Here is a 57671-nt window from a genome sequence, read left to right as displayed (position 1 = left end):
GTTCACCGCGTCCAGCAGCGACAGCGCCTTCTCGCCGCGCTCGGAACGCGGGACGCCACGCAGGCGCAGCGCCAGCTCGACGTTGCGGCGCGCCGTGAGCCACGGCATGAGCGCGGACTCCTGGAACATCACGGCCGAGCCCCCGGCGGGCGTCTCGATGGCGCCCGCCGTGGGCTTGTCGAGTCCCGCGATGAGGTTGAGGAGCGTGGACTTGCCGCATCCCGAGGCGCCCAGCAGGCACACGAACTCGCCCGGCGCGATGTCGAGCGACACGTCGTCGAGCACGACCGGGCCGTTGCCGAACCGCTTGGACACGCCGTCGATGCGGACGGCCGGAGCGGATGCCGCAGCCGCGGGCGGGACCGGCGCGACGCCGTCGAAGCTCGGGCCGAGCAGGTTCACGGGCTTGTCGCCCTGCCGTGCGGGCGCGCCCGCCTCCGGGGCCGCGCTGGCGGACCCGGAGGCGGAAGCGGGAGCGGTGCTCATGAGTGTCAGTCCTCGCCGAGCCCGGCGGCCGAGACGGTGTCTTCACCCTCCGCTGCGAGCTGCTTGTTGAGCAGGCGCAGGTCGAAGAGCCCGTCGATCGAGCCCTCCTTCTGCGTGCCCGCGTCGACGCCGTTCTGCACGAGCGTCTCGAAGGTGTCGGCGGCCGGGTCGACCGAGAACGTCACGTGCTCCAGGGCGCGCTCGATGACGGCGTCGTCGAGCGGCTTGCCGGTCTCCTTCTCGATCGCGCCGTTGATCACGGCGGGCGCCTCGTCGGGGTTGTCGGCGATCCACTGCACGGCCGCCTCGTGACCCTTCAGCAGCTCGGCGACCACATCGGGGTGCTCGTCGAGGAACTGCTTGCGCACGAGCAGCACGGTCGTCGGGAACTCGCCGTCATCCCAGAGGTCGGCCTCGTCCTGCAGCACGTGCGCGCCGGCGTCGACGATCAGGCGCGAGACCCACGGTTCGGGCAGCCACGCGCCGTCGAGCTGGCCCTGCTGGAAGAGGGTCAGCGTCTGCGCGTTCTCGGTGGGCGTCACGTGCACGTCGCCGCCCCCTGACGTGTCGGTCTCGTAGCCCTCGTCGCCGAGCCACTTGCGCAGCGCCACATCCTGCGTGTTGCCGAGCTGCGGCGAGGCCAGCGTCGTGCCCTTCAGATCGTCGGGCGAGTCGATGCCGTCGCGCACCACGAGCGCCGCGCCGCCGATCGCCGCGCCCGCGACGATCCGGGCGGACGCGCCGCCGGACTGGATGAACGTGTTGATGGACGGGTTCGGGCCGATGTAGGTCGCGTCGATCGCGCCGGCCGACAGCGCCTCGATCGCGGCGGGACCGGCGTTGAACACCTGCGTGGTGATCTTCACGTCGTCGCCGAGCGCGTCGGCGAACAGGCCCTCTTCGAGGCCGACGAGTGCCGGTGCGTGCGTGACGTTGGCGAAGTAGCCGAGGCGCACCTCGCTGACCGACGGCCCGTCGGACGTGGCCGCGGGCTTCTCGTCCGCGGCGGCGGAGGCGCAGCCGGCCATCATGGCCGCTACGAGTCCCAGGGTTGTGAGTGCTGTCGTGGTGCGGATGATGTTCTTCACGGTGTCGCCTCCTTAGGTCGGGTGGTGCTCGGGGTGGGAGTGTGCGCCTCAGCGCACGATGCCGGCGGCGAGCGTCGCGCCGTCGGACGGATGGATCACGAGGAACGAGCCCCCGTGGCGGCTGGTGCGGTACGGCTCCAGCGGCAAGTCGGCCGCCAGGCGCAGCCGCACGCGGCCGATGTCGTTGGTCTGCAGCGCCTGCGCGGGCTCGTGCGTGAGCGCGTCGAGGTCGTAGCGCGACTCGATCTGCGCCACGATCGCCTGCACGGTCGCGGTGCCGTGCTTGACGAGGACGCGGATGCCGGGGGTCAGCGCCCGCGCGTCGAGCTGGAACAGCTCGGCGTCGAACTCGCGCTGCGGAGCGGGCAGTGTGCCGGCGGCGACGACGAGCGCACCGCGGGCGGCATCGATGTCGGCGTCGAACTCGAGCGACACGGACTGGGGCGCGGTCGCCTCGGCGACCTCGGCGCCCGCCGAGCGGATGCCGCTGACCGTGGCCGCCGTGCCCGCGGGGAAGAGCTCGACGCGGTCGCCGACGCGCACGACGCCGCTGGAGATGCGGCCCGCGACGGCGCGGTAGTCGCGCAGCCGCTCGGCCTCATCCGCGGGGATGCCCGGCGCCAGGCCGCCCTGCGGGCGCAGCACGAGCTGCACCGGCAGGCGCAGCGGCTCGAGGTCGTGCTCCAGCTCGTCGGCCGCGGGCAGGGTCTCGAGCAGCTCGAGCAGCGCGGGGCCGTCGTACCAGGGCGTGCGCTCCGAGCGGTCGACGATGTTGTCGCCCTCCAGCGCCGAGACCGGCAGCACGTGCAGGTCGTCGATGCCGAGTTCGGCGGCGACGGCCTGCGCCTGTGCCGCGACGTCGGCGAAGGCATCCGCCGAGAACCCGATGAGGTCGATCTTGTTGACCGCCACGATCACATGGGGAACGCGCAGCAGGGCCACGACGGCCAGGTGTCGCCGAGTCTGCTCGAGCACGCCCTTGCGGCCGTCCACGAGCACGATCACAGCGTCGGCGGTGGTGGCGCCGGTGACCATGTTGCGCGTGTACTGCACGTGACCCGGGCAGTCCGCCAGGATGAACGACCGTGCGCCGGTGGAGAAGTACCGGTACGCGACGTCGATCGTGATGCCCTGCTCGCGCTCGGCGCGCAGGCCGTCGGTCAGCAGGGCGAAGTCGAAGGCCCCGTGGGCGAATCCGCGGTCGGCGGACGTGCGGGCGACCTGCTCGAGCTGGTCGGCGAGGATCGCCTTCGAGTCGTGCAGCAGACGCCCGACGAGCGTCGACTTGCCGTCGTCGACCGAGCCCGCCGTCGCGAAGCGGAACAGCGTGCTCGTCTGCGTGAGTGTCGCGGTCATCAGAAGTACCCGTCCTTCTTGCGGTCCTCCATGGCCGCCTCGCTGAGGCGGTCGTCGGCACGGGTCGCGCCGCGCTCGGTGAGGGTCGACACGGCGACCTCGGCGACGATCGCAGCGAGGTCGGCGGCATCCGATTCGACGGCTCCGGTGCAGCTCATGTCGCCGACCGTGCGATAGCGCACGGTGCGCACCTCGACCGTCTCGTCCGCCAGCGGGGGCGAGAACGGGCCGACCGGGCGCCACATGCCGTCGCGCTCGTAGACCTCGCGCTCGTGGGCGAAGTACAACGGCGGCAGTGCGATGCCCTCGCGCTCGATGTACTGCCACACGTCGAGCTCGGTCCAGTTCGAGATCGGGAACGCGCGCACATGCTGGCCGGGCGTGTGGCGGCCGTTGTACAGGCTCCACAGCTCGGGGCGCTGGTTGCGCGGATCCCACTGGCCGAACTCGTCCCGCAACGAGATGATGCGCTCCTTGGCGCGCGCCTTGTCCTCGTCGCGCCGGGCGCCACCGAAGACCGCGTCGTGGCGGCCGGCGGCGATGGCGTCCAGCAGCGGCAGGGTCTGGAGCGGGTTGCGGGTGCCGTCGGCGCGCTCCTGCAGGCGGCCGTCGTCGATGTAGTCCTGCACGCGGGCGACCTCGAGGCGGATGCCGAGGCGCTCGACGGTCTCGTCGCGGAAGGCCAGCACCTCGGGGAAGTTGTGCCCGGTGTCGACATGCAGCACCGGGAAGGGCACCTTGCCGGGCGCGAAGGCCTTGGTGGCCAGGTGCAGCACCACGACGGAGTCCTTGCCGCCCGAGAACAGCAGCACGGGCCGCTCGAACTCGGCGACGACCTCGCGGATCACGTGGATCGCCTCGGCCTCGAGCAGGTCGAGGGTCGACAGTCCACGGGTTCGGTCGCCTGGCTCGGAGATATCGCCGTAGTCGGAGATCTCGGGTGAATCGGTCCGAGTCTCGCCGGATCTCCGAGTCTCGCGGGCGGTGGTCGAGAGGGTCATACGTGCAGCCCGCATTCCGTCTTAGAAGATCCGGCCCAGCGGCCGGACCGGGGGTCTTCGCCGGCGGCGACCGGCTTGGTGCACGGCTCGCAGCCGATGGAGGGGTAGCCGAAGCCGACCAGCAAGTTGACGGGGGCCTTGTGTGCGGCGGCGTACTCCAGCACGTCGTCGAAGCTCCACGCGGCGACCGGGTTCACCTTGACGAGGCCGTTGCGCTCGTCCCACGTCACCAGCGGGGTGTTCGTGCGCGTGGGCGCCTCGTCGCGGCGGACGCCCGTGAACCACACCTCGTACCCGCCGAGCGCGTCCTGGAGGGGCGCCACCTTGCGGCGTGCGCAGCACAGGCCCGGGTCGCGCTCGAACAGCTTGGCGCCGAACTCGGCGTCCTGCTCGGCGACGGTCTGATCGGGGGTGATGTCGACGATCCGCACGTCCAGGGCGCGCTGCACCTCGTCGCGCGTCGCGTACGTCTCGGTGAAGTGGTACCCGGTGTCGAGGAACAGCACGTCCACGCCCGGCAGCTGCTCGGCCACGACGTGGGGAAGCGCGGCGTCGGCCATCGAGCAGGCGACGGCGGCGGCATCCACCGAGAAGTTGCGGGCCACCCACGCCACGACTTCGGCAGCCGAGGCCTCGTGATCGGTCAGGCTGCCGAGCTCTTCGTTGGCGCGCTCGGCGAGTGCCCTGAGCTCTTCGTGCGAGCGCTTGACGGCGACGCGGGGTGCGAGCGAGACGGTCACTGGAGTGCCTCCTCTTCGGCGCGATGCGCCCACTGGGCGAACGTCTCGTCGGCGGCGGCATCCCGATCGGCGAGGAAGCGGGTGACCACGCGCTCGACGTAGTCGGCGATGCCGTCGGCGGCCACCTTCAGGCCGCGGACGGTGCGGCCGAGGCCGGGCTCGTCGCGGTCCTGCGAGGCGAGACCGCCGCCCAGGTGCACCTGGTAGCCGGGGACCTGCTCGCCGTCGATCGTGACGAGCTGGCCCTTGAGGCCGATGTCGGCGGTCTGGATGCGGGCGCACGAGTTGGGGCAGCCGTTGACGTGCAGCGAGATCGGATGCGGCAGCTCGAAGCCCTTGAGACGCTCTTCGAGGTCGAGCACGGCTGCCGTCGCGTTGACCTTGGTCTCTACGATCGCCAGCTTGCAGAACTCGATGCCGGTGCACGCGATCGTGCCGCGACGGATGAGGCTGGGCCGCGCCTGCAGTCCGAGCTCGTCGAGCTCGGCGATGAGGGGCTCCACGTGCTCTTCGGGCACGTCGAGGATGACGATCTTCTGGTGGGGCGTCGTGCGCAGGCGCGCGGAGCCGTGCGCCTCGGCGATCTCGGCGAGGCGGGTCAGCGTCGGGCCCGAGACCCGGCCGACGATCGGCGTCACGCCGACGTAGAAGCGGCCGTCCTTCTGCTTGTGCACGCCGACGTGGTCGCCGGGCGTCGCGGGCTTCCGCGCGGCGGGGCCGTCGGCGAGCTCGTACCCGAGGTACTCGTCCTGCAGCACCTGGCGGAACTTCTCGGTGCCCCACTCTGCGAGCAGGAACTTCAGGCGCGCCTTGTTGCGCAGCCGCCGGTAGCCGTAGTCCCGGAAGATCTGGGTCACGCCGTGCCAGGCATCCACCACCTGATCCGGGCGGACGAACGTGCCCAGGCGCTCGCCGAGGCGCGGCGTGGTCGACAGCGCGCCGCCGACCCACAGGTCATAGCCGACGCCCAGCTCGGGGTGCTCGACGGCGACGAAGGCGACGTCGTTGATCTCGTGCACGACGTCCTGGCTGGGGTGACCGGTGATGGCCGTCTTGAACTTGCGCGGCAGGTTCGACAGGGTCGGGTCGCCGATGAACCGGCGCGAGATCTCTTCGATCTGCGGCGTCGGGTCGAGCAGCTCGTCGGCGGCGATGCCGGCGACGGGGGACCCCAGGATGACGCGCGGCACGTCGCCGCACGCCTCGGTGGTGCGCAGGCCCACGGCCTCGAGGCGGCGCCAGATCTCGGGCACGTCCTCGACGCGGATCCAGTGCAGCTGGATGTTCTGCCGGTCGGTGATGTCGGCGGTGCCCCGAGCGAACTCCGTCGAGATGCCGCCGATGACCCGCAGCTGCTCGGTGGTCAGCTGCCCGCCGTCGATGCGGACACGGAACATGAAGTACTCGTCCTCGAGCTCTTCGGGCGTGAGGGTCGCGGTGCGGCCGCCGTCGATGCCGGGCTTGCGCTGCGTGTAGAGGCCCCACACGCGGAAGCGCCCGTGCAGGTCGGTCGGATCGATGCTGTGGAAGCCGCCCTTCGAGTACACGTTCTCGATGCGCTCGCGCACGCTCAGGCCGTCGTCGACCTGCTTCCACTCCTCGTTGCCGTTGAGGGGCGCCTTGCCGTCGATCTTCCACTGCCCGTTGGGCTTGGACGACGGGCGCGGAGGGCGCACGGCCGCGCGCGGACGCTCCGCGGCGTGCGGTTCGGTGTCGCTGATGGTCACGGTGCCTCCGGGGTGGATCCCGGGGCGCGCCCCGGGCGGGACTCTAGCGAGTCCATTCCGTGAGGCTAGAAGCGGCGACCGCGTCGGCCTATCCGAGCGTCAAGTGACGTTAACCGGCGTAACCCTGCGTCACACACTTGCAGCGGCGTTGCTTTGTGGACTCAGTCCGACAAAGCGGCGGTGTCGTTGTAGCGGTCCACGACGAGGTCGACGAGGGATGCCGGCGGCTCATCGCTCCCGAGCAGCGGCGGCGCGACCGTGGCTCCGCCCGACAGCGTCACGGCGAGGTCGTGGAAGTACCCCGGCGCGAGCAGGTAGTTCGCGAGGACGACCCGGCCGCCGGCGGACCCGACGGCGACGTCCAGCCGCGGATCGGCGGCGGCGAGGAACCCGACGCCGACGGGGCGCCCGAGTCGTGCGCCCAGCATCCGTGCCGTCACCCGGCAGTCCTCGTTGGCGCGGTCGTCGCTCGACCCTGCGACCGCGAGCACGAGCGTGTCGTCCGGTGCCGGTGCGACGCCGGCCAGACGACTGACGAGGGCATCGACCAGGCGCTCGTCCGGCCCGAGCGCCGGGGCGATCGTCACGCCGTCGCGGCCCGCTGACTGCTGGATCAGGTCGACGCGGACGTGGTAGCCCGCCGACAGCAGCAGCGGGACGATGACGACCGGCGTCCCGGTCGGGATCGCGTCGAGGGATGCCGCCACGTCGGGCTGCTGCACGTCGACATGCCCGAGGCGCACGATCGTGTCGGGCAGGCGCCGGGCGACGGCGCCGACGAGGGCGGCCACGGCCGCCTGCCCCTCGGGCGAGGACGTGCCGTGCGAGATCGCGAGGAGCGCCGGACGGGTCACGCCCCCATTGTGCCCGGCGCATGTGTCGCGCGCGTGACGCGGGTCGCGGCATCCACTCGGTCCTGACGCAGCCGCGGATCCGCGCATGCGGACGCGAGACGCGACACGCCGGTCGGGGAAGTCCCCGACCGGCGTGTCGACGCGTCGATCCGCGGATGCGGATCCGATTCTGCGTGGAGGGATGCTGCGCTCAGGCGTCGCGGGCCTCGCGGCCGCGCGCGAACCCGGCGTCGAAGCCGCGCTCGTACGCCTCCTGTGCGCGGCGACCGCCGCCGTGGCCGTGCCCGCCGTGGTGCGGCTGGTCGTGGTGACCGTGGCCGCCGTGCGGGTGATCGTGGCCCCCGGCGTCCTCAGCCTGCGGGCCGTGGCCGTGGCCGTAGCCGCGCATGGGCTCGTCGCCGCGCTCGGCGGGACGGCCGGGGCGACCCGGACCGAACCCGCGGTGGCGATTCGGGCCGAAGCCGTAGCGCAGCGCGGGGTCGAGCGGAGCGTCGAAGCGCGGTCCGAAGCCGGGGCCGAAGGGGCCGAAGCCCGGGGCGCCGAACGGCGGGCGGCCGAAGCCGCGACCGAACCCGGGGCGGCCGAAGCCGCGCTCGGCGGCCGTCGCCTCGTCCCAGCCCAGTTCGCGCGCGATGGCCTCGAGCGAGGCGGTGAGCTGCGTGTACGCGTCGTCGCCGATCGCGCCGGCCACGCGCGAGCGGATGCCGTCGACGATGGCGCCGATGCGCTCCTTCTCGGCGCGGCCGATATCGGTGAGCACCCAGGTGCCGTCGCCCTGTTCGAGCACCCAGCCGCGGTCTTCGAGCGACCGCAGGCGCTTGCCCTTGCGGGCGAGGCGCTCGCTGAGACCGGGTGCGTCGACGTCGCCCGACAGCACGTTCAGCACCATCCAGTCGCGACGCGAGACGCCTTCGGCGTCCAGCGACTCGGCGAAGGCGCCCGAGATCAGGGCGTCGACGGTGCGCAGCCAGTAGCCGAGCGGGCGCTCCGTGCGAGGGGTGCCGGTGCTCTCTTCATTCTGATTCATGTCGTCCATGAGAAGTCCTTTCGATGGCGGCCGGCGGGTCCGGCCGCGAATTACATGTCTGTGTGCATGTACATGCAGTGTGACATGGACTTGGAGTGCATGTCAAGTCACATGTAAATTGGGCTCATGCCGTCCGCACCCGACGACCCCTCCGATGCCATCGCCGCAGCCCTTGCACGTCTGCGAGGACGCCGGATGCCGCGACCGCCGTGGACCGAAGGCCCCGGGCCGCGGGGAGCGGGCCCGCACGGGCACGGCCACGCCGGCCCTCGCGGCATGCACGGAGCGCACGGGCTGGACGCCGACGGGCCGGACGCGGCCCCCGGGCGCGGCGGTCCGTGGGGCCGCGGAATGCCGGCCGGGCACGGCGGACCGCCATGGGGCGGGGGCGGCGGGCGCTTCGGCGGCCCCGCGCGCATGCGGCTGCTCGAGGCGCTGGCTGCGGCATCCCATCCGCTCTCGGTCGGCGAGATCGCCGACGCCGTCGGCGTGGATCAGCCGCGCGCGTCGCGGCTCGTGCAGCAGTCCGTCGAGCTGGGCCTGGTGCGTCGCGAAGCCGATCCCGATGACGCCCGCCGCACCCGCGTGGCGCTGACGGATGCCGGCACGCGACTCGTGCGCGGGTTCCGGGGGGAGCGGCGCGAGGCGATCGACGCCGCGCTCGCCGCGTTCACCGACGCCGAGCGCGCCGAGCTCGCCCGTCTGCTGACGAAGCTCGCCGACTCCTGGCCCGGCGCCTGACGGGGTCGCTCAGGTCGTCTGACCGATCACCGGCGACCTGCTGCGGCGCGGCGCGGGCGCGCCCGCCCCGATGCGCGGCTCAGAAGCTCGTGACGAGCTCGCTGAGCACGGCCTCGAGCTTGGACGGGTCGGTCGCGTCGTAGTAGTGCGCGCCCGTCGCGCTCGAGATCGACTGCAGGGTCGGCACATCCGCGTCGGCTCCGTACGCGAGCGTGAAGATCAGCACCGGGGTGGCGTGGTGCATGTCCTTCAGGTCGGCGATCATCTGCTCGGCGCCGATGGTCGGGGCGTTCGGCGTGTCGTTCTTGCCGTCGCTGAGCAGCACGATGGCGTTGATGTGGTCGCTCGTCCACGAGGCGGCCTGCTGCTTCGCGAAGTCGTCGACCGCCTGGTACAGCGGGGTGTCGCCCATCGAGGTGATGCCGTTCAGCGCGCCCAGGAAGCCGTCGCGCGATGTGCCGATGTCGGCGACCGGCGACACGAGGCCCGGCACCAGGGCGCCGTCGGGCGATTGCGCGAACCCGGCGAGACCGACGTCGTCGCCCGACGTGAAGTGCCCGAGCGCCGCCTCGATCGCCTTGCGCGCCTGCGTCAGCTTGGTGTCGCTCGGCGAGATCGGCTCGTCCATCGACCCCGACACGTCGAGGAGGAACAGCACGTTGGCGCGCTTGCGGACGTCGGGGAACGACGCCTGCACGGCGGTCACGACGTCGGCGCCGGGGAAGGCGAGCGCGGTGGTCAGCTCGTCTGAGAGCTGGCCGACCTTCTGCACGCTCTCGTCGAGCGCGCGGTTGAGGTCGCGGTAGCCCGCGCCCCGCACGACCGACTGGCCCTGCGCCGTGAGCGCGTAGCGGATGAAGTCTGCGGCGGCCTCGGACTCGACCGGGTCGATCCAGGCGCCGGTGAGCCGCATGGCGGGGTTGTCTGCGGCGTAGTAGCCGTCGGTCGGGTAGATCGGGATCAGCTGCTCGGCCGGCGGATCCGCCTGCGTGCGCGTGATGCCGTCGCGGCTGGTGATGCCGCGGTTGTAGTCCCACACCGACTTCTCGTCGACGATCACGGCCGACAGGAAGTCGGCGGAGGAGCCGGATGCCTCGGCCTGGCGCGCGTGCCACAGGAAGTGCTCGGGCGTGGCCATGTAGTGGCTCGTGGAGGTCTCGTTCTCGTGGACGGTGGCCTGCACCGCGGGGTCGTCGACCTCGGCGGCCGTGAGATCGGCGAGCGAGCCGGCGGCCGTGCCGTACGACGCGTACATCGCCGCCTCGCCCGACGTGGCGACGAGAGGGCTCGTCTTGCCGAGCTTGAACGCGCCCCACTCGGGGTGGCCGAGTCCGCTCCAGAGGTCGGCATCCCCGGCGGATTCGAACACGTCGGACCACGTCGGCGCCTCTGAGGACCAGCCGATCGCCTGGGCCAGGGGCTTGGGCATCGCGAGCACGATGTTCGAGATCGCGACGCTCGTCCCCTCGCGGCCGATCGCCGTCGCACCCTCGGACTGCGCGACATCGACCCAGGTGGACGAGTCGGGCAGCCACACGATGGGCTTCTCGTCGTCGGGGGAGTTCGGGAAGCCGGCGGCCACGACAGCGGCCGCCGCACCCGACTTCTCTTTGCTCGAGGTCACCGTGACGCACGAGCCGGCGACGTTGCGCGGCTGGGCGTTGTAGGCGTTCGCGAGACTCTCGACCATCTCGGCGTTCTCGAACGACGAGAGCACGCGCACGGTGACGCACGGCTCGGCGCCGGCGGTGGCGGCAGGCTCGTCCTGCGGGAAGACGATGGGCTTCACGACGGCCGGGGCCGCCGGAGGCGGGTCGGCAGCCGCGGCCGCGCCGGAGCCGGCGAGGTTCGAGACGATCGCGTACGACACCGTGCCGATCGAGCCGACCAGCACGACGATGCCGGCGACGGTCGTCCACAGCATGATCTGCTTGCGTCGCTTGCGGCGCCGCTCACGCCGCTCGTCCATCGCGGTCGGCCGGCCCGGCTTCGCGCCGGCGGGCTTGGTGGCCGAGGGGCCGGAGGGGCCTGAGGACCCGGCGGAGGGGGTCGATCCGGTCGGCGTCCAGCCGGTGGCGGCGGTCGCGGAGGGCACCGGTGCGGGCGACGGATCGGGGACGGAAGAGGTCGGCAACGCTGCCGTCGGGGGCGGTGAGGACTGGCCGCGGCGAGGTCCGGGCGCGTCCTCGTCGCCGCGCGTGCGATCGCGCATCAAGGCATCCTCGAGGTCGGGTCTGGCCGTGAGGCCGATCGGGGGGTTTACCGGCCGGGTCGTCCGGTAAAGCCACAGCCTAACGACCAACGCGCCGGGAGGCGAGTGAGTGCTCGCTGTGAGATCACCCCGAGGCGGTGTTCAGCATCCCGATCAGCACGGCCGTCCACCAGCCCGCCTGCGACACCACGGCGCTCCACACGCACCACAGCCGCATCCGGCCGGGAAGCATCGAGAACCGCACGCGGGCAGGAAGCCGCCGCAGTTCGGCGGTGAGCCGGGTCATCGCGACCCCGTTCATGGCCGCCACGAGCACCGCGAGCATCTTGAGATCCGTGAGCGGATTCGTGAGGTCGGGCTGCAGGAAGGCGCCCGAGAAGAGCAGGCCCGCGATGCCCAGCCACGCCAGCGCGCTGACGGTGCGCTCGACGCGGCGCAGGTCTTCGAGCTGGGTGCGGCGCAGCATCCAGAGCAGTCCGCTCATCTCCAGCAGCACCGCGGAGCCGAGCCCCACGATCACCGACGCCAGGTGGACGAACAGGGCCGGCCGATGCACCCAGTCGTGCGGGACGACCTGCGAGCCGACCCACAGCGACAGGGTCAGCGAGAGGAGCACCGCCCAGTAGCCGAGCGCGCGCCGATGGCGCGCCGCGCGGCGATTCTCGGTGAGCGTGACGGACACGGTGCCTTTCGGGGGTGGGCTCGGCGCAGGGAAACGCGCGACCGCCCCCAATCGCATCGGTGAAGAATCCCCGAAGCGAGATTATCGGATGCCGCACCCCTCGCGGCCCGCGGCCGCGAGCCGATGGCCGTCAGGCCTCGGCGACGACCCGGGGCGGCGCCTTCACGAAGACGAGCAGCACGAAGCCGACCGCCAGCACCAGCGCGATCGCGAGGATGCCGTACAGCGTCTGATTGGCCGCGGCGGCGATGAACACGCCCCACAGCAGCGCCGCCATCCAGCTCGCGGCGCGCCCGGTGGTGGCGTACAGGCCGAAGATCTCGCCCTCACGGCCGGCCGGAGTGACCCGCGCCAGGAACGACCGCGACGCGGCCTGCGCCGGACCGACGAGCGCGGCGAGCACGATCCCGGCGACCCAGAACAGCGCCCGCCCTGCGCCGGCACCCACGAAGACGGCGAGGCAGCACGCGATGATGCCGCCGATCGCGGTGAGGATGACCGGCTTGGGGCCGAAGCGGTCGTCGAGTCGGCCGACGAAGATCGTCGAGACGCCGGCGACGAGGTTCAGCACGATGCCGAAGATCACGAGGTCGGTGAACCCGAACCCGAAGACGCGCGCCGCGATCACCGAGCCGAACGTGAACACGGCGGCCAGGCCGTCGCGATACACCGCCGAGGCCAGCAGGAACCAGAACGTCGGGCGGCTCTCGCGCCACAGGCGGATGACCGAGCGGACGAGCTCGACGTAGCCCTCGAAGAAGTTGACCTTCTTGGTGTCGGCGCTCGGCGGCGGCTCGGGCACGCTCCGGAAGATCGGGATCGAGAACAGGATCGTCCACACCGTGGCCCCGGCGGCGATGAACTGGAACGTGGTGCCCTGCGTGCCGTCCAGGACGCCCCCGAGGATGAGGCCGACCACGATCGCGAGCGCGACGATGCCGCCCAGGTACCCGAAGCCCCACCCGAGCCCCGACACGCGGCCGACGGTCCTCGGCGTCGACACCGAGACCAGCAGCGCGTTGTAGTTGGCGCCGGCGATCTCGCCCACCACGCTGCCGAACGCGATCATCGCCACGCCGAACCAGAAGAGGTCGGCGGTGCCGCCCACGAAGGCCATGCCGAGCTGACACAGGATGAGCAGGCCGGTGAAGATGCCGAGCATGAGCTTGCGGTGCCCGGTCGCGTCGGCGCGCTGGCCGAGCACGGGCGCGAGCAGGGCGATCAGGATGCCGGCGGCCATGATGCCCCAGCCGAGGTTCGCGTCCAGCGCGCCGAGCGCATGGCAGTATTCGGTCACGGCGTTCGCGCCGGTGTCGCAGTCGATCTTCTCGCCGTCGACGACGCCCGATGCCGCGACCGCGGGATCGAGGAAGAAGGGCGACACCAAGAAGCTCGGCACCCACACGAACGTCAGCAGCACCGTGTTGAAGGGCTGGGTCGCCCAATCCCACAGCGCCCACGCGAACACGCGGCGGCGGGGGACCGGCGCGTCCGACAGGGCGCCGGTGTCCATCGCCGCGGTCGACAGGGGCGGCAGGGACGACGACGGGGCGTCGGCCGCGGCGGATGCGTCCGACTCGGGGGAGCTCATGTCGCTCACGGTATGGCCCTTCGGTGAACGGCGGGTGCCGCCGCAGCGCGCCACGTCGGCGTGGCGCCTGGCCAGGCTACTGGAGCCGGCGCGCGCGTGGGTCGCGGCATCCTCTCTCCGTCGGTTCGCGGCATGATGAAGATCGACTGTCGGAGGATGGCCGCTCAGCGGCGCTCGAACATCGAGGAACGGGACGCGTTGTGGTGATGAGGGAACATGCGCATCGCGCGGCGGCAGGTGTGCTGCTCGCGGTCGTCGCTGCCGGGGTCGCAGGCTGCGCGGCCGCTCCGATGTCGGCGGCCGACGGGACCCGGCACTACGAGGCCGTGATGGCGGACCTGACGGACGAACTCGTCGCCGAATACCCCGCGGTCCTCTGGGAGACGGAATCAGAGAGCACGCACGCCGCCGCGGATGCGGGAGAGTGCCGGCTCTACCTGCCGACACGCAGCACCACGTCCGACGAGATCGTCGAGGGCACCCCGGAAGAGCTCTGGGAAGCCGTCAACCGCGTACTCGGCCAGCACGAATTCGACGACATCGTGGGGCTCGACGAGGACACCCCGGGCGGCTGGGAGGTCGCTTCCGCACGGGACGCCCGTGGCGCCGAGCTCCGGATCAGCGCGAAGCCCGGCTTTCCCGTCTCGCTGGATCTGACAGCTCCGGTCGAGACGGACGCGTGCCGATGACGAGAGAGGAACATCACATGACTTCCCGCAAACAACGCCCGGTGATCGCGGTGATCGGGGGAGTGCTGTTCTGGCTGGCCGCCGCCGCCACCTTCCTGTTCGGCATCGCCGCCGTCTGGCTGCTGGTCAACGGCCAGCAGCCGGCCTGGATCATCTTCGCCGTGACCGTTCCGCTCGGCGCCCTCGCGGTCTGGCTGATCAAGATCAGCCGGGTGCCGTTCGGCGACGCTCTGAACGTCGGCTTCTGACCGGCACCGCCGGAGGGTCCTAGCCGGCGTCGATGCCCGGCAGCTCCCGGCGCATCGCCAGCTGCAGCAGCACTCCCGCGGCAGTTCCCTGCGTCGGGGTGGCGGTGACGCGGAGCACGTCTTCATCCTCTGAGACCTCGGCGCCCTCGAGGAGCTCGGCGTACGGACGCCCCGATGGCGTCCGGCCGTCCTCGAGTGCGGAGGCGATCGCCTCTGCCTGGGCGCCGTCCGCTCCCAGGACGCACATCACGCTCGTCGTCTCGGCATCCCCTCGCGCTCCGACCGCGTACGACACCCCGGTGTCGTTCACCGAGATCAGCGCTGCCGCGACGTCGCCGAGGCAGTCGGCCAGCGCGACGACCCGGGGCTCTTCGCCGAGCATCACCGGATCGTCCGCACCCCATGTCCGCAGGTCCACGTCCGGACCGGAGAAGATCACCGAGTCGCCGTCGGGACGCACGAACGTCGCGGCGGAGGCGAGCGATGCGGCATGCGAGCCCGTACTGACGAGGACGCCGCTGTCATCGGTGCTCTCCCACCCTGCTCGGGACGCGGCGCTGCTGACGCTGTCCTCGACCTGGCCCCCCGCGATGAGCGCCACCGACTGCGGATACGTCCCGATGGTGACGAAGGCCGCGGCGCCGTCCAGGTCGACGCCGAGTTCCGTCTCGAGTGCCTGTGGAGCGACGTTCCCGAGTCCGACGTACTTCACCGACTCGGACTGCTCAGCGTCCAGTCCTTCCGCCAGCGCGACACTGCTGAACGCGATGAACGATCCCTCGACGGCCTGCGCAGCGGGAACATCCGACAAGAACTCCGTGAGCGCGCTCTCGTCCGCATCCTGCGCGGCACACCCCGTGACCAGCGTCGCAGCGATCAGCACACCGGCCCCGACGATCTTGTGTCTGCCCCGCATACCGCTTTCCTCGTTGATCAAGCCGATCGCCTGGTCCGCCGGTGCGTGGAACGTGCCGGCTCTGTCACTGTATCGAGGTTGCGATCGACGCCGTCCCGGCGGCGATCGCGGGGCGCTCGCCGCCGTGCGAACGCGCGACCTCGCTGCCGTGTGGCGGCATGATGAAGACAGCACCGGTGAAGAGAGGCCCCATGACGACGGCAGCGCCCGTGCGCTCGGAGATGGCGCGATCGCTGCAGCGCGCCCTCTGGATGCTCGCGACGATGGGCGTCGTGCTCACGGTCCTCCTCATCGCGCTGCTGTCGATCCACGAGCCGGGCGGCCTGCCGCTGATCGTGTTGCCGGCCACCTTCGTCATCTATCTGGTGGCGGGCGGTCTGGCCTGGCGGCGTCGGCCGCGCAGCGACATCGGATTCCTGATCGTCATCGCCGGCGTCGCCGTCTACGCGGGCAGTCTCTACAGCACCGAGGTGCCCGCATTGGTGGCGGTCGGCTCGGTGTGCGCGACGCTGATGGTCGCCGCGATCGTGCACCTCCTGCTGGCGTTTCCCACGGGCCGGCTGCCGGATCGGCTCTCGGTGTTCCTCGTCGTTGCGACCTACGTGACGTGCCTCGTGATGCAGGCGCCGCTGTACCTGTTCGACGCGCATGGCCCGTTCCCGCCGTTCGCGTTGGCCGATCTGCCCCGAGCCGCTGAGTTCTTCAGCCTGCTCCAGACCATCGTCGCCACGGCACTCATGGTGTGGGTGGCTTGGGTGTTATGGGGAAGGCTTCGGCGGGCGGATGCCGCTCACCGGCGCGTCCTCGTGCCGCTCTTCTCATACGGCATCTTCACGGTGTTGTTCATGCCGCTCATCGCGATCATCCTGGACCGCGTGCTTCACCTCGACCCCGCGGTCCGCGGGTTCCTCCAGTTCGGCGTGATCGCAGGTCTCCCGATCGCGTTCGCCCTCGGCACGATCCGCGGCCGATTCGCCCGCACAGGCGAACTGGAGGAGCTCGGCGCGTGGCTCGGCGATCGCGGGGAGTCGAGCGAACCGCTCGGGACGGCACTGGAGCGCGCGCTGGGCGATCCGTCGCTGCGACTGTACTTCCGGACCGAAGATCCCACCGGGTTCGTCGACGGCGAGGGGCATCCTGCCGACGATGCGGCGCGGTCCGATCCGCGCCGGGGCTGGCAGCCGGTCGTGCTCGACGGTCGCGAGATCGGCGCGATCGAGTACGACGCGGCAATCGTCTCCAGCGCCGGCCGTGTCCGCGCGGCCGGCAGCGTCGTGGCGATCGAGGTCGAGCGCGAGCGCCTCACCGCCGAGCTGCGTGCCAGTCAGCGCGAGCTGCTGCGATCCCGCGAGCGTCTTGTCGAGGCGGGCGACCGCGAACGCCGACGGGTCGCACGGGACCTTCACGACGGCCTGCAGGTGCAGCTCGTGCTGCTGGCGCTCGAGGCGCAGCAGATCGCCTCGGCGCCTGCCGACGCCGTGCCCGAGCGCGCCACCCGCCTGCGCGTCGACATCGACGCGGCGGCTGCCGACCTGCGCGCGCTCGTGAGCGCGCTCGTGCCGGCTGCGCTCATCGAAAGGGGCCTCGCCGCGGCCGCCGAGGACCTCGCCGACCGCATGCCCATCCCGACCGAGTTCGAGGCCGATCTGCCGGGTGCCGCGCTGGGCGATCTGGTCGAGGCCACCACCTACTTCGTGCTCACCGAGGCGCTCGCCAATGTCGTCAAGCACGCCCGCGCCTCGGTCGCCCGCGTGCGGCTCGCCCGCCGCGACGGGCGGCTGCGGCTGGATGTCGAGGACGACGGCATCGGAGGCGCGTCGATGGACGCCGGCACCGGTCTGCGCGGACTCGCCGACCGCGTCGAGGCGATCGGCGGCAGCATGTCGGTCGTCAGCCTGCTCGGCCACGGCACGCACGTGCGGGCGGAGGTGCCGTGCGCGTAGCGATCGCCGAGGACGAGACGCTCCTCCGCCGCGGCATCGAGCTGGTGCTCCGCGAGGGGGGCCACGACGTGGTCGCCGCCGTCGGCGACGCGGACGAACTGATGGATGCCGTCGCCCGCACCTGTCCGGACCTCGTGGTCACCGACATCCGCATGCCGCCGACGCACACCGTCGAAGGATTGGACGCCGCCCTGCGGATCCGCCGCGACCACGCCGGGACGGCGGTCGTGGTGCTCTCGCAGCACGTGCAGCGTCGCTACGCGCAGGAGCTGCTCGCCGACGGCGCGGGACGCGTCGGGTACCTGCTGAAGCAGCGGATCGCCGACATCGGAACGTTCCTCGACGACCTGGAGCGGGTCGCCGGCGGCGGCACGGCTCTCGACCCGGACGTCGTGGCGGTGATGGTCGGCCGTGCCCGGCACGCCGAAGCGGCGATCAGCGAGCTCACGGCCCGGCAGCAGGAGGTGCTCGCCCTCGTCGCCGAGGGGCGCAGCAACGCCGCCATCGCGGCGAAGCTCTTCCTCACCGAGAAGGCCGTCGTGCAGCATGTGTCTCGCATCTACGACGCGCTCGGCATGCCGCCCGACGCCGACAGCCACCGTCGCGTGCAGGCCGTGGTGCGCTACCTCAACCGCGGCTGAGCGCCGATGGGGACCTAGGTCGCCAATCCCGCCGACGTCGTGCGCTCACGGCACGGCTTCGCTACTGTGCCGGTGGGGACAGCCCATCTGGGGCGGCTGTCGGCGAGCCCGTTCGCGACGTGACTCGCCACGTGGACCTGGGGTACACGCCATCGACGGCGGCGGCTCGATCGGAGCCGCCGCCGTCGTGTCCGTCCGGGGGTCGCGGGCCCGATCCGCCACGGCGGTATGCTCGCGGCAGGCGGGAGGTGCGTCATGCCGGAGGAGCCCCACAACGTCGCCCCGGATCGGTCCGAGCGCCGGCGCCGCGGGCGGTCGGCGCGTGCGCGCGCGCACCTCGAGGAGCTCGACGGCGGCCCCGAGGCGTACGTCATGTACTTCAAGGAGCGCGTGTACGCGACCTTCACGGGGCTCGCGATCGTGCTCGTCGTCGCCGCGAACGACCACGCCGATCCCGAGCACGCGTTCTTCGCCCTCATCCTCGGCGTGCTCGGCATCACCGCGGCAGGCTTCGTCTCGGACGTCATCTCGCACCTCGCGGTGCACCAGACGTTCCCCGTCGGCGGCGACCTGGCCATCCTGCTGCGGGTCGCAGGCGGCGCGATCAGCACGGTCATCACCCCGGGCATCCTGCTGCTGCTCGCGTGGCTCGACGTGATGCCGGTGGATGCCGCGCTCCGCGCGGCCTCGATCGTCTACATCGTGACGCTCGGCGTGATCGGCTGGTTCGCCGTGCGCCGCTCGCGCCTCACCTGGGCCAAGCAGCTCCTCGTGCTGGGCATCCTCATCGCCCTCGGCTTCGCCGTGATCGGCCTGCAGACCCTCGCCCACTCGATCTGATACGGCGTGGCCGACGCGCCCCGCTCGGAGAAATCGCCTCTCTCGGAGCGATCCGGCTCAGGCGTCCGAGCGGGGCGCGATCTCCGAGCCGCGCGCGGCCTGCCACTCGCGCTCGAGCAGCGCGTAGTGGCCGGTGTCGGTCCACTCGCCCTTGAGCCACATGTGCTCGACGAAGTGGCCCTCGTGACGCATCCCGAGCCGCTCGCACATGCGCACCGACGCCGTGTTGCGGGGGTCCAGCTCGGCTTGCACGCGGTGCAGCCCCAGCTCGTCGAACGCCAGGGCCAGCAGCAGGCGCGCGGCCTCCGTGGCGTAGCCGTGACCTTGCGCGTGCGGTGCGAGGATCCAGCCGATCTCGGCGGTGCGGTCCTCGACGCTGTGCAGTTCGAAGTACATCGTGCCGATGAACCGCCCGGTCTCGGACCGGATCGCCGGCTGCAGGTAGTCGCCCTTGGCGGCCAGGCGGGTGGCCGCGGCATCCCGTTCCAGGATCTCGGCCACCTGCTCGCGCGACCGCGTCTCGTACAGCAGGTAGCGGCAGACGTCGGGGTCGCCCTGCAGCGCGGCGAGGTCGTCGAGGTCGTCGGGGCGCAGCAGGTCGAGCGTGACGCGCTCGCCGACGAGCGGATGGAACTCCCAGTCGAGCGTCATGCCTCCATCCTGTCGGCGGATGCCGCGTCGCGCGGGGGATTGTGCATGAACTCGAGGCGGATGCCGCTCGCGTCCTCGACGAACGACGCGTAGTAGCGGTCGTTGAAGCGCGGGTAGGTCTTAGGGTCGCGCACGGCCGTCCACCCGGCGTCCATCGCGATCGCGTGCAGCCGGTCGACGTCGGCGCGCGAGCCGACGGCGAACGCGAGGTGCTGCCAGCCCACGCGGCCGTGCCGGTGCGGACCGGTCCCCGCTTCGCGGGCGGGGAACAGGATGAGCTCCGTCTCGCCCTCGGTGTGCCACGAGACGCTGCCGTCCGCGTCGAAGCGCGTGAAGCCGAGGGCCTGCATGATCGGGTCGTACTGCGCGATCCCGCGCTCCAGGTCATCGACGGTGATGCCCAGATGGTCGAAGACAGCCATCGGCCCAGCCTGGCACAGCGGCAACTTGAGTCGGTTCGTATCAACTTTGACTTGACGGATGCCGCACACCGGGTTTATCGTTGAGTCATCGCGACTCAACCCTTCGGCGAACGCGGGGCAGGGGTCGTGAGCAGACTTCCGATCAACACCGGGTGGCGGCATCCGTCGTCGCCCAGAAGAAGGAGAGAACAACATGGCACGTGCTGTGGGAATCGACCTGGGTACGACCAACTCGGTCGTGAGCGTCCTCGAGGGCGGCGAGCCCAAGGTCATCGCGAACGCCGAGGGCTTCCGCACGACCCCGTCGGTCGTCGCGTTCACCAAGGACGGCGAGGTGCTCGTCGGCGAGACCGCCAAGCGCCAGGCCGTCACGAACGTCGACCGCACCGTCTCGTCGGTCAAGCGCCACATGGGCACCGACTGGAGCTTCGACGTCGACGGCAAGAAGTGGACGCCGCAGGAGATCTCGGCCCGCATCCTCCAGAAGCTCAAGCGCGACGCGGAGGAGTACCTCGGCGACACCGTCACCGACGCCGTCATCACCGTCCCGGCGTACTTCAACGACGCCGAGCGTCAGGCCACCAAGGAGGCCGGCGAGATCGCGGGCCTGAACGTCCTGCGCATCATCAACGAGCCCACCGCCGCGGCGCTCGCCTACGGCCTGGACCGCGGCAAGGAGGACGAGCTCATCCTCGTCTTCGACCTCGGTGGCGGAACGTTCGACGTCTCGCTGCTCGAAGTGGGCAAGGACGACGACTTCTCGACCATCCAGGTGCGCGCCACCGCCGGTGACAACCGCCTCGGCGGCGACGACTGGGACCAGCGCCTGGTCGACTACCTGATCAAGCAGTTCAAGGACACCACCGGCGTCGACGTCTCGGGTGACAAGATCGCCCTGCAGCGCCTCAAGGAGGCCGCCGAGCAGGCGAAGAAGGAGCTGTCCTCGTCGACCTCGACGAGCGTCAACCTCCCCTACCTGTCGCTCACCGACTCGGGTCCCGTGTCGCTCAGCGAGACGATCACGCGCGCGAAGTTCGAGGACCTCACCAAGGACCTCCTCGACCGCACCAAGAAGCCCTTCGAGGACGTCATCCGCGAGGCCGGCATCAAGGTCGGCGACATCGACCACGTCGTCCTCGTCGGCGGCTCGACCCGCATGCCCGCGGTCGCCGAGCTCGTCAAGCGCGAGACCGGCAAGGACGCCAACAAGGGCGTCAACCCGGACGAGGTCGTCGCCGTCGGCGCCGCCCTGCAGGCCGGTGTGCTGAAGGGCGAGCGCAAGGACGTCCTGCTCATCGACGTGACCCCCCTGAGCCTCGGCATCGAGACCAAGGGCGGCATCATGACGAAGCTCATCGAGCGCAACACCGCCATCCCGACCAAGCGCAGCGAGACCTTCACCACCGCCGACGACAACCAGCCGTCGGTCGCGATCCAGGTCTTCCAGGGCGAGCGCGAGTTCACGCGCGACAACAAGCCGCTGGGCACGTTCGAGCTCACCGGCATCGCGCCGGCCCCGCGCGGCATCCCGCAGGTCGAGGTCACGTTCGACATCGACGCCAACGGCATCGTGCACGTGTCCGCCAAGGACAAGGGCACCGGCAAGGAGCAGTCGATGACCATCACGGGCGGCTCGTCGCTCGCGAAGGACGACATCGAGCGCATGGTGCGCGAGGCCGAGGAGCACGCCGCCGACGACAAGAAGCGCCGCGAGGCCGCCGAGGTGCGCAACCAGGCCGAGACGCTCGCGTACTCGATCGAGAAGCTCATCAAGGAGAACGACGACAAGCTCCCCGCGGACGTCAAGTCCGAGGTGCAGGGCGACGTCGACGCGCTCAAGACCGCGCTCGCCGGTGACGACGACGACGCCGTGAAGTCGGCGTTCGAGAAGCTCAACCAGAGCCAGGGCAAGCTCGGCGAGGCGATCTACGCGTCGAACCAGGCTTCGCAGTCGGCTCCGGATGCCGGTCCCGACGCGTCGGGCGACGGTCAGGGTTCGTCGAACCCCGACGAGGACGTCGTCGACGCCGAGGTCATCGACGAGGACGAGACGAAGTAACCATGGCCAAGGACTTCGAGAACGAGGTCCCCGGCGGCGAGGACCCGGAGGCGAACGCCTCCGGGTCCGACCCGCAGGAGGGGGCCGAAGCCGATGAGCTCACGGTGGACGACATCCTGGGCGCCGAGCAGAACGCCGACGCCGCTGCGGAGGACGCGGTGCTCGCCGACCTCGAGTCGGCGCTGCTGACCGACCTCAAGCGCCTTCAGGCCGAGTACGCCAACTACCGCCGCCGCACCGAGGAGCAGCGCGAGGTCGAGATCGAGCGCGCTCAGGGCGCGGTCGCCAAGGGCCTGCTGCCGGTGCTCGACGACCTCGACCGTGCCGAGAAGCACGGCGATCTCGAGGCGGGCTCGGCGTTCGCCGCGATCGCCGAGAAGCTGCGCGGCGTGGCCGAGCGCATCGGTCTGACGACCTACGGCGAGGCCGGCGAGGCGTTCGACCCGCAGCAGCACGAGGCGATCTTCCAGGTGCCGACCCCGGGGGCGACCGAGCAGACGATCATCGAGGTCGTCGAGATCGGGTACCGCCTGGGTTCGGTGGAGCTGCGTCCGGCGAAGGTCGTCGTCGCCGTTCCCGCCGAGTAAGCCCGAGGAGGATCCATGGCCAGTCAGGACTGGTTCGACAAGGACTTCTACTCGGTGCTGGGCGTGTCGAAGGACGTCAGCGATGCGGACCTGAAGAAGACGTACCGCAAGCTCGCGCGCAAGTATCACCCGGACTCCAATCAGGGTGATGCCGCCGCCGAGGCCAAGTTCAAAGAGATCAGCGAGGCGTACTCGGTGCTCTCCGACACCGAGCAGCGGCAGGAGTACGACCAGATCCGGGCCATGGGCTCCGGGGCGCGCTTCACGGCCGGCGGCCAGGGCGGCGCCGGGGGCTTCGAGGACGTCTTCTCGATGTTCAACCAGGGCCGCGGCGGCCGTCAGCAGGCGCAGGACTTCGACGACATCTTCGCCATGTTCAATCAGCAGCAGGGCGGCGGCTTCGGCACGGGACGCTTCGGTCAGTCGACCGGCGGGTTCCGCGGCTACGGCGGTCCCACCCGGGGCGCCGACGTCACGGCTCGCACGACGATCGACTTCGTCACCGCGACGAAGGGCGAGACGATCACGCTGCAGGGCGAGGACGGCAAGCCGTTCAAGGTGAAGATCCCGGCCGGTGTGGCCGACGGTCAGAAGATCCGGCTGCGCGGCCGTGGGCGCCCGTCGCCCGACGGCGGCGAGTCCGGCGACATCGTCGTGCAGATCACGGTGCGCCCGCACCCGGTCTTCACGCGCGACGGGCTCAATCTGCGCGTCACCGTCCCGGTGACCTTCACCGAGGCGGCGCTGGGCGCCACCATCGAGGTGCCGACGCTCGGCGGCGATCCCGTCAAGCTGCGGGTCGCGCCGGGCACCCCGTCCGGTCGCGTGCTGCGCGTCAAGGGGAGGGGCGTCGAGACGGCCAAGGGCACCGGCGACCTGCTCGCCGAGGTGCAGGTGGCCGTCCCCTCGCACCTCGACGACGCCGCGCGCGAGGCGCTCGAGCGGTTCCAGAGCCTGGAGCCGAAAGAGAACCCGCGTGCCGAGATGATGTCGAAGGCGCGGGGCTGACATGCTTGCTGAGAACAGGAGATCTGGCGAGCACAGGATGAATCCACGCGAAACGTCCTGTCTCCGCCAGATCTCCTGTTCTCGCGCGTGACCCGAACGGGAGGAGGTGAGGCAGATGGCTGAAGAACGAGAGATCGACGCCGACGCGCCCATCTTCGCGATCGCCGTCGCCGCCGAGCTGTCGGGCATGCACCCGCAGACGCTCCGCCAGTACGATCGGCTGGGGCTGGTGGTGCCGGCCCGCACCCAGGGCGGCTCCCGCCGCTACTCGCTGCGCCACGTGGAGCAGCTGCGCGAGGTCGCCCGCATGTCGTCGGACGGCATCGGCCTGCCGGCCATCACGCGCATCCTCGAGCTCGAGGCGCGCGTGCACGAGCTGCACGGCCGCGTCCGCGATCTCGAAGACCGCGTGCGCGCCGAGCTCGAGAAGAGGCCGGGGGCGCGCGTGTTCGCCGCCGGCTCGACGGGCTCCGTCGTGACCCTGCGTCACGGCACCCGCGTGCGCCGCGCCACCGAGGTCGTCGTGTGGCGGCCGCGCACCCCGATCGAGGCGCCGGCCGACGCGCCGCAAGACGGCGACTGACGACCGGTCGGCCGGAGGGATGCCGCGGCCCGAGCCGTGCCGTCGGCGCGGTCGATCGTCGTCCCGCGAGGTGAAATCGATTTCGTGATTCCCTCCTCTCGCCGTAGGGTGGCAGCGACGATCGAGGAGGATCATGTCTCTGCCGCGTTCCCGAGCCCGAGCCCGAGCCCGGCGGATCGCCGGGGTCGCGGCATCCACTTCTCTCGCCGTCGGCCTCGCGGCCTGTGCCGCGGGCGGGGCGCCGACGGTCGACCCCGATCCTGACAAGCCGTTCGTCCTGTTAGGGGTGACGGGGCTCACCCAGATCGCCCAGCTGACCGGACCGGATGCGATCAACGACACCGCCACGGCGGCCGTCGCCGGCACCGACCTCGGTTCGATGACGAACATCGGCGACCGCACGTACTTCTTCTTCGGCGACACGTTCGGCGAGCGCGACCCCGACTCGTACGGAGGGCAGGGCGGCATCTGGCGCTCGAACGTCTCGGCGTGGACGACGGACGACGATCCGTCGGACGGCATCACGTTCGGCGGCTGGGCGCCGGTCGACGACCTCGGGTGGGCCGAGGCGCTCGTCGAGGGGGAGCACGACGCCAACGACGGTCAGGGCGAGGTGACCAAGATCCCCACGCACGGGTTCGCGATCGGCGACACGCTGTATGTGTCGTACATGTCGGTCTCGTACTGGGGCGAGCCCGGCGCGTGGGACGCGAACTACGCGGGACTGGCGAAGTCGACCGACCGCGGCGAGACGTGGGAAGCGCTGGATTCGCCGCGCTGGCCGGGCGATTCGAACTTCATCCAGGTGGCTCCCGTGCATGTCGAGGACGACGGTGAGGAGTACGTCTACTTCTGGACGATCCCGTCCGGCCGGTTCGGGGGAGTCGCGCTCATGCGGGTTCCGGCCACCGAGGCGGCCGTCGAGGACCAGAGCGCCTACACGTACTTCGCGGGTGTCGACGACGGCGTGCCGGACTGGTCGGACGACCTCGACGACGCCGAGCTCGTCGTCGACGGGACCATCGGCGAGCTGTCGGTGATGTGGTCGGACTACCTCGACCGCTGGATCATGACGTACTCGGATGCGGGCAGCGCGTACATCCGCGAGGGCGTCACGCCGTGGGGCCCGTGGAACGATCCCGTGCTCCTCGTCCCCGGGTCGGAATACCCTGGGCTGTACTCCCCGTACCTGAACCCGCGCTACGTCGCCGACGGGGGCCGGAAGATCTACTTCACCCTGTCGCTGTGGGGGCCGTACAACGTGTTCTGGTTCTCTGCCGACCTCGAGAAGGCCCCTTGATCCGGCGCAGCGGGACGCGTTGTGAAATCGATACAGAGCGGATGGATGCCGCATCCCGGCCCTCGTTGCCCGGTTTTGGCGTGATCGCCTTCGGTTTCAGGGGCTCTGGACTCCTCCTGGCGCCACCGGTTGCAGCGAATCGGCCGATGCGAGCCATTGCGCATGAAATCGATTTCGTCTACTCTGACCGAGACGAGGTCAGAGGCGATCCGTGCAGGACGACGGGTGCCGCTCGATCAGGTCGACCGGGCTCCCCTGACCGGCCACAGCTCCGACTCACCGAAGAGTCGTGTTCCTGAGGAGGGACGAATGCACAAGAGAAACAGCAGGCTCTTGCTCGCCGTCGCGGCAGCGGCGGCCGCGGGCACCGTGCTCGCGGGTTGCAGCGCCGGCGGCGGCGACGACTCCAGCGCCGACGGCGTAACCACCGTCCAGTTCTGGCACCGCACGTTCACGCCCGTCGAGAACGAGTGGTACGCCGACATCGTGAAGAAGTTCAACGCGTCGCAGGACGAGATCAAGGTCGTCGACACCGAGGTGCCCGCCGACGCGTGGGACCAGAAGATGAAGTCGGCCCAGGCCGCCGGCAAGGCCCCCGACATCTACACGTTCTCGGCCAGCATCACCGACGCCGTCAACGCAGGGCAGCTGCACGAGCTCAACGGACTGGTCCCGGACGACAAGCTCGCCGAGATCATCGATCCCGCACAGCCCATCTCGCAGCTCGACGGCAAGTACTACGCCTACCCGCTGCTGCTCGAGCCGCAGACGGTGCTGTTCTGGAACAAGGACCTTCTGTCGGCCGCAGGCCTCGACCCAGAGACCGGCCCGACCACGTGGGACGAGCTGTTCGACATGTGCGCCGCGATCAAGCCGACCCTGGCAGACGGCCAGTACTGCATCTCGCCCGCGAGCGACGCGGTCACCTTCGCGTGGTCGTCGGTCGGCCAGCAGTACAACTTCGCCGGGCACACCGCGCTGAACGAGGACTGGACCGCGCCCGACATCGACAACGACGGCTATCGCCAGCTGATGGAGAACTACAAGACGCTGTGGGACGAGGGCTACATGCCCCAGCAGGCGCTCGACGTGTACGTCGGAGGCAAGGACTTCGGCGAGGAGAAGGTCGCGTTCAAGGTCTCAGGGTCGTGGATGATGTCCGAGATCGGCTCGGACTACACCGACGTGCTGCCGAAGACGGGGATCGGCCCCTTCCCGAACGCGGCCGACGCCGACGGTCGCGGCGCGAGCACGCTCGGCAACTTCCGCTGGGTGATCGACGCGAAGTCGAAGAACGCGCAGGCAGCTGCCGACTTCCTGACGTGGGCGCTCGCGGGCGACCCCGATCTGCTCGTGCCGTTCTTCGTCGACACGCAGTTCACGAAGGTGCCGGTGCGCACCGACGTGCAGGACGCCGTCTCGGCCGACCCCAAGGCGGCCGACGCGCCGTGGTCGTCCATCGTGATGGATGACATCGTGCCGACGGCCATTCCCGAGCCGACCTACCCCTGGGACGTGTCGCTCGCGGTGGGCACTGCGATGGAATCGGTCATGAAGGGCGCCGCCTCGACGGACGACGCCATCAAGACCGCGGAGGATGCCATCAACACGGTGATCCAGCGCGACGACCTGCCCAGCAAGGCACCCAAGTCCTGACGGACGGAAGGGGTCCGGGGGCCGATCGTATCGGCCCCCGGACCTGTGCCCGGGCCCACAGTGAGGTGAGGAAATGACCGCGACGCAGACCATGATGACCGAGACCGAGACGATGGTGCTGCCCGGCGGCCGCCGCGACAAGCGCCGGCACGACCGTTTCCGGTACCGCGACGGCAGGATCGCGTATCTGCTGATCCTGCCCGCGGTGGTGCTGCTCGGGATCTTCGTGATCTGGCCGGCGGTGTACGCCGGCTACCTGTCCTTCCAGGACTGGAGCTTCTACAAGGACCCGCAGTTCGTCGGCTTCCGCAACTACACGAACGTGCTGAGCGACCCGCTGTTCTGGGAGGCGATCGGGCGCGGCTTCGTGTTCGTCGCCATGACCGTGCCGCCGATGCTCATCCTCGCGTTCTTCTTCTCGAGCCTCGTGGTGAGCGTGTCGCGATGGTTCGCGAGCGTGCTCAAGGTGAGCATCTACATCCCCACGATCATCTCGTCGGTGATCACGTCGATCATCTTCGTGCTCATCTACAACTACTCCGGCGGCATCCTCAACGCGATGCTCGGCGGCTTCGGCATCGATCCGATCGCGTGGATCGGCGACCCGGCGTGGGCGCTCCTGGCGATCGCGATCCCCGCGATCTGGCTGGGCATGGGCCTCACCTCGCTCATCATGGTCGCGGCGATGGTCGACATCCCCGCCGAGTACTACGAGGCGGCCGCCATGGAGGGCGCCAACTGGTGGGAGAAGACCCGCTTCATCACCATCCCGCAGATGAAGAACGTGTTCCTCTACCTGCTCATCACGGGTTTCGTCGCGGCGATCCAGCAGTTCGAGCTGCCCCTCGTGATGACCGGCGGCGGACCGCTGAACGCGACCACGCTGCCGAACCTGTTCATCTTCAACCACTTCCGCAACGACATCAACGTCGGCTATTCGATCGCGGCGGCGCTGCTGCTGTTCGTCGTGCTGGGCACGGTGTCGGCGCTGGTGTTCCGCTTCGTCAACTCCGAGAGGCTGGTGGACTGACGTGACCGCCGTTCAGGATGCCCCCGTCACGACGGCGCTCGTCCCGCGCCGCCGGCACCGCGACACCGCCTGGTGGCTGTACGCCATCGGCAAGACGATCGTCGGGATCGTGTTCGTCGCGGCAGCGCTCTTCCCCCTCGCGTGGATGGTGATCGCCGGCTTCAAGTCGAAGACCGAGGTGATCCAGACCCCGTTCCAGTTCTTCCCCGAGGTGTGGCGCTGGGAGAACTACGCGCAGATCCTGGCCGATCCGACCTTCACCCGCACGATGCTGTGGACGTTCCTCGGCGCGGTGCTGTTCACGCTGCTCGCACTCACGGTCAACTCGCTCGCGGCCTACGCGTTCGCGCGTCTGGACTTCCGGTTCAAGAGGACGCTCTGGGTCATCGTGATCACGACGATGTTCATCCCCGGCATGACCATCCTGCTCACGAGCTTCATCGTGGTGACGAACCTCCAGATGCTCGACACGCTCGCCGTGCTGGTGATCCCGGGCGCCGCGAGCGCGGGGATGATCTTCTTCATCCGGCAGTTCTACCTGAGCATCCCGTCGAGCCTCGAAGAGGCTGCGATGCTCGACGGCTGCGGTCGACTGCGGATCTTCACGAAGCTGTTCCTGCCGCTGTCGAAGCCCCCGTTCGTCGTGATGGGCATCACCGCGTTCCTGGCGTACTGGAACTCGTACGTGTGGCCGATCATGACCATCACGACCCCCGACCAGTTCGTCGTGCAGCAGTACCTGGCGACGTTCCGCTCCGAGCGGAGCACGGAGCTCGGCCTGCTGATCGCCGGGTCCGTGCTCGCCGCAGCGCCGGTCGTGATCCTGTTCCTGATCTTCCAGCGCCAGATCATCGGCAACATCAAGATGGCCGGCCTCAAGTGACGTGATCCAGACCTCCGCGAAAGGCGCGGGAGGACGATACGGAAAGGCGCAATGATGCGACGATTCAGAACGACCACTGCCGCCCTCGCGGCGATCGGCGCGCTCGCCATCGGGGCGATCGTCCCGATGGGAGCCGCGGCGGCGCCGGTCGCGGATGCGGCGGTGCCGGCGGCATCCCCCGATCATTCGCCGGCGGTCGTCGTCGGCAAGATGACCGGACCGAAGTCAACGAGCGCCACCGACACGAGATGGCGGGTCACGGGCACGGACCTCGGCATCATGTGGGACAACGGGCAGGGCGAGATCCTCACGGCGTTCGGCGACACGTTCGGCGACTGGACCGGACCGGGCGGCGGAGGCGGCGACTGGCGCTCGAACGTGCTGCTGCGCAGCAGCGACACCGATCTCACGGACGGAATGGCGTTCGACTCCGCCGTGGAGGACGCGCCCGGTCACGCCGGCGAGCTCATCCCGTCGCTCAAGGTGAACGGCCAGGAGATCACCACGATCCCGACCGCCGGCATCGCGGTCGGCTCGCGGCAGTACCTCGCCTTCATGTCGGTGCGCCAGTGGGGCGCCCCCGGCGCCTGGGACACGAACTACAGCCGCATCGCGTACTCCGACGACAACGGCGAGACGTGGAACTCGACCGACGGGCCGCAGTGGACCAACACCGCCGACGGGCAGGACCCGTTCCAGATGGTCGCGTTCGAGCGCCACGACGGCTGGGTCTACATGTTCGGCACGCCCAACGGGCGTTTCGGCGCCGCGCACGTCGCGCGTGTGCCCGAGGCGCAGCTGCTCGACAAGGCCGCCTACACGTACTGGGACGGCTCGGCGTGGGTCGCCGAGGAGTCGGCCGCCGTCGCCATCCTGCCGCCCAACGTCGCCGAGCTGTCGGTGCAGTACAGCGACTACACCGGCGGGTGGCTCATGACCTACCTCGACGAGAACCTCGACCTCGTGCTGCGCACCGCGCCGTCGCCCGAGGGCCCGTGGAGCGACGGCCAGCGGCTCGCGAGCTTCGCCGACTACCCCGGCCTGTACGGCGGCTACATGCATCCGTGGTCCGACGGCGGTGACCTGTACTTCTCGCTCTCGCAGTGGGAGCCGTACAACACCTACCTCATGCGCGCCGAGATCGACCGCGACGGAACCGTCGTGGGCCCCAACCTCATCGAGGACCCGGGCTTCGAACGCGCCGTCGACGGCTCCATGCCCGCGCCGTGGGCGTGCACCGGCAACTGCGGCATCGACATCAACCACACGTGGGCGTACGGCGGCACCAAGCAGGGCTGGATGCGCTTCAACGCGGGATGGATCGATGTGCATCAGGACGTCGCCGTCGAGCCGAACACCACGTACACGTTCACCGGGTTCGTCGTCACCGGCGGAACTCCCGCCGAGGGCTCGATCGGCGTGCGCGAGCTGGGCGCCGGCGGCGCCACGATCGGCGAGACGACCTTCGAGGCGGTGGGGGCGTACACCCGCTACTCGGTCACCTTCCACAGCGGCGACCGCACGGCCGTGCAGGCCTTCGTCGGCACGCACCTGAACGGCGATCGCTGGGTGCAGATCGACGACCTGTCGCTCGTCAAGGCGAAGGAGCAGCTGCCGGGCCTCACGGTCTCGGTGACCTCTGATCCCGCGGCGGGGAGCGACGTGGTGCGCGACGACGTCGTGACGTACACGGTGCGCGCCTCGACCGACAGCGCGACGGCCGAGGGCGTCTCTCTCGCGGTCGACCTGGCGGGTCTCGTCGACGACGCGACGCTGGATGCGGCATCCCTCCGCTCCTCGCTGGGCACGCCGGTGCTCGACGGATCCACGCTGCGGTGGGCCGGGGCCATCCCGTCGGGCGCGACCCTGGAGCTCACGTTCTCTGCCACCGTTCGTCGTGACGCCTCGCGCACCGACTCGAACCTCGTCGTGACGACGTCGGCGACGGCCGACCGGGCGATCCTCACCTCGTGCGAGGGCTGCGTGACGACGCTCACGGCGGTGCACTACGACCCGCGCAAGCCGCGGCCGGAGTTCCCCGACAAGCCGGGCAAGCCCGACAAGCCGGGTAAGCCGGGCAAGCCGTAAAGCGGATGCGCACGCGCCGCCTCGCGGGAACGGATCCGGCGAGGCGGCGCGTCCGCACGAACGACAGGGAGTCACGCGTGCTGCTGATGGTGACCGGCGCGAGCGGCGCCGGAAAGTCGGCCGTTCTGGCCGAGCTGTCGGGCCGGGACTTCGGGCATGCCGTCGAGTGCGCGGAGTTCGACTCCATCGGCGTGCCCGAGGGCGCCGACACCGCCTGGAGGCATTCCGCCGTCGAGCGCTGGGTCGCTCGGGCGGTGGATCTCCAGTCATCCGGGGCGCACCTGCTGCTGTGCGGTCAGGTGCCGCTCGGCGAGCTGCTGGCCGCCCCTTCGGCCGAGCGGCTGGACGGGCTCGAGGTGTGCCTCCTGCACTGCTCGCCAGAGGTGCGGCGCGACCGCCTGCGCCGTCGCGGCGAGCCGGAGGACGCCCTCATCCACCACGTGCGGTTCGGCGAGTGGTTCCTGCGGCACACGCTGGACCCGTCCCACAGCCCCGAGGTGATCCGCGTCCCGTCACCGACTCCGATGCGCTGGGATCGCTGGGAGGGCTGGACTGCGGACGATCCCCGGTGGGCGGCGCACGTCATCGACACCGATCCGCTCACCGCGACCGAGGCCGCCGAGCAGGTGGCCGCATGGGCGCGCCGGGCTCTTGAGCGTGCGGCCGCGTGAAGGCCCGGGAGAGCGGGGACCGCGCCGAGCGCGTGCTGCTTCCTAGGATGGGCTGATCACCGTATCCGGATGCCGGGCACGGGCGAGCAGGAAGGCGGGCCGATGGCGACCGAGCGGCTGGCAGCGGTCTACGAATCGTTCGACGAGCGGTTCGCCGATGTCGGCGGGGACCACTTCCTCGAGTGCGTGTTCGACGACGGGCGCTGGCTGGAGGGCCCCGCCTACCACCCGGCGCATCGATTCGTGCTGTTCAGCGACATCCCGAACGAGCGCGTCCTTCGTTTCGACGAGCGCACGCGCCGCGTCGACGTCTTCGATGCGGCGTCCGGTTTCGCGAACGGCCGCACCGTCGACGCGCAGGGACGATTCGTCTGGTGCGAGCACGGCGGCCGCCGTGTTGCGCGGCTCGAGCACGACGGCTCGACGAGCGTCGTCGCCGACGCCTACGAAGGGATGCCGCTGAACAGCCCGAACGACGTGGCGGTCCACCGCGACGGCTCGGTCTGGTTCACCGACCCGACCTACGGCATCCTGAGCGATTACGAAGGGGTCGCCGCGACCCCACAGCAGGCGGTGCGCGGCGTGTATCGCGTGGATGCCGGCGGCTCGGTCGCGCTGCGCTTCGGCGGGCTCGACCAGCCGAACGGCATCGCCTTCGACCCCGAGAGCACGTCCGTCTACGTCACCGACAGCGGCACGCCGGCCATCTGGCGCGCCGACGTCCGCGCGGACGGCTCGAGCGGCGACCTGGAGCGGATCGTGGAAGCCGACGTGGTCTACGACGGCATCCGCACCGACGCCCTCGGCAGGCTGTGGGTGGCCGCCGCCGACGGGGTGCGCTGCCACGCCGCCGACGGCACGCTGATCGGCCGCATCCCTCTCCCCGAGACCGTGGCCAACCTCGAGTTCGGCGGACCCCGACGCAACGTCCTGTACATCACGGCCACGACGAGCCTCTACGTGCTGCGCACCACGGTGCGCGGACGCGCGCTCGCCGACGGATGAGACGCGCCCGCGCGCCTCAGTCCTGCGGCGCGCGCGGCGGGGTGGCGCCGATGTCGTCGGCCCCGCTTCGACGTTCGCGCCGCTGCGCCCGCGCTGCTTCCTACGTTCGCGCTGTCGAATTCGGCATCCGCCCCAGAAAGCTTCATGCGCGGATGCCGATTTCGACCGCGCGTAGCTGCTTGCGGCTCAGAGGTGGAGGGATGCCGCCGCCACGACCGCCGCGGATCTAAAAGCGACCCTTCACGCATCTCGTCAAGGCGAGCACCGGTTCGTCATCAAGCCTGATCACTGCGCCAGGCGGCACCGGTTGTCCGTTGACCGATACACCGCGCCCATCGGGCACGAAGCCAGCGCGGACATACATCTGCTGAGCGACGCCGTAGTCAGCGTACAGACCGACGCGGAGACCAACCGTGTCTGACCGGGTCGACGCCCGCAGCTCGGCCTCGGCGAGGAGGCGACGACCTGCGCCGAGACCACGCTGCGCCGGAAGCACGTTGAGGTCGATGATCTCGGGCACTCCTGCGCTCGCGAACGGCGGATAGGACGACGTCCATTCCACCAGGCAGTAGCCGGCCACTTCTGACTCGGCACAGGCGATGAGCACGAGGGCATCACCCGACGCTTGGCGCCGCCGATATTCGTCGAACAGCTCGGATGGTTTCGGCCAGTCGATGAAGGCAGAAGCCAACTGCTGGAAGGCGACGTCGTCGGCGGTCGCCACAAAGATGCGCGGCCTCGGATCCGGGTGGCCGGCAAGGCGGAGATGAAACCGCTCGTAGGTGGGGAACTCTTCCGCCAGCTCGAACCCGAGCGATCTCAGCACGCCGACGCTGGCAAGGTTGCCACGCGTCACGCCTGCGTAGACGTCCGTCGCCCCCAGCGACTGTTTCGCCGCAGCGACCAGGGCGGACAGACCGGCCCTGGTCAGTCCGCGACCCGCGTGCGACTCGTCGATCCAGTACCCGCAGCCATACCGAGGCGGATCGACGGGGGTCAGCCCGACGAGACCGATCAGCTCGCCTCGCCAGTTGAGACCGTAGGTCATCCCGGCAACCTGAACGGACTCCAGCCACGCCGCTGTCTGTTCGACATCTCGCGCGACCTCCTCGGCATAGTCGCCGTATGCCGTCAGATGCCGACGATTGCGCTGCACGAGCGCGTGCAACGCGACGGCGTCGGAGTTTGACAGTGCGTGAAGGCTCAACCCATCGACACCAGGGTCGATGACCGCGGGGAGCACCTCAGTCCTGCGGCGCGCGCGGCGGGGTGGCGCCGATGTCAGGGACCGGGGCGGTGCCTAGGTGGACCTCCATGTCGTCGGCGCTCGGCGACTGGGGGCGCCTGGCCGTCGGGCGGTCGAGGTAGAACATCGCGGTCGAGGCGATGTCGTCGCGCAGCGGCAGATATCGCCAGCCGCTGCGCCACCCGAGCGCCTGGATGTCGACCTTCGGGATGCCGGAGCCGAAGAAGATCGGGTCCAGCAGGTGCCAGCGGTACATGCCGAAACGCTGCTGGCTGACATACAGGCCGTCGGGGCGGATCACCTGCGGCATGCCGAGGTAGGGCGTGGAGAACTCCGTGTAGCCCTTGCCGGGGATGTCGAAGTTCCACGCGCCGCCGAAGTAGTCCTCGGTTCCGGTGCCGCAGATCGTCGGGTAGTCGGTGTCGTCGTCGAGGTAGAACTTGATCTCGCCCTCGCCCCACCACCCGTTCGAGTTGACGCCCCAGGCGAGGTACGTGCCGACGTACTGTCCGCGCCCCTCGATGCCTTCGAGGATGGTGTGCGGCACGAGCTCCTCGAGCGGGTTCGAGCGGCGCCACTGGGCGTGGAAGTAGCCCTCGTTCGAGTAGTCGCCGCCGACTTCGTAGGTCACCTGGTAGTAGACGCGCACGTCGACCACCGACGTGTTCTCGATCGTGAGGCGCGCCCCGGTGCGGAACGGCATCGGCCAGTACGAGTTGAACCCGCCGTGGGGGTTCGCGGCGATCGCCTGCGAGTTGACCTGGGCGAAGACGCCCCAGCCGTTGCAGAAGAAGTCGCCGTAGGGCACCTCGACGGCGGGCTCGTCCGCGCCGTCCCAGTAGGCGCGGAGGATGAGGGTGCGCCAGTTGTCGGTGTGCGTCGTGATCCAGATGTGCGTGATCCTGCCGCCGCCCTGGATGTTCGCGAGGTCGAAGGTCTCGCCGGCCTTGATGTCGACGCTCGGCGAGATCTTCCAGCCGGGGCCGAGATCGCGGGCGCATGAGGCGCCGGTGCCCTCGGTGGCGCGGCCGCCGCCGCCGACGGCGCCGTCGAAGTTCTCGGGCGAGATGGAGCGCGTCTGCAGCGACCGCAGCGAGGCGATCGACGACAGATCGGGGGAGGGGAGCTGGGGAGCGGTCATCGGGTGGCACGTCCTCGTGTCGGCGCACCGAGGCGGTGCGAGGGTCGATCAGATGTCGATATTTTGGAATCGATTTCAACACTGTATTGTTGGCTGACCGGCATGTCAACGCGCGCCGGAGCACGGGGAAGCGGGTGACATGGCCACGATCTACGAGGTCGCGAAGCTCGCCGGCGTGTCGCCGGCGACCGTGTCGCGCGTCTTCAACGGCATGGGGGTGTCGGACGAGAAGACGCTCGCTGTGCGCGAGGCGGCACGGCAGCTGAAGTTCACCCCGAACCGCACGGCGCGCACGCTGCGCCGCCAGGCATCCGAGGTCATCGCCCTCGTGATCCCCGATATCGAGAACCCCTACTTCACCGAGATGGCGCGCGGCGTCGAGGACGTCGCCTCGCAGGCCGGCTACTCGGTCGTGCTGTGCAACACCGACTCGCAGATCGACAAAGAGGCTACCTACCTGCAGATCGCCATCTCGGAGCATATGGCCGGCGTGATCCTCGCCGCCGCCTCCGACCACACGAACCTCGACGAGCTCATGGCGACCGGTCGCCCCGTGGTCGCGGTCGACCGCGGAACCGGATACGACATCGACGGCGTCGTGATGGCGAACCGCACGGCGGGCCAGGCCGCGACCGAGAATCTCGTGCAGGCGGGCTACCGCCGCATCGCCTGCATCACCGGACCCCAGCACATCGAGACCGCGTACGAGCGCGCGCAGGGCTGGCGCGCCGTGCTGGCGCGCCACTTCCCGGACGGCGACCCCGACGAGCTGCTGCGGTACTCGACGTTCCGCGTGGACGGCGGCCGCGAGGTGATGGAGGAGCTCCTCGCCCTCCCCGAGCCTCCGGATGCCGTCGTCGCGTGCAACAACATGCTCGGCGTCGGCGCGATCCAGGTGCTGACCGAGCACGGCCTCACGCCACCCAAGCTCGGGGTGGCCGTCGTGGGCTCGCTGCCGTTCACGACGCTCTCGCCGACGGCCGTCACGGTGGTGCGCCTGCCTGCCCGGCACATGGGTGTCACGGCCGCCAAGATGCTGCTGGAGCGCATCAACGGCGACGACCAGCCGGCGCGCACGGTCGTCCTGCGCAACGAGGTCCAGCCGGCGCGCACTCTGCTGCGCGGCTGATCCCGCAACCGCTGTTTCAGCCCGCACGCGGTTTCGTGCGGTTGATCATGAAATCGATTTCGTCTACAGTGGACGCATTCGCCCGACGCCGTCCGCGTCTCAGGCGCTGTCGCGATCGAGGAGGATCCGATGACCGTCCGCTGCACGCTCGGTGTCGACATCGGCACGTCCAGCAGCAAGGGCGTGCTCGTCGACGAGACGGGCCGCATCGTCGCCGTCGCGACGCGTGCGCACGAGGTCTCGCGTCCGCGCACCTCGTGGGTGGAGATGGATGCCCACCTCTGGTGGGACGAGTTCGTATCGCTCGCCCGTGAGCTGCCCGAGCGGGCGCGCGAGCAGGGGATCGACCCAGAGATCAGCGCCGTCGGCGTGAGCGGCATGGGCCCCTGCGTCCTGCTGGCCGACGAGCACGACGAGCCGGTGCGCCCGGCGATCCTCTACGGCGTCGACATGCGGGCGGGCGCTCAGATCGCGCGCCTGACCGACGAGCTCGGCGCCGACGAGATCGTCCGGATCGGCGGATCGACGCTCACCTCTCAGGCCGCCGGTCCGAAGATCGCGTGGATCGCCGATGAGGAGCCCGAGGTGTTCGAGCGGGCGCGGCGGCTGTTCATGCCGGCGTCCTGGCTCGTCCGCCGGCTCACCGGCGCCTACGTGCTCGATCACCAGTCCGCCAGCCAGTGCTCGCCGCTGTACGACGTCGAGGCCGAGGCGTGGCACGAGCCCTGGTGGGACCGCTACGCGTCCGGGATCGAGCCGCCGCGGCTGGCGTGGGCGGGTGAGGTGGCCGGCGCCGTGACGGATGCCGCGGCCGCTGCCGCCGGCATCCCCTCGGGCACGCCGGTCATCACCGGCACGATCGACGCGTGGACCGAGGCGGTGAGCGTCGGCGCACACGAGGACGGCGACCTCATGCTCATGTACGGCACCACGATGTTCCTCATCGCCACGGGCACCGAGACGCTGCGCACCCCCTCGATGTGGACGACCGTCGGCGCATTCCCCGGCACCCGCAACCTCGCCGGCGGCCTGGCGACGTCGGGCGCGCTGACCGCATGGCTGAAGGGCATCACGGATGCCGACTACCCGGCGCTCCTCGCCGAGGCCGAGGTCTCGGGGCGCGGTGCGCGCGGCCTCGTCCTGCTGCCGTACTTCGCCGGCGAGCGGACGCCGATCCAGGACCCCGACGCGCGCGGCGTCATCGCCGGGCTGACCCTCGACCACACGCGCGGCGACCTGTACCGCGCTGCCCTCGAGGCCACGGCGCTCGGGGTCCGTCACAACGTCGAGACGATGCGTGCCGCGGGCGCCGACATCCGCCGCATCGTCGCCGTCGGAGGGGGCACCCAAGGCGGGCTGTGGCTGCAGATCGTGTCGGATGCGACAGGCCTCGTGCAGGAGGTGCCCCGCACGACCATCGGCGCCTGTTACGGCGCCGCGTTCCTGGCGGCCGCGGCGACGGCCGATGCGCCGCCGCGCATCGCCGACTGGAACCCCGTCGCTCACACGGTGCGCCCCGACCCCGATGCGGCGACCTACTACGACGAGCTCTTCGAGCGCTACCTGCGTCTCTACGCCTCGACGAAGGAGCTCGTCCACGAGCTCGCCGCCGAGCAGCGGCGGGCGCTGCCCCAGGGGGCGATGGCATGACCGGCCCGTCCGAGACCCGCAGGCGTGCCCGCGGCATCCCGCACACCGCCGAGCGGGCAGCCTTTCCGCTGGGTGGCATCGGCACGGGCAACGTGTCACTGGGCGCGCGCGGCGAGCTGCACGACTGGGAGCTCGAGAACGCCCCCGACAAGGGGCGGATCAACCCGTACTCGTTCTTCGCGATCCACGCCGCGCCGCTCGACGACGAGGGCGCCGACGCCGGCGACGCCGTCACACGCGTGCTCGAGGCGCGCATCACGGGGCGCCGCGACATCGACGCCGGGTTCCTGTTCGAGTGGCAGGCGGGCCTGCCACGGCTGCGGGCGGCGACGATGCACGGCGAGTACCCCGTCGTCGACATCGACTTCGACGACGACGTGCTGCCGGTCGACGTGTCGCTGCGGGCGTTCACGCCTCTCGTGCCGCTCGACGCCGACGCGTCTGGCATCCCCGCCGCCGTCCTGCGCTACCGCGTGACGAACCCCGCGGACCGATCGGTGCGCGTCACCGTGGCCGGCAGCGTCAGCCACACCGCCGGCCGCGGCGAGGGCCCGTTCGGCATGCGCGCGCAGCAGACGGTGCGCTGGCGCGAGGAGGACGGTGTGCGGGGGCTCGACTTCGGCATCGGGCTTCCCGAGGACGATCCCGGCTACGGCACGCTCAGCCTCACGACGACCGACGCGTCGACCACCGCCAAGCCGCAGTGGGTCACCGGGTTCTGGCCCGACGGCGCGCGCCTGTTCTGGAGCGACTTGTCGGATGACGGGATGCTGCAGCCCGAGTCCCGCCTGACGCTCGAGGACCGCCCGCGCGGCCTGTTCGCCGACTCCGCCTCGGCGGGGCCGATGAGCGAGGAGGAGCTGTTCGAGCGCCTGCCGCGGCTGCGCACCGGATCGCTCGGGATCGTCCACGAGCTGGCACCGGGCGAGAGCCGCGATTTCGAGTTCGTGCTCGCGTGGAGCTTCCCGAACCGGGTCCGCTCGTGGCGCGGCAACATCGTCGCCGACGAACGCGCCGACCCGGGCACCGTGCGCAACCGGTACGCGGTGCTGTGGCCGGACGCGTGGGGTGCGGCATCCCATCTTCATCGTGAGCTGCCCGCGCTCGAGGCGACCACGCTCGCCTTCGTCGACGCGCTCTACGGCGGCACCCTCGACCCCGTCGTCGCCGATGCGGTGGGCGCGAACATCGCGGCGACGCGGTCGACCACGGCGTTCGTCGTGGAGACGCCGAACGCCGACCTCGGCGACGGGCCGGTGCTCGCCGCGTGGGAGGGCTCGTTCTACCATGTCGGCTCGTGCGAGGGCACCTGCACGCACGTGTGGTCGTACGCGCAGACGATGGCGTGGCTGTTCCCCGCGCTGGAGCGCAGCGCCCGCCGCGTCGAGTTCCTGCTCGAGACCGACGACGCGGGGGCGCAGAAGTTCCGCAGCAACCGCGTCTTCGGCGGCCAGCCGTGGTTCATGGGACCCGCGGTCGACGGACAGCTCGGCACCTTCCTGCGCCTGCACCGCGAGTGGCGGTTCTCGGGCGACGACCGCTTCCTGCGCGAGGCGTGGCCCGCGGCCGTGCGCACGCTCGAGCATGCGATCCGCGAGTGGGACCGCGACGGCGACGGCCTGCTCGACGGAGAGCTCCACAACACGTACGACATCGAGTTCCACGGGATCGACCCGCTCGCCAACGGCATGTTCACCGCGGCGCTGCGCGCGGGCGCCCGCATGGCGGCGCACCTCGGCGAGACCGCGCGGGCGGCGGACTGGCTCGACCGGGCCGACCGGGTCGCCGCAGGCATGGACGCGCTGCTGTGGAACGGCGAGTACTACCGGCAGGTGATCGACGACGTCGACGCGCACCGCTACCAGTACGGCGAGGGCCTCCTCTCGGATCAGCTGCTCGGCCAGTTCCACGCGTGGATCAACGGCCTCGGCGACCTGCTGCCGCGCGAGCACCTGCGCAGCGCCCTCGGCGCGATCGTCGCGCACAACCACCGTGCGGACCTGACGTCGCATGAGAGCACGCAGCGCGTGTACGCGCTCAACGACGAGGGCGGGCTCCTGCTCGCCTCGTGGCCGCGTGGCGGGCGGCCCTCGATCCCGTTCGTCTACTCCGACGAGGTCTGGACCGGCATCGAGCACCAGGTGGCCGCATCCCTCGTCTACGCGGGTCTCGCCGACGAAGGCCTCGGCCTCGAGCGCACGCTGCGCGCCCGCTACGACGGCGAGTACCGCAGCCCGTGGAACGAGATCGAGTGCGGCAACCACTACGCCCGCTCCCTCGCGTCGTGGGGACTGCTGCTCGCGTTCAGCGGCGTGCAATGGGATGCCCCCGCCCGCACGCTCTCGTTCGACCCCGCTGTCGGCGGCCCCTTCCGCGCGCTGTTCACCGCGGGCGACGCGTGGGGGCGCGTCGAGATCGACGGCGACGAGCTGACCCTGCACGTCGACGGCGGCTCACTGACCCTGGAGCGGCTCGAACTGCGCGGCCGGCCCGTGCACGTCGCGGCCGCCCCTTCCTTCACCCTGACGGCCGGCGAGAGCGTGACCGCTCGCTCGGGTGCCGCCGTCGCAGACCCCTCACCTCAGGAGACCCCATGACCGGCTATGCCCTTCCCACCGTCCGCGAGCACCAGGCCGCGCCGCCGAAGACCGCCTACCTCATCGCGTCGGGCGACCTGCGCGAGTCGGCCAACGCCGCCGGCTGGCCCACGCAGGTCGAGCTCGAACACGGCGTCACCGGCGTGCTGAACGACCTCGGCTGGCAGGTGATCCGCGCCAACGACGTCGACCCGGCGACCGGCCACGGCTTCATCTCGAGCCAGCGCATGGGGCTCGAGGTCTTCAAGACCATCCCGTCGGACGCACCGCTCGTCGTCGCCGAGGCGGTCTGGCAGTATTCGCACCACGTGCTCGCCGGCCTGCGCACACACGAGGGGCCTATCCTCACCGTCGCGAACTTCGCCGGCGACTGGCCGGGACTCGTGGGCCTTCTGGGGCTCAACGCCGGGCTCACCAAGATGGGCAAGGAGTATGCCTCGATCTGGTCGGTCGACTTCACCGACGACTGGTTCAAGAACGGCATCCGGGAGTGGACCGAGACCGGCGCCATCACGCACGATGCGTCGCACGTGCGCCCGCTGCCGGAACTCCCCGACACCCCCGAGGTCGCGCTCGGCCGGGCGCTCGGCGACCAGCTGCTCGCCGACAAGGCCATCATCGGCGTGTTCGACGAGGGCTGCATGGGCATGTACAACGCGATCTTCGACGACGAGCTGCTCAACCGCACCGGCATCTACAAGGAGCGCCTGTCGCAGTCGGCGCTGTACGCCGAGATGCTGAACGTCACGGATGCCGAGGCCGACGCCGACCGCGACTGGCTGACCGACCGCGGCATGACGTTCCGCTTCGGCACCGACGAGGCCACCGAGCTCACCGAGGCGCAGGTGCGCTGGCAGCTGAAGATGTACATCGCCGCGCTGCGCATCGCCGACGACTTCGGGCTCGACGCCGTGGGCATCCAGTACCAGCAGGGCCTGAAGGACCTGGTGCCGGCATCCGATCTCGCCGAAGGCATGATCAATTCGACCGAGCGCCCGCCCGTGCTCTCGCGCGACGGCTCGCGCGAGCTGTTCGCCGGGCGCGCGTTCCCGCACTTCAACGAGGCCGACGAGGGCGTCGCCGTCGACGCGCTCGTCACCGACCGGGTGTGGACGGCCATGGGCCTCGTCCCCGACAACACGCTGCACGACGTGCGCTGGGGCGAGGACTACGACGGGCGGTTCGTGTGGGTGTACGAGATCTCGGGCTCGGTGCCCGCTTCGCACCTGGGCGGATGGGACAAGGCCGAGGGCTGGCGCCAGGGGCCGGTGTTCTTCCCGGCGGGAGGGTCGACGATCAACGGCGTCTCGAAGCCGGGCGAGGTCGTCCTCTCGCGCGTGTACATCGCCGACGGCGTGCTGCAGGCCGACATCTTCCGCGGAACGGTCGTCGAGCTGCCCGCCGAAGAGACACAGCGCCGCAAGGACGCGACCAACCCCGAATGGCCGATCGCGCACGTGGTGCTGCACGACGTCACGCGCGACCAGTTCATGGCGCGCCACAAGGCCAACCACGCACAGGTCGTCTATGCGCCCGACGCCGAGACCGCCGACAAGGCGCTCGTGGCGAAGGCCGCGATGCTCGACCGCATGGGCATCCGGGTGCACCTCATCGGCCGCGTCGACGCGCTGTGACGACCCGCGAGGACGAGGGGATGCCGCACGACGTCGACGGCCGTGCATGGACCGAGGCCGTCGTTGACGGGCGCTGGCTGCGCCCGGCGCCCGTCGACGGGCCGCGCGAACCGCGATGGGGCCACCCGGACGGTCTGCAGCTCGGTCTGCCGCCGATCGGCGGGCCGCGCGGCCTGCTGCGGCTGTACACGCCGTATCTCGGCCAGCCGCGTGATCGCCTGCTGAACTTCATCGCGGTCGAGCCGATCCCGGCCGGTCACGTCGAGCGCGGGTACTCCGAGCTGGAGCGCAGCCGCCTGGACGACATGCCGGGACTGCGGCTGTGGTCGACCGACGACCACGACGACCCCGGCCTGCGCGACCCGCGTGAGCCGTCGCGGGGCACGGTGGCCGTCGTCGACGGCGTCGAGACGCTCACCGTCGACGTCGCGGTCGAGCCGTTCGCCAACGGCGCCGACGTGTGGGTGCGCACGGTGTTCCGCGCCGACCGGCCGCACGAGATCACCGTCGCCGCCTACCGCCGCCCGTCGTCGGTGGAGCTGGAGGCGTGCGTGCTGACGGCGACCATGGGCAACTGGGCGCGCCTGCGCACCCTGCGGCTCGCAGGGGGCGACGCCCACGCGGGTGCGCTCTGGCCGGACTACACCGATGCGCATTTCGCGGCGCACGCCCGCTTCGGTGTCGACAGGCTGACGCGTGACGACACCGGTGCCGTCGCGGTGTCGGCGGTGCCCGACGAGTCCGAGCCCCACCTCGCCGAGCACGCGCCGGGCACCGCCGCGCACTGGACCTACGTGGGGGTGCCGGCGGTGCAGACCTGGCGCGCAGAGGATCCCGACCCGGCCCTGGTCGCCCAGGTCAACGGCCGCTACACGTACTGGATGAGCGAGGCGCCCATCCCCGGCGGGATCGCGTTCGAGAACTTCGAGCTCGTCGAGCCGTTCCGGCAGGGCCGCGCGTTCACCTTCTCGGCAGAGCCGCTCTCGCGGGTTCCGTAGCCCTTCGGGGGAGTGGATGCCCCACCGCCGCGGCCGGCCGGGGTGAGGCATCCATTCGTCACATCCGGTGGACGCGGCGCGAGCGCCGGACGGTCAGGAACGCGCCGAGCGCGATCGCGGTGAGCGCGCCGAGCGGCACGAGCGGCGACACCGCGCCGCCGCCGGTCGCGGGAAGCGGCGTCGGCGGACGCGGTGCGTCGGCGACATTGGTGAGCGTGACCTCGGCGGTGACCGGCGTGCTCGTCTCGGACATCGGCAGGGTGACGCGGCCACGCGTGTCGGGGACGAGCGTCTGACCGCCGACCGTCCATGTCGGCGTGCCCCAGTTGACGCCGTCGATCGGGGCGGGCGCGACCTCCTGCGCCTCGATGATGGTGCTCACCGGGAAGTAGGGCGAGTACAGCGTCACGTTCGGCTCGAGCTCGACCCGCGTCTGCGGTGCGCCGTCGATCCACCAATCCACCGGGAACGTCGTCCCTTCGGGCACGCTCGCCGCCCCATCGCCGTCGACGACCTTGGTGACGGCCATGCGCGTCAGGGCGACGACGGAGTTGGTCAGCTCGAGCACCGGCGTCTCGCCGAGACCGATCTCGACGGAGCTGCCCGGGTTCCAGGTGGTGCCGCTCCACGTGTAGCCGGGTGGCAGCGCCGAGGCGTCGGGTGGTTCTTCGATCAGCTGCACCGTCGTGCCGACCGGGAAGGTGATCGTGTTGCCCGAGGTGTCGATCGGGCCGGCCGGCGTGCCGTCGGCCGGGAGCGAGAACCGCCCGGCCGTGGCCGTCAGGTCGGGCTCGCGCGCGACGTAGTCGATCGTGAACGAGTCCGTGAGCAGCTCGTCCGGGTCGATGCCCGCGAAGTCCTTCTGCACGAGGAACGTGCCTCGCAGCACCGAAACGTCGTTGGTGAGCGTCGCGTGCACGACGGCCTGGTCGTCCTGGCCGATCACGAGCTGAGCGAGCGAGAATCGCGCGCCGAGCCACGTCAGGCTGCGGACGGCGGGAGCCGTGAGCTCGGTGTAGGTGATGACGGTGCCGTAGGGGAAGAGCATCGGCTGGCCGGATTCATCGACCGGCCCGACCGGGGCACCGCCTCCGGGGAGCCTCAGCGTGCCCGTGCGCACCTCGCCCGTCGGCAGGGTCGCGGTCCACGCGACCGTGAACTCGAGACCGGGCGGCACGTCGTCGGGGGACACGCCCTCGAACGCCTTCGACAGCGTGAACGTGCCTTCCCGCAGGGCGTTGGCGACCTCGATGGAGATGTCGCCCGTCTCAGGCAGTGGGATGTCGACGATCGCGGACTCGAGCGGGCCGGCGCCCTCGAAGTTCTCGGGCCGGTACGTCGTCGTGACGCCGTCGACCGTGACGTCGATGACCGGCAGCTCCCACGCCGCGGGGTCGACGGGATCGCCGTTCAGCGTCGGCAGGAGCTCGGCGAGCTCCAGGGTGTCGGTGTCGGCCTCGACGTCGTCGATGGACTGCGGATCGCCGACCGGCAGGTCCACCGTGGTGCGGGTGCCGGGCGGGTCGGTGTTGTAGCTCACCGCGTAGCCGTAGGCGGGGTCGGCGGCATCCCCCGTCGCCGCCTTCACGATCGTGATGGTGCGCGGGACGTCGATCGGCGTGACCGCGTTGGTCAGCTCGACCGCGACCGTGCCGTCGTCGCCGATGACGAACGTGCGGCCGGGGTTCCAGCCGACGCCCGACCACTCGTAGCCGTCGGGCGGAGTGACGCCGGACAGGTCTTCGGTGAGGACGATGCGCGTGCCCGAGGGGAACTGGCGGCCGACATCCACGACGGCGCCGTCGAGGGGCACGTTCAGCGTGCCCTCGTCGATCTGGGTGGTTCCGTCCCAGGCCGTCCAGCGTACGGGGACGAACGCATCGGCCGGAACATCGACCGGGTCATCGCCGAGGAAGTCGATCGACTTCCTGACGCTGAAGGTGCCCGTGAGCGGCGTGGCGGCGTTCGAGACGACGATGTCGGCGGTGCCGCCACCGACGGTGAGCGGGTTGGGGGTGATCGTCGCGTCGCCCCACTCCCATCCGGGCACGCTCTCGGGCTCGATCTCTTCGAACGTCACGACGGTGCCGATCGGGAACTGCTCGCCCACCGCGACGGGGCTGCCGTCGGCGGGCACCTCCAGGGTTCCGACCGACACCTCGCCCTCGGGGTCGACGGCACGGTAGTTGACGGTGAAGGTCGTGCCTTCCGGAAGCTCCGACTCCTCGATGCCCGACAGCTGCTTGCGCACCGTGAAGGTGCCGTTCACGGCGTTGCAGGGGATCTCGCTGGAGAAGAGGAACGAGTGCACCTCGCCGCCCCTGATCGTGACGTTCTGGGCGATCACCTGACCGTCCAGAGGCGCGGCGGTCACCGTGACAGACGCGTCGGGCGCGTAGATCGAGCCGTCCATGCGGGTCTGGCCGGCGGTGACCTCCACGTCGCCCGTCAGCTGCGACAGGTCCCAGACGACGTACGGGGAGTACTGCCCCTGCGGGTCGATGCGCGCGCCGGTCACCGTCGTCGTACCGGCGGGCACGCGGATCACGAGCGGGTTGGTGACGCCGGGCGTCGGGCTGCCGGCGGAGAACTGGATGAGGGTCGCCCCGGCGAGCAGGGAGTAGTCCAGCACGTTGGGCTGGTCGGCGCTGAGCGGTCCCAGGACGATGCGGTCGCCCACATGCTCTGCGACGCCGACCTCGTACCCGATCCCGCCCGTAGGGTCGGCGATGTCGGCGAAACAGGCCGACGCCTCGTCCCATGACGCCTGCCGGCCTGCCTCGACGTAGTCGGCGACGGCGGTGCTCGACGTGTTCGCCGTGTAGATGCTGCCACCGCCCGTCGCGCCGGCCGGCGGCGCGGCGCTCGCGGGGTACTGCTGGTGGGTCGCGTCGATCAGCGGTGTCTGGTCGGGGTTCGAGGGGTTCTGGTTGAGCCGGATCCAGTCCGCGCGCGCGAACGGCTGCCACGGCCCGTCGCGCTGCACCATCTTCAGGTCGCCGAACAGCGCCGGATCCGCCGTTCCCGCACTGGTGATGGCCAGGATGCCGGTGCTGTCGGTGCTGTACTGCCCGACCAGGAAGCGGGTCGGATCGCCGTCGACGCTCGGCAGGTCGTAGGCACCCGTGCCGGCCGAGACGTGGATGATCGTGTACTGACCGCTGCTGCCCTGCACCGTGGCGGTGCCGCCGACGGCGATGCTGCCCTCGGTCTCTTGATTCTGCAGGAGCGCATCCTCGCGCGCGTATACGGTGAAGCCGCCAGCGATGGCGAACGGGTTCACCGAATCCGGATACGCGGCGACGGCCGGAAGCGCGGTCACGGCGACCGCGCCGGTGGCGGCGAGTGCGGTCGAGAGTGCTGCGGCCAGGAATCGGCGCACGCGGGGACGATGAGTAGTGCTCACAGGGATGCTCCTCTTGCACCGCCTGGTCTCCCCCCGGGCAGTGCGACGCAGTCGGGCTCTGTCGTGGGAATCAGTACACCACACCCTGCCCCCGGCGTCACGTGACTCGGCAGCCGAACAGGCGGATGATGGGGGCCATGGCGGTTCTCGACGACGTACGGGCCATCGCGCTCGGCTTCCCGGGCGTGGTCGAACGCGTCGACGGTCACCGGCGCGCGGCCACCTGGCGCACGCCCACCGGTGTGTTCGTCTGGCAGCGAGGCCCCAGCGGCCGCGATCTCGAGCAGCTGAGCGCGATCGGCCGCGAGTGGCCCGACGGCGAGGTGGTCGGCGTCCGCACCGATGGCGAGCAAGGCAAGCTCGCGCTCATCGAGACCTACCCTGATGTGTTCTTCACCATCCCGCACTTCGACGGCTACCCAGCGGTGCTGCTCCGGCTCGACGCGATCGATGCTGAGCTGCTGCGCGAGGTCGTGACCGACGCGTGGCTGCTGAAGGTGCCCAAGAAGATGGCGAACGAATGGCTGGCGGCGCACCCGCCCGCCTGATCCCTGCGAGGGCCGGTGTCGCCGGAACGATGAGAGACCGGATGCCGCAGCCGCAGCATCCGGTCTCTCACCGTGGGAGCGTGTCCGGCGTTACTCGCGCGCGAGCGCCGCGAGGGCCTCGAGCTCGAGGTCGAGATACTGCTCCTCGCTGACGTCGACGCCGACGCCGAGCAGCTTGCCGCCCGTGAAGGGGAAGCCGCCGGAATACTGTCCGCTCACAGAGTCCCCGCTGTCGAAGCCGACGCACAGGCCGTCACCGGCGAGCGTGAACTTGCCGACCTGCGCGCGCATCGGACCCTCGGCGACGACCTGGTCGTCGACGTAAAGCTTGGCCGTGCCCAGCGACTCACCGTGCTCGCCGGCGCCGTCGCGGATGAACTCGACGCCCAGCGCGTGCTTGCCCGGTGTCAGCCCGCCCGACGTGAAGGTCTGCTCCGGCGGGATGCCGAGGAAGTTGTACACATAGTTCAGCGTGTTGTCCTTGATGAACAGCGCGTGCCCGCCGAAGCGCGAGCCGTGGGCGAAGAGCACGCCCTCGGCACCCTCCTCGAGGATCACGTCGGCGATGATCTTGTACGACCTGCCGCGGACGTTGACCGCGACGCTCTCGGCGACGGCTGTCGTGTCGGGGTAGTAGATGTATCGCGTGCGCGCCGGCTCGCTCTGCGGCCGCTCGATCGTGAGCTGGTCACGGGCCGATCGGTCGTCGAGGGGCAGCACGTTGTTCTTCTCCGCCTCTTCGAACCACGCGTCGATGAGCTCCTGGAGCTTCTCGGGATGCTCGGCGGCGAGGTCCTTCGACTCCGACCGATCGACGTCGACGTGGTAGAGCTCCCAGCGATCCTCGTCGAAGCGGCCGTGGCCGGTGAGCGGAGCGTGGATGGCGGCGGCCTTCCAGCCGTCCTTCCAGACGCCGCGCGTGCCGAGCATCGCGTAGTACTGCACCTTCTTGGCGGTGGGCCCGTCGGGTTCCGCGTCGAACGAGTACTTCATCGAGACGCCGTCGAGCGGGCGCTGCTCGACGCCGCGGAACACCGACGGCATCTCGATGCCGATGACGTCGAGGATCGTCGCGACGATGTCGGTGGAGTGGTGGTACTGGTGGCGGATCTCGCCCTTGGCCGTGATGCCCGCCGGCCAGTGGATCACCATCGGGTCGCATGTGCCACCCGAGAACTGCGAGTAGCGCTTGAACATCTGGAAGGGGGTGGAGAACGCCGTCGCCCACCCTGTCGGGTAGTGGTTGTACGTCTCGGGACCGCCGAGCACGCCGATCTTGTCGAGGTTCTCCTTCAGGTCGTCGGGGAAGCCGTTGAAAAACTTGTTCTCGTTGACCGAGCCGTCCGGTGACCCCTCGCCCGAGGCGCCGTTGTCGGCGCAGTAGAAGATGAGCGTGTTGTCGAGCTGCCCCGAGTCTTCGAGGTAGTCGATGATGCGGCCGATCTGCACGTCGGTGTACTCGCTGAAGCCCGCGAACACCTCGGCCATCCGGGCGAAGAGGCGCTTCTCGTCGTCCGACAGCGTGTCCCAGGGCTTGACATAGTCGGCCGCGTTCGCGTGGTCCTCGGGCATCGGGTTGATCGGCGTCAGCGCGGTGTCGGCCGGAACGATGCCGCGTTCGATCATGCGGGCGAGCACCCACTCGCGGTACGCGTCGTAGCCGTCGTCGAAGGCGCCCTTGTACCTGTCGATGTACTCCTTGGGGGCGTGGTGCGGCGCATGGTTGGCGCCGGGGCAGAACCACGTGTACCAGGGCTTCGACGGGTTCGACGCGTTCTGGTCGCGGATGAGCCGGATGGTCTGGTCGGCGAGGTCCTTCGACAGGTGATAGCCCTCCTCGGGCGTGTACGGCGGTTCGATGAAGTGGTTGTCCTCGGCGAGGTCGGGGTACCAGTTGTTCGTCTCGCCGCCGAGGAAGCCGTAGAAGCGGTCGAAGCCCATCGCGAGCGGCCACTGCTCCTTGCTGCCACCGGTGGAGACGTCCTCCTCGGGGACGTTGTGGTTCTTGCCGACCCAGAACGTCGAGTACCCGTTCTTCTGTAGCACCTGGCCGATCGTCGCGCACGACTCCGGGATGTGGCCCGACAGCCCGGGGAAGCCGTTGGTGCCCTCCATGATGTTGCCCATGCCGTTGACGTGGTGGTTGCGGCCGGTGAGGAACGTCGAGCGCGTCGGCGAGCACAGCGCGGTGGTGTGCCACTGCGTGTAGGTGAGGCCGTTCGCCGCGAGCCGATCGAGCGTGGGCATGTTGATGCGCCCGCCGTACGGCGACCACGACGCCATGCCGGTGTCGTCGTACAGGATCACCAGCACGTTGGGAGCGCCCTCCGGCGCCTTCGGACGTTCGTACGGACCCCAGTCCGCGACCGAGTCACGGACGTCCAGCTTGATCGTCCCGTTGAACTCTGCGGTCATGTTCACTCCACCTTCGCTCCCGAGGCGCCGCATGAGGGCACGGCGCACCTCGAAGCTATCCACTGCGCGACACGAGCGGAAGGAATGCCACGAGGGACGGGACCGCTACGGTGAGTCCGACAGCCGACACCCTTCCGGACCAGGAGGCATGCCCATGGGCGCCGTCATCGGAGACATCCTTCCCCTCGCCCTCGGCGTGGCGATCAGCCCCATCCCGATAATCGCGGCCATCCTCATGCTGCTGTCGCCGAAGGCGCGCGTGACGAGCGTCGGGTTCCTCCTCGGCTGGGTGATCGGCATCGTCGTGGCGGTCACGGTGTTCACGCTCCTCTCGTCGGTGCTGCCCGAGGACGACCCGGATGCCTCGAAACCGATCCAGGGCGTCATCCAGTTGATCCTCGGCGTCCTGCTCCTGCTGCTCGCCGTCCGCCAGTGGCGCGGGCGGCCGAAGGCCGGCGAAGACCCGAAGATGCCGAAGTGGATGCAGGCCATCGACAAGGTCACGTTCCCGGTCGCGTTCGGCCTCGGCTTCCTGCTGTCCGCGATCAACCCGAAGAACCTGCTCATGGCGGCGGGCGCCGGCGTCGACATCGGCTCGGCCTCCCTCGAGACCGGTGAGATCGTGCTCGTGATCGCGATCTTCACGCTGCTCGCGGCATCCACTGTCCTCGTCCCGGTCGTCGGGTACCTCATCGCCGCCGACAGGCTGCGCGGACCGCTGGACGCGCTGCGAGTCTGGCTGGGCCGTGAGAACGCGATCATCATGGCCGTGCTGCTGCTCGTGATCGGCGTCTCGATGATCGGCAAGGGCATCGGCAGCTTCTAGGCCGTTACGGTTGTGGGGTGACGTCTGCGATCCACGACCAGGTGCTGCTTCCCGGCGGCACGTTCACGATGGGCTCCGACGAGTTCTACCCCGACGAGCAGCCGGTCCACGAGCGTGAGGTCGCACCGTTCCGCATCGACCGGTACGCCGTGACGAACGAGCAGTACGCCGCGTTCGTCGACGACACCGGCTACGTCACCGTCGCCGAGCGCGAGCTCGACCCCGCGAACTTCGAAGGCGCCGACCCCGCCGACCTCGTCCCGGGCGCCATGGTGTTCACGCCGACGCCGGGGCCGGTCGACCTGCGGGACTGGCGCAACTGGTGGCGCTGGCAGCCCGGCGCGTACTGGCGCCGGCCGTTCGGGCCGGAGTCGTCCATCGACGAGCGGCTGCGGCATCCCGTCGTCCACATCGCCTTCGAGGATGCCCAGGCCTACGCCAGATGGGCGGGACTCCGCCTGCCCACCGAGACCGAGCACGAGTACGCCGCCCGCGGCGGGCTCGACGGCAAGCGGTTCGCGTGGGGCGACGAGCCCTACCCGGGCGGCGTGCCGCAGGCGAACTCGTGGCTCGGCCGCTTTCCGTACGACAACCAGGGAGTGGGGGATGCCGCTCCCGTCGGCTCGTACGAGCCCAACGGCTTCGGGCTGTACGACATGACCGGAAACGTGTGGGAGTGGACCACGGACTTCTACACGCCGCGGCACCTGCGACTGTCGGACAAGCCGGTGGATGCCGGCAAGCGCGCGAACCTGCTCGCCGCCGCCAGTGCCCAGGACGGCTTCCCGTCGATCCCGCGCCGCGTGCTCAAGGGCGGCTCGCACCTGTGCTCGCCTGACTACTGCCTGCGGTTCCGGCCCGCGGCGCGCTCGCCGCAGGCCGAGGACACCGGCATGTCGCACATCGGCTTCCGGCTCGTCGGCGACGTCTGACCGGTCGCCGGGCCACCGGCGCGGCTGCGATCAGGCGGTGGGGAAGACCTGCGCCCAGTCGTCGCGGACGCTGATGACGGTGATGCCGTCGGCAGCGAGCGCCTGCTCGGCGCCCTTGTCGTACGGGGCGTCGCCACGGCCCGTGTCGTCGTCGTGATGCACCAGCAGTGCGAGGCTGCGGGGGTTCCCCTGCGCGAACCGCAGCATCGGCACGTCGCCGTTCGAGTTGCCGGCGGCGAGGATCGGCCGGCGCCCGGTCCGCATCCAGATGCGGACCGGCTTCTCGGGGCCGTCGTCGAAGAACGCGAGCTTCGGCGCGTAGCGCACGGTGTTCGTCTCGGCGTCGTACGTGAGGCCCATCCCGGTGCCGACGACCCGCTCGGCGGGGATGCCGTAGTTCGCCTCGGTCATCGGGCGCATGAAGTCCCGCTCGCCGCCGGACACGATATAGGTCGTGAAGCCGTTGGCCTCGAGGAACCGGATGAGCTCGACCATCGGCTGGTAGACGACCTGGGCGTACGGCGTGCCGAGGGTGAGGTGGCGCGCCTCGCGATAGAACTCGGCGACGGATGCCGCGTACTCGTCGACGCTGACACCGCCTGAGGCGCTCGCGACCGCGGCGATCAGCAGCCCGAGGTCGGCGTCGTCGCCGGCGTAGTGCCTGTCGATCGCCGCGCTGAGCCACGACATGTCGCCGCTGGCGGCGGCCTGGTACGGCTGCGTGTCGGCGAGCGACGGATCAGCGGCTGCGGCGGCCTTCCACTGCTCCAGCAGGTAGTGCAGCTGCGTGGGCATCGGCTTCTCGGTCCAGAGCGTGCCGTCGTTGTCGAACACGGCGACACGTGCCTCGGGCACGACGTAGTCCGGGCCGTTCTCGTCGGTCACGGCGGCCACGAAGTCGAAGATTGCGGTGCGCGTGGCGGTGTCGCGCCACGAGGGCAGGGAGTCGCTCATGCCGCGACTCTAGCGGTGGCCCGCCGCGCCGTCGCGGAGGTCTCCGTTCGCGGCGAGGAAGGCCTCGTAGTCGGCGCGCGACAGGTCCGCATAGGCGTGCGACCACTCCAGGATGGCCTCGGCCGCGATCCGCCCGTTGCCGAGGTACCCCGCCAGCTCCGTCACCATCGGAGACTGCGCGTGTGCGCGAGCCAGCGTGACGGCACACGCCTGCGCGTACGTGGCGAACGGGACGTCCTCGAGCGCCTCGGCCGAGATGCCGCCCTTCATGTCGCGGAACTGGCGCACGTAGAAGTCGCGGCCCTCGGGCCCTCGGGCGTGACCGAGGAACGGGTCCGAGAAGGCCTGCAGGGTCTTCTGCAGTGCGACCACCCGCGCGCCCTGGCCGTGTTCGGCGATGAAGTGGTCCGCCTCTGCCGGCTGCTCGATCCCGCCGTACTCCGAGAGGACGCTGCGACCGGCTTCTTTGACCTGCAGCAGCAGGGGCCGACCGTCTCCATCCTGGAAGACGGTGATCCAGCAGCGCGTGCCGACGCTCCCGACGCCGACGACCCGCCGTGCGATGTCGGCGAAGACGTAGTCGTAGAGCAGCACGCGGATGCTGATGTCCGCGCTGGCGATGTACGTCTCGATGTAGCCCTGCAGGCGGCTCGCGAACTCGGACTCGACATGCGTCATCGTCGGCGGCTGGTCGACGAAACGGCGACGCCCGTCTTCGCCGAGCTGCGTCAGCTTGCGGGCCGCCTTGTCGCCGGTGCGCTTCTTGGCCTCGCGGATCGCGGCGCGCATCGCGCGCCGGGACTGCGGGTCCATGATCGCGAGCGCCGCAGCCACATCGGAGTGCAGGTAGTAGCGCTCGAGGGGTGAGGACCCGACCGACGACCTGATCGCGCGGGCATAGGCGTAGACCGCACCGCGGACCGCGGCATCCACCACCGCCTCGTCGCGCGACGTGGCTTGGCCCGCGATGACCACGCTGGCGATCAGACGCTTGAGGTCCCACTCCCATGGCGCCCACGCCGCCTCGTCGAAGTCGTTGAGGTCGAACACGAGGGTGCGCTGCGGCGACGCGTAGAACCCGAAGTTGGCCACATGCGCGTCGCCGCACGACGCGACGAGGATGCCGCTGTGCGGGTCTCGGGCGAGATCTGCCGCCTGCAGCGCCGCGGTCGCCCGGTAGAACGCGAACGGGTTCGCCGACATGCGCTCGGTGCGCAGCGGCACGAGCTCTGGCACGCGCGTGCGGTTCTGCGCATCGAGGATCGACAGCGGGTCGCGTCCCGATGTGGTCAGCGTGGAGAGGGAGCGGCGCGGCGTCGCCTTGCGGGCGGCGAGCCCGCGTTCCAGATGCTCCGCCGTGCTCATCGGCGCGGTCCAGTCGTTCTCGGAGATCGTGCTCATGTCGTCATCGTCCCTCCGCCTCTTGCACGTCGCATCACCCTCGTCAGATGACGTCGTGGTGCTCCGCTGAGTCGAACAGCCCCAGCTCGGTGGCCCGCTCGATCGCGGCGTCGCGCGAGGCGACCCCGAGCTTGCGGTAGATGTGGGCGAGGTGGGTCTTGATCGTGTTGGTCGACAGGAAGCATCGCTCGGCGATGTCGGCGATCGTGTACCGGGTGGGCAGGTAGCCGATCAGCTCCCGCTCGCGGGGCGTCAGCTCGTCGACGAGCCGTTCGCTGCGCGCCGATCCCTGGCTTCGCAGGCGCTCCGCGATCACCCGCCCGAACTCGGCGCGCCCGGTCGGCACCTCGTCGAGCAGATCGAGCAGCGGCGGCCCGACCCGCAGGAACGGGCGGGCCAGGCGGTCGTCCTGTGCACGCTGCAGGGCGGCCTCGAGGTGCTCCCTCGCGGCCACGCGGTGCCCCTCGGCGAGGCAGAGCCAGGCGGTGAGGGCGTCCGCCTCGATCAGCGCGATCGGGTTCGGCTGCACGCCCGCGGCCCTGAGCTGGGCGAGCCGCTCGCGCGCCTGTGCCGTGCGCCCCGCGCCGACGAGTCCGGCGACCTCTTCGAACGCGACCGCCGACCATTCGGTCGCCGGCGCGGGGAGAGCGCCGCGACCGCCTTCCAGGCGCGCCTCGCGCAGTGAGATCGACAGCAGCGCCTGGCGCACCAGCGGGGGCGGCGGACCGAGGGCCTCGACGTCGTCGGCGAGGTCGAGCGGATGGATGAGTCGTGAGGCGACGTGGGCGAGCCAGAGCAGCTGCGTGCGGTTGTTGGATGCCGCCGCCGCGACGGCCACGGCGAGCGAGGCCGCGCCCGCTCCGGCCTCGCCCCGCTGGATGCACACGAGTGCGCGTGCGAGGTGGGCGTCGGCGGGAGCGGGGTGACCGTGCGCGCCGATGTCGCGCTCGACGGCGAGTGCTTCGTTCGCGTGCTCGGAGGCGCTCGTGAGCAGGCCCGAGAGCGCTTCCGCGACCGCCAGCGAGCCGAGCGCGTGCACCCGATGGCGGGGATACGCGAGCGCGGCCGGTGAAAGGGCTGCGGCGAGGTGCGCGCGTGCGTCGTCGATCCGGCCGAGCATCAGCAGCGCCCGTCCGGCCGACACCTGGCTGATCAGCTGGAGCAGCGGACGTGACGTCAGGCCCATCAGGTCGGGCGGTCCGGCGTCGGGGTGCGCCGCCAGCAGGGCGAGGGCCTCGTCCGCGATGCCCGCGAAGAGCTCGGGGTGCGGGCTGAACTGCACCTCCGCGGCGAGGTAGGCCAGCGCGATCTGGCGACGGCCGACGGTGAGGCGACGGTCGGCGAGCCGCTGCAGCGTGTCGACGGCTGATCTGGTGTGCCCGCTCATCGTGTTCGCGATCGCGAGCAGCAGCACGGCGTCGGGTCGTGCCACCCGCACCTCGGGCGGGACCATCGAGAGCCAGTGGGCGATCTTCGCGGCGCGCACCTCCTCGGACGGGTCGGGCCCGAGGCCGAGGATCAGGTCCATGGCGCGCGTCCAGCGGCGCCCGCGCAGCAGATAGTCGACGGCGGTGTCGGTGTCGCCGGCCGCGAGGAACCAATCGGCGGCCGCTTCGAGCACGCCCTCTTCGACGGCGGGCTCCGTCGCGCGGAGCCGATAGATGAGCAGATCGCGGAACAGCCGGTGCAGACGGAACCAGCCGGGGCGGCCCGGCACACGCACGAGGAACAGCGAGTCGCGCTCGAGCGCGGTGAGGAAGTCGTCGCCGCCCGCGACGTCGGCGACCGCCTCGACCACGCCCGCCGACACCTCGTCGAGCACCGCCAGCCGCATGAGGGCGCCGCGCCGCTCGGGGCGCAGCCCGTCGAGGACCTCGACGCTGAGATAGTTCATGACGAGCTGGTCGGTATCGGTGAGCTCCTCGACCACGCGGCCGGGGTCGTCGGCGAAGCGCAGCCGCAGCGCCGTGAGCTGCACGCCCGCCGCCCACCCCTCGGTCTGCGCGGTGACCGCCGCGGCGGTGGCGGGGCCGATGTGGCGTCCGGCGATCGCGGACAGCACCTTGCCGGTGGTCTCGTCGTCGAAGGCCAGTTCGCGCTGGCGGATCTCGACGAGGTCGTGCTCCAGCCGGTGCCGGCTCCAGCCGAGGTTCAGGTCGACGCGCGACGAGAAGATCGCGTGCGCGTTGGGAGGGAGGAGATCCACGAGCCGCCACAGATCCGTCAGGACCGCGGTCCTTCGAGAGGTGGTCGAGGTCGTCGAACACGAGGACGAGGTCGCCCGCGTCCGCCAGCCGTTCCGCGAGGTCGACCAGGAACGGTTCGCCCAGCCGTGCCCTGGCGGTGACGGCGGGCGGCTCCGGCGGCGAGAACCGCGGCGCGACCGCTGCGATCCCCGCGCACAGGCGGCGCGCGAACGCGCCGACGGCACGGTCCGCGGCCGTCAGATCGAACCACGCGACGGCGAGGGTCGGGACGCGACTGCGCCCATCTGCGTGAACAGAGGACCGTCTTGCCCGCACCAGCCGGAGCCACGACGAGCGCGAGCGGCGAGACGAGGGCCGCGTCGAGCTGCCGCCGGAGAGCAGGGCGATCGACGGCGTGCGGAGGCATTCTGCGAGGTTCGACCACTGGCATCCCTTTCCTCAGGGGCGCGCGGTGGCCTAAATCATCCCACAGGGGTGACGTGGCGGCGAGAGCCATGCTGGAGGAGTTGTCGCCTGCGGGAGCCCGAGCGCTGCGGGCGCATCGTCTCGAAGGGGGTCACGGTGCACGATCAGACGGTCGAGATCGTGGTCAGCGGGCCGCTGAGCCCGGACCTCGTCGTCACGGCGCTGGAAGGCTTCACCGTCACGACCGACGCGCAGGGACGCACGCATGTGGTGGGTCCCGTGCCCGATCAGGCACGGCTGATAGGGCTGCTCGCGATGTTCGACGGGCTGCACATCGCCGTCATCTCGGTGAATCCCATCGACGACGGGGATTCTCACCCGCATCGGGTGACGTGACGCCCGAGGACGCGACCATAGCGTGCCTGTGCCAGAACGACAGAACAGGAGAACGTAATGAGCAGTGCAACAAGCGGCCGCACCGGGTGGGCGGGCTGGGGCGTCTTCGCCGGAGTCATCCTCCTCATCAGCGGTGTCTTCGGCGGGCTTCAGGGACTCGTCGCCATCGTCGGGCCCGACGCCTACTTCGCCGTCGTGGACGGCTCACTGTTCCTCTTCGACGTGCAGGGCTGGGGATGGTGGAACCTCATCATCGGGGTGCTGCTGATCCTGACGGGCATCGCCCTGCTGGCGGGACAGACGTGGGCGCGGGTGGTCGCGATCATCCTCGCGGCCCTGAGCGCGATCGGGCAGCTGATGCTGATCCCCACGCAGCCCTTCTGGGCGCTGGCGATCATCGCCGTCGACATCCTCGTGATCTACGCGCTGACGGCCCACGGCCGTGAGCTGAGGATCGAGGAGTAGCCCCCGGTGAGGCCCGGCCCGGGACCCGGACCCGGGCCGTCACCCCTCAAGCGGCGCCGACGACGGCGCGCAACGGCGAAGGAGCGAGATGGAAACCGTACTCGTCATCCTGCAGGCCTGTGTGGTGCTCGGCGCCATCGTGCTCGGTGTCCGCACCGGCGGGCTCGGGCTGGGTCTGTGGGGCGTCGTCGGCACGACGATCCTGGTGTTCGTGTTCCGGCTCGAGCCCGGTTCGCCTCCGATCGACGCGTTCTTCATCATCATCGCGGTCATCACGGCGTCCTCGGCCATGCAGGCGGCCGGCGGCATCGACTACCTCGTGTCGATCGCGTCCAAGATCATTCAGCGCAACCCTCGGCGGCTCACCTACGTGGCGCCGGTCGTGGCGTTCGTCTTCACCGTGCTCTCGGGCACGTCCAACATCTTCTTCGCGCTCATCCCGGTGATCTACGAGACCGCGTATCGCAACGGGCAGCGCCCCGAGCGCGCGCTGGCCGCCTCGACGGTGACCTCGGGTCTCGGCATCACTGCGAGTCCGGTGTCAGCGGCGATGGCGGCATACCTCGTCCTCATGGCGGGCACCGGCTATGAGCTCA

The 57671-nt window shown here is 70.5% G+C and carries 49 protein-coding genes (1 of these 49 running past the window's edge); 28 read left to right on the top strand and 21 right to left on the bottom strand.

The window, feature by feature from the left end; genetic code table 11:
* From FB391_RS16330 to FB391_RS16295, 8 genes are all read right to left on the bottom strand, one after another.
* Window positions 1-486 carry the 5' portion of an ABC transporter ATP-binding protein gene (locus tag FB391_RS16330; protein ID WP_141896146.1) on the bottom strand. The gene continues 396 nt to the left of window position 1, outside the view, so the window shows 486 of its 882 coding nt (coding positions 1-486); the start codon lies at window positions 484-486; its stop codon lies beyond the left edge, outside the window.
* A gap of 5 nt (window positions 487-491) precedes the next feature.
* Window positions 492-1574 (bottom strand): ABC transporter substrate-binding protein, encoded by a 1083-nt coding sequence (locus FB391_RS16325; protein WP_141896145.1) that lies wholly within the window; start codon window positions 1572-1574, stop codon window positions 492-494.
* A 48-nt stretch (window positions 1575-1622) separates the two neighbouring features.
* The gene (locus tag FB391_RS16320) at window positions 1623-2930 is read right to left on the bottom strand and encodes a sulfate adenylyltransferase subunit 1 (RefSeq protein WP_141896143.1); all 1308 of its coding nucleotides are present in this window, start codon (window positions 2928-2930) and stop codon (window positions 1623-1625) included.
* The gene (cysD, locus tag FB391_RS16315) at window positions 2930-3931 is read right to left on the bottom strand and encodes a sulfate adenylyltransferase subunit CysD (RefSeq protein WP_246093576.1); all 1002 of its coding nucleotides are present in this window, start codon (window positions 3929-3931) and stop codon (window positions 2930-2932) included. Before cysD ends, FB391_RS16320 begins: the two co-directional genes overlap by 1 nt.
* Window positions 3928-4671: a phosphoadenylyl-sulfate reductase gene (locus tag FB391_RS16310; RefSeq protein WP_141896141.1), complete on the bottom strand. Its 744-nt coding sequence runs from the start codon at window positions 4669-4671 to the stop codon at window positions 3928-3930. Before FB391_RS16310 ends, cysD begins: the two co-directional genes overlap by 4 nt.
* A complete protein-coding gene (locus FB391_RS16305; protein WP_141896139.1) occupies window positions 4668-6398 on the bottom strand; it encodes a nitrite/sulfite reductase in 1731 nt (576 codons plus the stop codon). The genes FB391_RS16310 and FB391_RS16305 overlap by 4 nt, the downstream gene beginning before the upstream one ends.
* A gap of 161 nt (window positions 6399-6559) precedes the next feature.
* A complete protein-coding gene (locus FB391_RS16300; protein ID WP_141896137.1) occupies window positions 6560-7252 on the bottom strand; it encodes a sirohydrochlorin chelatase in 693 nt (230 codons plus the stop codon).
* Between the two features lie 190 nt (window positions 7253-7442).
* On the bottom strand, window positions 7443-8288 hold the full coding sequence (locus tag FB391_RS16295; RefSeq protein ID WP_246093575.1) for a hypothetical protein: 846 nt from the start codon (window positions 8286-8288) through the stop codon (window positions 7443-7445).
* Window positions 8289-8405: 117 nt separating this feature from the next.
* Between FB391_RS16295 and FB391_RS20010 the strand changes: the two genes are divergently transcribed.
* Window positions 8406-9020: a MarR family winged helix-turn-helix transcriptional regulator gene (locus FB391_RS20010; protein ID WP_246093573.1), complete on the top strand. Its 615-nt coding sequence runs from the start codon at window positions 8406-8408 to the stop codon at window positions 9018-9020.
* Window positions 9021-9099: 79 nt separating this feature from the next.
* Here the strand turns inward: FB391_RS20010 and FB391_RS16285 are convergent, their stop codons facing one another.
* The 3 genes from FB391_RS16285 to FB391_RS16275 form a co-directional block, all read right to left on the bottom strand.
* Window positions 9100-11232, bottom strand: coding sequence for a vWA domain-containing protein (locus tag FB391_RS16285; protein WP_141896135.1), 2133 nt, complete (start codon window positions 11230-11232; stop codon window positions 9100-9102).
* A 124-nt stretch (window positions 11233-11356) separates the two neighbouring features.
* Window positions 11357-11914, bottom strand: coding sequence for a hypothetical protein (locus tag FB391_RS16280; RefSeq protein ID WP_141896133.1), 558 nt, complete (start codon window positions 11912-11914; stop codon window positions 11357-11359).
* Window positions 11915-12044: 130 nt separating this feature from the next.
* Window positions 12045-13505 carry an MFS transporter gene (locus tag FB391_RS16275; protein WP_141896131.1) on the bottom strand — a complete coding sequence of 487 codons (1461 nt, stop codon included), beginning with the start codon at window positions 13503-13505 and terminating at the stop codon, window positions 12045-12047.
* A gap of 206 nt (window positions 13506-13711) precedes the next feature.
* Between FB391_RS16275 and FB391_RS16270 the strand changes: the two genes are divergently transcribed.
* Both FB391_RS16270 and FB391_RS16265 read left to right on the top strand, forming a co-directional pair.
* Window positions 13712-14194, top strand: a complete 483-nt coding sequence (locus FB391_RS16270) for a hypothetical protein (RefSeq protein WP_141896129.1) — start codon at window positions 13712-13714, stop codon at window positions 14192-14194.
* 17 nt (window positions 14195-14211) lie between these two features.
* Complete coding sequence (locus FB391_RS16265) at window positions 14212-14442, top strand: hypothetical protein (RefSeq protein ID WP_141896127.1); 231 nt, start codon at window positions 14212-14214, stop codon at window positions 14440-14442.
* A gap of 19 nt (window positions 14443-14461) precedes the next feature.
* On the opposite strand, the gene FB391_RS16260 is transcribed toward FB391_RS16265, so the two are convergent.
* Complete coding sequence (locus FB391_RS16260) at window positions 14462-15358, bottom strand: hypothetical protein (protein ID WP_141896125.1); 897 nt, start codon at window positions 15356-15358, stop codon at window positions 14462-14464.
* A gap of 191 nt (window positions 15359-15549) precedes the next feature.
* Here FB391_RS16260 and FB391_RS16255 point away from each other — a divergent pair, with 191 nt between their 5' ends.
* The 3 genes from FB391_RS16255 (at window position 15550) to FB391_RS16245 (ending at window position 18782) form a co-directional block, all read left to right on the top strand.
* Window positions 15550-17301, top strand: a complete 1752-nt coding sequence (locus FB391_RS16255; protein ID WP_141896123.1) for a sensor histidine kinase — start codon at window positions 15550-15552, stop codon at window positions 17299-17301.
* A complete protein-coding gene (locus FB391_RS16250) occupies window positions 17292-17942 on the top strand; it encodes a response regulator transcription factor (RefSeq protein ID WP_141896121.1) in 651 nt (216 codons plus the stop codon). Before FB391_RS16255 ends, FB391_RS16250 begins: the two co-directional genes overlap by 10 nt.
* Before the next feature lie 255 nt (window positions 17943-18197).
* A complete protein-coding gene (locus FB391_RS16245; RefSeq protein WP_221886318.1) occupies window positions 18198-18782 on the top strand; it encodes a hypothetical protein in 585 nt (194 codons plus the stop codon).
* Between the two features lie 57 nt (window positions 18783-18839).
* Here the strand turns inward: FB391_RS16245 and FB391_RS16240 are convergent, their stop codons facing one another.
* A complete protein-coding gene (locus tag FB391_RS16240) occupies window positions 18840-19433 on the bottom strand; it encodes a GNAT family N-acetyltransferase (RefSeq protein ID WP_141896119.1) in 594 nt (197 codons plus the stop codon).
* Window positions 19430-19855 (bottom strand): VOC family protein, encoded by a 426-nt coding sequence (locus FB391_RS16235; RefSeq protein ID WP_141896118.1) that lies wholly within the window; start codon window positions 19853-19855, stop codon window positions 19430-19432. The genes FB391_RS16240 and FB391_RS16235 overlap by 4 nt, the downstream gene beginning before the upstream one ends.
* A gap of 193 nt (window positions 19856-20048) precedes the next feature.
* Between FB391_RS16235 and dnaK the strand changes: the two genes are divergently transcribed.
* The 11 genes from dnaK to FB391_RS16180 all read left to right on the top strand — a co-directional run bounded on the left by dnaK (window position 20049) and on the right by FB391_RS16180 (window position 32725).
* Window positions 20049-21914, top strand: coding sequence for a molecular chaperone DnaK (gene dnaK, locus FB391_RS16230; RefSeq protein WP_141896116.1), 1866 nt, complete (start codon window positions 20049-20051; stop codon window positions 21912-21914).
* 2 nt (window positions 21915-21916) lie between these two features.
* Window positions 21917-22501: a nucleotide exchange factor GrpE gene (locus FB391_RS16225; protein WP_141896114.1), complete on the top strand. Its 585-nt coding sequence runs from the start codon at window positions 21917-21919 to the stop codon at window positions 22499-22501.
* A gap of 15 nt (window positions 22502-22516) precedes the next feature.
* On the top strand, window positions 22517-23509 hold the full coding sequence (locus FB391_RS16220; protein ID WP_141896112.1) for a DnaJ C-terminal domain-containing protein: 993 nt from the start codon (window positions 22517-22519) through the stop codon (window positions 23507-23509).
* A gap of 115 nt (window positions 23510-23624) precedes the next feature.
* A complete protein-coding gene (locus FB391_RS16215) occupies window positions 23625-24092 on the top strand; it encodes a heat shock protein transcriptional repressor HspR (protein WP_141896110.1) in 468 nt (155 codons plus the stop codon).
* Between the two features lie 133 nt (window positions 24093-24225).
* Window positions 24226-25392, top strand: a complete 1167-nt coding sequence (locus FB391_RS16210; protein ID WP_141896109.1) for a glycoside hydrolase family 183 protein — start codon at window positions 24226-24228, stop codon at window positions 25390-25392.
* 309 nt (window positions 25393-25701) lie between these two features.
* Window positions 25702-27048: an ABC transporter substrate-binding protein gene (locus FB391_RS16205; RefSeq protein ID WP_246093572.1), complete on the top strand. Its 1347-nt coding sequence runs from the start codon at window positions 25702-25704 to the stop codon at window positions 27046-27048.
* Window positions 27049-27121: 73 nt separating this feature from the next.
* Window positions 27122-28078: a carbohydrate ABC transporter permease gene (locus tag FB391_RS16200; RefSeq protein WP_246093571.1), complete on the top strand. Its 957-nt coding sequence runs from the start codon at window positions 27122-27124 to the stop codon at window positions 28076-28078.
* Between the two features lies 1 nt (window position 28079).
* The gene (locus FB391_RS16195) at window positions 28080-28961 is read left to right on the top strand and encodes a carbohydrate ABC transporter permease (protein ID WP_141896107.1); all 882 of its coding nucleotides are present in this window, start codon (window positions 28080-28082) and stop codon (window positions 28959-28961) included.
* 54 nt (window positions 28962-29015) lie between these two features.
* Window positions 29016-31049: a DUF4185 domain-containing protein gene (locus FB391_RS16190; protein ID WP_246093570.1), complete on the top strand. Its 2034-nt coding sequence runs from the start codon at window positions 29016-29018 to the stop codon at window positions 31047-31049.
* Window positions 31050-31135: 86 nt separating this feature from the next.
* Window positions 31136-31720: an AAA family ATPase gene (locus tag FB391_RS16185; protein ID WP_342778214.1), complete on the top strand. Its 585-nt coding sequence runs from the start codon at window positions 31136-31138 to the stop codon at window positions 31718-31720.
* Window positions 31721-31789: 69 nt separating this feature from the next.
* A complete protein-coding gene (locus FB391_RS16180; RefSeq protein ID WP_221886317.1) occupies window positions 31790-32725 on the top strand; it encodes an SMP-30/gluconolactonase/LRE family protein in 936 nt (311 codons plus the stop codon).
* A gap of 226 nt (window positions 32726-32951) precedes the next feature.
* Here the strand turns inward: FB391_RS16180 and FB391_RS16175 are convergent, their stop codons facing one another.
* Both FB391_RS16175 and FB391_RS16170 read right to left on the bottom strand, forming a co-directional pair.
* Entirely contained in the window at window positions 32952-33968 is a 1017-nt protein-coding gene (locus FB391_RS16175) for a GNAT family N-acetyltransferase (protein WP_141896101.1), read from the bottom strand.
* Between the two features lies 1 nt (window position 33969).
* Window positions 33970-35112 (bottom strand): glycoside hydrolase family 172 protein, encoded by a 1143-nt coding sequence (locus FB391_RS16170; RefSeq protein ID WP_141896099.1) that lies wholly within the window; start codon window positions 35110-35112, stop codon window positions 33970-33972.
* A 139-nt stretch (window positions 35113-35251) separates the two neighbouring features.
* Between FB391_RS16170 and FB391_RS16165 the strand changes: the two genes are divergently transcribed.
* From FB391_RS16165 to FB391_RS16145, 5 genes are all read left to right on the top strand, one after another.
* A complete protein-coding gene (locus tag FB391_RS16165) occupies window positions 35252-36241 on the top strand; it encodes a LacI family DNA-binding transcriptional regulator (RefSeq protein ID WP_141896097.1) in 990 nt (329 codons plus the stop codon).
* A gap of 129 nt (window positions 36242-36370) precedes the next feature.
* Window positions 36371-37891 carry an FGGY-family carbohydrate kinase gene (locus tag FB391_RS16160; RefSeq protein WP_141896095.1) on the top strand — a complete coding sequence of 507 codons (1521 nt, stop codon included), beginning with the start codon at window positions 36371-36373 and terminating at the stop codon, window positions 37889-37891.
* Window positions 37888-40488, top strand: coding sequence for a GH116 family glycosyl-hydrolase (locus FB391_RS16155; RefSeq protein WP_141896092.1), 2601 nt, complete (start codon window positions 37888-37890; stop codon window positions 40486-40488). The genes FB391_RS16160 and FB391_RS16155 overlap by 4 nt, the downstream gene beginning before the upstream one ends.
* Window positions 40485-42122, top strand: a complete 1638-nt coding sequence (locus tag FB391_RS16150) for a fucose isomerase (protein ID WP_141896090.1) — start codon at window positions 40485-40487, stop codon at window positions 42120-42122. The genes FB391_RS16155 and FB391_RS16150 overlap by 4 nt, the downstream gene beginning before the upstream one ends.
* A 20-nt stretch (window positions 42123-42142) precedes the next feature.
* Complete coding sequence (locus FB391_RS16145; RefSeq protein WP_141896088.1) at window positions 42143-43120, top strand: hypothetical protein; 978 nt, start codon at window positions 42143-42145, stop codon at window positions 43118-43120.
* Window positions 43121-43178: 58 nt separating this feature from the next.
* On the opposite strand, the gene FB391_RS16140 is transcribed toward FB391_RS16145, so the two are convergent.
* The gene (locus FB391_RS16140; protein ID WP_185843138.1) at window positions 43179-46526 is read right to left on the bottom strand and encodes a DUF5979 domain-containing protein; all 3348 of its coding nucleotides are present in this window, start codon (window positions 46524-46526) and stop codon (window positions 43179-43181) included.
* Between the two features lie 137 nt (window positions 46527-46663).
* On the opposite strand from FB391_RS16140, the gene FB391_RS16135 reads away from it, so the two are divergent.
* Window positions 46664-47074 (top strand): MmcQ/YjbR family DNA-binding protein, encoded by a 411-nt coding sequence (locus tag FB391_RS16135; protein ID WP_141896085.1) that lies wholly within the window; start codon window positions 46664-46666, stop codon window positions 47072-47074.
* Between the two features lie 90 nt (window positions 47075-47164).
* Here the strand turns inward: FB391_RS16135 and FB391_RS16130 are convergent, their stop codons facing one another.
* A complete protein-coding gene (locus FB391_RS16130) occupies window positions 47165-49489 on the bottom strand; it encodes an arylsulfatase (protein ID WP_141896083.1) in 2325 nt (774 codons plus the stop codon).
* Between the two features lie 154 nt (window positions 49490-49643).
* Here FB391_RS16130 and FB391_RS16125 point away from each other — a divergent pair, with 154 nt between their 5' ends.
* Both FB391_RS16125 and FB391_RS16120 read left to right on the top strand, forming a co-directional pair.
* Window positions 49644-50315 carry a GAP family protein gene (locus FB391_RS16125; protein WP_141896081.1) on the top strand — a complete coding sequence of 224 codons (672 nt, stop codon included), beginning with the start codon at window positions 49644-49646 and terminating at the stop codon, window positions 50313-50315.
* Window positions 50316-50332: 17 nt separating this feature from the next.
* Entirely contained in the window at window positions 50333-51247 is a 915-nt protein-coding gene (locus FB391_RS16120; RefSeq protein ID WP_281286447.1) for a formylglycine-generating enzyme family protein, read from the top strand.
* A gap of 30 nt (window positions 51248-51277) precedes the next feature.
* Here the strand turns inward: FB391_RS16120 and FB391_RS16115 are convergent, their stop codons facing one another.
* From FB391_RS16115 to FB391_RS16105, 3 genes are read right to left on the bottom strand one after another with little or no spacing between them, the layout of a single operon-like run.
* A complete protein-coding gene (locus tag FB391_RS16115) occupies window positions 51278-52201 on the bottom strand; it encodes an HAD family hydrolase (protein ID WP_141896079.1) in 924 nt (307 codons plus the stop codon).
* Between the two features lie 9 nt (window positions 52202-52210).
* Window positions 52211-53602, bottom strand: coding sequence for a DUF2252 domain-containing protein (locus FB391_RS16110; protein ID WP_141896077.1), 1392 nt, complete (start codon window positions 53600-53602; stop codon window positions 52211-52213).
* A gap of 43 nt (window positions 53603-53645) precedes the next feature.
* Window positions 53646-55808 (bottom strand): winged helix-turn-helix domain-containing protein, encoded by a 2163-nt coding sequence (locus FB391_RS16105; protein ID WP_141896076.1) that lies wholly within the window; start codon window positions 55806-55808, stop codon window positions 53646-53648.
* Between the two features lie 562 nt (window positions 55809-56370).
* Between FB391_RS16105 and FB391_RS16100 the strand changes: the two genes are divergently transcribed.
* From FB391_RS16100 to FB391_RS16090, 3 genes are all read left to right on the top strand, one after another.
* Window positions 56371-56610: a hypothetical protein gene (locus FB391_RS16100; protein ID WP_141896074.1), complete on the top strand. Its 240-nt coding sequence runs from the start codon at window positions 56371-56373 to the stop codon at window positions 56608-56610.
* A 57-nt stretch (window positions 56611-56667) separates the two neighbouring features.
* Window positions 56668-57075: a DUF7144 family membrane protein gene (locus tag FB391_RS16095; RefSeq protein WP_141896072.1), complete on the top strand. Its 408-nt coding sequence runs from the start codon at window positions 56668-56670 to the stop codon at window positions 57073-57075.
* Window positions 57076-57163: 88 nt separating this feature from the next.
* Window positions 57164-57671: anaerobic C4-dicarboxylate transporter family protein (locus tag FB391_RS16090; RefSeq protein ID WP_221886316.1), on the top strand; the 508-nt coding region annotated here is incomplete at its 3' end.

Origin of the sequence: Microbacterium kyungheense (genome assembly GCF_006783905.1) — a bacterium.
Taxonomy (GTDB): domain Bacteria; phylum Actinomycetota; class Actinomycetes; order Actinomycetales; family Microbacteriaceae; genus Microbacterium; species Microbacterium kyungheense.
This window is presented reverse-complemented; position numbering and strand designations above follow the sequence as displayed.

Coding starts and splice junctions, on each gene's coding strand:
- FB391_RS16245 (WP_221886318.1), top strand. CDS start 18,198: ATGCCGGAGGAGCCCCACAACGTCGCCCCGGATCGGTCCGAGCGCCGG.
- cysD (WP_246093576.1), bottom strand. CDS start 3,931: ATGACCCTCTCGACCACCGCCCGCGAGACTCGGAGATCCGGCGAGACT.
- FB391_RS16170 (WP_141896099.1), bottom strand. CDS start 35,112: ATGACCGCTCCCCAGCTCCCCTCCCCCGATCTGTCGTCGATCGCCTCG.
- FB391_RS16240 (WP_141896119.1), bottom strand. CDS start 19,433: ATGACGCTCGACTGGGAGTTCCATCCGCTCGTCGGCGAGCGCGTCACG.
- FB391_RS16095 (WP_141896072.1), top strand. CDS start 56,668: ATGAGCAGTGCAACAAGCGGCCGCACCGGGTGGGCGGGCTGGGGCGTC.
- FB391_RS16210 (WP_141896109.1), top strand. CDS start 24,226: ATGTCTCTGCCGCGTTCCCGAGCCCGAGCCCGAGCCCGGCGGATCGCC.
- FB391_RS16225 (WP_141896114.1), top strand. CDS start 21,917: ATGGCCAAGGACTTCGAGAACGAGGTCCCCGGCGGCGAGGACCCGGAG.
- FB391_RS16185 (WP_342778214.1), top strand. CDS start 31,136: ATGGTGACCGGCGCGAGCGGCGCCGGAAAGTCGGCCGTTCTGGCCGAG.
- FB391_RS16135 (WP_141896085.1), top strand. CDS start 46,664: ATGGCGGTTCTCGACGACGTACGGGCCATCGCGCTCGGCTTCCCGGGC.
- FB391_RS16260 (WP_141896125.1), bottom strand. CDS start 15,358: ATGCGGGGCAGACACAAGATCGTCGGGGCCGGTGTGCTGATCGCTGCG.
- FB391_RS16125 (WP_141896081.1), top strand. CDS start 49,644: ATGGGCGCCGTCATCGGAGACATCCTTCCCCTCGCCCTCGGCGTGGCG.
- dnaK (WP_141896116.1), top strand. CDS start 20,049: ATGGCACGTGCTGTGGGAATCGACCTGGGTACGACCAACTCGGTCGTG.
- FB391_RS16265 (WP_141896127.1), top strand. CDS start 14,212: ATGACTTCCCGCAAACAACGCCCGGTGATCGCGGTGATCGGGGGAGTG.
- FB391_RS16165 (WP_141896097.1), top strand. CDS start 35,252: ATGGCCACGATCTACGAGGTCGCGAAGCTCGCCGGCGTGTCGCCGGCG.
- FB391_RS16205 (WP_246093572.1), top strand. CDS start 25,702: ATGCACAAGAGAAACAGCAGGCTCTTGCTCGCCGTCGCGGCAGCGGCG.
- FB391_RS16160 (WP_141896095.1), top strand. CDS start 36,371: ATGACCGTCCGCTGCACGCTCGGTGTCGACATCGGCACGTCCAGCAGC.
- FB391_RS16320 (WP_141896143.1), bottom strand. CDS start 2,930: ATGACCGCGACACTCACGCAGACGAGCACGCTGTTCCGCTTCGCGACG.
- FB391_RS20010 (WP_246093573.1), top strand. CDS start 8,406: ATGCCGTCCGCACCCGACGACCCCTCCGATGCCATCGCCGCAGCCCTT.
- FB391_RS16285 (WP_141896135.1), bottom strand. CDS start 11,232: ATGCGCGATCGCACGCGCGGCGACGAGGACGCGCCCGGACCTCGCCGC.
- FB391_RS16180 (WP_221886317.1), top strand. CDS start 31,790: ATGCCGGGCACGGGCGAGCAGGAAGGCGGGCCGATGGCGACCGAGCGG.
- FB391_RS16110 (WP_141896077.1), bottom strand. CDS start 53,602: ATGAGCACGATCTCCGAGAACGACTGGACCGCGCCGATGAGCACGGCG.
- FB391_RS16220 (WP_141896112.1), top strand. CDS start 22,517: ATGGCCAGTCAGGACTGGTTCGACAAGGACTTCTACTCGGTGCTGGGC.
- FB391_RS16150 (WP_141896090.1), top strand. CDS start 40,485: ATGACCGGCTATGCCCTTCCCACCGTCCGCGAGCACCAGGCCGCGCCG.
- FB391_RS16200 (WP_246093571.1), top strand. CDS start 27,122: ATGACCGCGACGCAGACCATGATGACCGAGACCGAGACGATGGTGCTG.
- FB391_RS16215 (WP_141896110.1), top strand. CDS start 23,625: ATGGCTGAAGAACGAGAGATCGACGCCGACGCGCCCATCTTCGCGATC.
- FB391_RS16270 (WP_141896129.1), top strand. CDS start 13,712: ATGAGGGAACATGCGCATCGCGCGGCGGCAGGTGTGCTGCTCGCGGTC.
- FB391_RS16130 (WP_141896083.1), bottom strand. CDS start 49,489: ATGACCGCAGAGTTCAACGGGACGATCAAGCTGGACGTCCGTGACTCG.
- FB391_RS16255 (WP_141896123.1), top strand. CDS start 15,550: ATGACGACGGCAGCGCCCGTGCGCTCGGAGATGGCGCGATCGCTGCAG.
- FB391_RS16145 (WP_141896088.1), top strand. CDS start 42,143: ATGCCGCACGACGTCGACGGCCGTGCATGGACCGAGGCCGTCGTTGAC.
- FB391_RS16190 (WP_246093570.1), top strand. CDS start 29,016: ATGCGACGATTCAGAACGACCACTGCCGCCCTCGCGGCGATCGGCGCG.
- FB391_RS16155 (WP_141896092.1), top strand. CDS start 37,888: ATGACCGGCCCGTCCGAGACCCGCAGGCGTGCCCGCGGCATCCCGCAC.
- FB391_RS16295 (WP_246093575.1), bottom strand. CDS start 8,288: ATGGACGACATGAATCAGAATGAAGAGAGCACCGGCACCCCTCGCACG.
- FB391_RS16275 (WP_141896131.1), bottom strand. CDS start 13,505: ATGAGCTCCCCCGAGTCGGACGCATCCGCCGCGGCCGACGCCCCGTCG.
- FB391_RS16115 (WP_141896079.1), bottom strand. CDS start 52,201: ATGAGCGACTCCCTGCCCTCGTGGCGCGACACCGCCACGCGCACCGCA.
- FB391_RS16235 (WP_141896118.1), bottom strand. CDS start 19,855: ATGGCTGTCTTCGACCATCTGGGCATCACCGTCGATGACCTGGAGCGC.